The sequence below is a fragment of the Desulfofundulus thermocisternus DSM 10259 genome (assembly GCF_000686645.1).
Lineage (GTDB): Bacteria > Bacillota > Desulfotomaculia > Desulfotomaculales > Desulfovirgulaceae > Desulfofundulus > Desulfofundulus australicus.
On sequence record NZ_JMLG01000002.1, the window covers coordinates 230,686 to 287,051 of the forward strand.

The 56,366-nt window shown below is 58.9% G+C and carries 61 protein-coding genes and 1 pseudogene (2 of these 62 only partly in view); 17 read left to right on the forward strand and 45 right to left on the reverse strand.

Annotated features, from left to right (window positions below):
- Positions 1-626: the 5' portion of a TolC family protein gene (locus tag BR83_RS0103180; protein WP_027355857.1), read on the reverse strand. It extends 514 nt beyond the left edge of the window; only the first 626 of its 1,140 coding nucleotides appear in the window; its start codon is at positions 624-626; the stop codon falls past the left edge of the window.
- A gap of 403 nt (positions 627-1,029) precedes the next feature.
- Here BR83_RS0103180 and BR83_RS0103190 point away from each other — a divergent pair, with 403 nt between their 5' ends.
- On the forward strand, positions 1,030-1,950 hold the full coding sequence (locus tag BR83_RS0103190; protein ID WP_027355858.1) for a DUF4351 domain-containing protein: 921 nt from the start codon (positions 1,030-1,032) through the stop codon (positions 1,948-1,950).
- Between the two features lie 326 nt (positions 1,951-2,276).
- Here BR83_RS0103190 and BR83_RS0103195 read toward each other — a convergent pair whose 3' ends face one another.
- From BR83_RS0103195 to BR83_RS0103210, 4 genes are all read right to left on the reverse strand, one after another.
- Entirely contained in the window at positions 2,277-3,464 is a 1,188-nt protein-coding gene (locus BR83_RS0103195) for an ABC transporter permease (RefSeq protein WP_034634347.1), read from the reverse strand.
- Positions 3,461-4,582, reverse strand: a complete 1,122-nt coding sequence (locus BR83_RS0103200; RefSeq protein ID WP_051617800.1) for an HlyD family secretion protein — start codon at positions 4,580-4,582, stop codon at positions 3,461-3,463. The genes BR83_RS0103195 and BR83_RS0103200 overlap by 4 nt, the downstream gene beginning before the upstream one ends.
- Positions 4,583-4,584: 2 nt before the next feature.
- Positions 4,585-5,262: a TetR/AcrR family transcriptional regulator gene (locus BR83_RS14930; RefSeq protein ID WP_051617801.1), complete on the reverse strand. Its 678-nt coding sequence runs from the start codon at positions 5,260-5,262 to the stop codon at positions 4,585-4,587.
- A 206-nt stretch (positions 5,263-5,468) separates the two neighbouring features.
- Positions 5,469-7,862 carry a stalk domain-containing protein gene (locus tag BR83_RS0103210; RefSeq protein WP_027355861.1) on the reverse strand — a complete coding sequence of 798 codons (2,394 nt, stop codon included), beginning with the start codon at positions 7,860-7,862 and terminating at the stop codon, positions 5,469-5,471.
- Positions 7,863-8,305: 443 nt separating this feature from the next.
- Between BR83_RS0103210 and BR83_RS17100 the strand changes: the two genes are divergently transcribed.
- The 6 genes from BR83_RS17100 to BR83_RS0103235 all read left to right on the forward strand — a co-directional run bounded on the left by BR83_RS17100 (position 8,306) and on the right by BR83_RS0103235 (position 10,557).
- On the forward strand, positions 8,306-8,473 hold the full coding sequence (locus tag BR83_RS17100) for a hypothetical protein (protein WP_157832955.1): 168 nt from the start codon (positions 8,306-8,308) through the stop codon (positions 8,471-8,473).
- A 171-nt stretch (positions 8,474-8,644) separates the two neighbouring features.
- Positions 8,645-8,911 carry an AbrB/MazE/SpoVT family DNA-binding domain-containing protein gene (locus BR83_RS0103220; RefSeq protein ID WP_242655842.1) on the forward strand — a complete coding sequence of 89 codons (267 nt, stop codon included), beginning with the start codon at positions 8,645-8,647 and terminating at the stop codon, positions 8,909-8,911.
- 11 nt (positions 8,912-8,922) lie between these two features.
- Positions 8,923-9,324 carry a putative toxin-antitoxin system toxin component, PIN family gene (locus tag BR83_RS14935; protein WP_242839617.1) on the forward strand — a complete coding sequence of 134 codons (402 nt, stop codon included), beginning with the start codon at positions 8,923-8,925 and terminating at the stop codon, positions 9,322-9,324.
- A gap of 37 nt (positions 9,325-9,361) precedes the next feature.
- Entirely contained in the window at positions 9,362-9,508 is a 147-nt protein-coding gene (locus BR83_RS17105) for a hypothetical protein (RefSeq protein ID WP_157832956.1), read from the forward strand.
- 20 nt (positions 9,509-9,528) lie between these two features.
- A complete protein-coding gene (locus BR83_RS0103230) occupies positions 9,529-10,116 on the forward strand; it encodes a Uma2 family endonuclease (protein ID WP_027355863.1) in 588 nt (195 codons plus the stop codon).
- Between the two features lie 69 nt (positions 10,117-10,185).
- Positions 10,186-10,557 carry a nucleotidyltransferase family protein gene (locus BR83_RS0103235; protein ID WP_051617805.1) on the forward strand — a complete coding sequence of 124 codons (372 nt, stop codon included), beginning with the start codon at positions 10,186-10,188 and terminating at the stop codon, positions 10,555-10,557.
- Between the two features lie 71 nt (positions 10,558-10,628).
- Here BR83_RS0103235 and BR83_RS0103240 read toward each other — a convergent pair whose 3' ends face one another.
- The 3 genes from BR83_RS0103240 to BR83_RS14940 all read right to left on the reverse strand — a co-directional run bounded on the left by BR83_RS0103240 (position 10,629) and on the right by BR83_RS14940 (position 14,809).
- Positions 10,629-11,297, reverse strand: coding sequence for a hypothetical protein (locus BR83_RS0103240; RefSeq protein ID WP_027355865.1), 669 nt, complete (start codon positions 11,295-11,297; stop codon positions 10,629-10,631).
- Between the two features lie 156 nt (positions 11,298-11,453).
- A complete protein-coding gene (locus tag BR83_RS0103245) occupies positions 11,454-13,643 on the reverse strand; it encodes an S-layer homology domain-containing protein (protein WP_157832957.1) in 2,190 nt (729 codons plus the stop codon).
- 44 nt (positions 13,644-13,687) lie between these two features.
- The gene (locus BR83_RS14940) at positions 13,688-14,809 is read right to left on the reverse strand and encodes a S8 family peptidase (RefSeq protein WP_084327048.1); all 1,122 of its coding nucleotides are present in this window, start codon (positions 14,807-14,809) and stop codon (positions 13,688-13,690) included.
- Between the two features lie 452 nt (positions 14,810-15,261).
- Here BR83_RS14940 and BR83_RS0103255 point away from each other — a divergent pair, with 452 nt between their 5' ends.
- The 4 genes from BR83_RS0103255 to BR83_RS14945 all read left to right on the forward strand — a co-directional run bounded on the left by BR83_RS0103255 (position 15,262) and on the right by BR83_RS14945 (position 18,019).
- The gene (locus tag BR83_RS0103255; protein WP_027355868.1) at positions 15,262-15,918 is read left to right on the forward strand and encodes a sigma-70 family RNA polymerase sigma factor; all 657 of its coding nucleotides are present in this window, start codon (positions 15,262-15,264) and stop codon (positions 15,916-15,918) included.
- A 34-nt stretch (positions 15,919-15,952) separates the two neighbouring features.
- The gene (locus tag BR83_RS0103260) at positions 15,953-17,236 is read left to right on the forward strand and encodes a zf-HC2 domain-containing protein (RefSeq protein ID WP_084327049.1); all 1,284 of its coding nucleotides are present in this window, start codon (positions 15,953-15,955) and stop codon (positions 17,234-17,236) included.
- Between the two features lie 116 nt (positions 17,237-17,352).
- Positions 17,353-17,628, forward strand: a complete 276-nt coding sequence (locus tag BR83_RS0103265; RefSeq protein ID WP_013824399.1) for an AbrB/MazE/SpoVT family DNA-binding domain-containing protein — start codon at positions 17,353-17,355, stop codon at positions 17,626-17,628.
- 112 nt (positions 17,629-17,740) lie between these two features.
- Entirely contained in the window at positions 17,741-18,019 is a 279-nt protein-coding gene (locus BR83_RS14945; protein ID WP_242839612.1) for a type II toxin-antitoxin system VapC family toxin, read from the forward strand.
- Positions 18,020-18,043: 24 nt separating this feature from the next.
- Here the strand turns inward: BR83_RS14945 and BR83_RS0103275 are convergent, their stop codons facing one another.
- Together BR83_RS0103275 and BR83_RS16325 are read right to left on the reverse strand one after the other, a co-directional pair.
- Complete coding sequence (locus BR83_RS0103275; RefSeq protein WP_027355870.1) at positions 18,044-18,598, reverse strand: Uma2 family endonuclease; 555 nt, start codon at positions 18,596-18,598, stop codon at positions 18,044-18,046.
- Between the two features lie 112 nt (positions 18,599-18,710).
- Positions 18,711-23,012 carry a S8 family serine peptidase gene (locus BR83_RS16325; protein WP_051617808.1) on the reverse strand — a complete coding sequence of 1,434 codons (4,302 nt, stop codon included), beginning with the start codon at positions 23,010-23,012 and terminating at the stop codon, positions 18,711-18,713.
- Between the two features lie 244 nt (positions 23,013-23,256).
- Between BR83_RS16325 and BR83_RS0103285 the strand changes: the two genes are divergently transcribed.
- Positions 23,257-23,517 carry an AbrB/MazE/SpoVT family DNA-binding domain-containing protein gene (locus tag BR83_RS0103285; RefSeq protein ID WP_034634349.1) on the forward strand — a complete coding sequence of 87 codons (261 nt, stop codon included), beginning with the start codon at positions 23,257-23,259 and terminating at the stop codon, positions 23,515-23,517.
- Entirely contained in the window at positions 23,514-23,921 is a 408-nt protein-coding gene (locus BR83_RS0103290; protein ID WP_027355872.1) for a putative toxin-antitoxin system toxin component, PIN family, read from the forward strand. The genes BR83_RS0103285 and BR83_RS0103290 overlap by 4 nt, the downstream gene beginning before the upstream one ends.
- A gap of 32 nt (positions 23,922-23,953) precedes the next feature.
- On the opposite strand, the gene BR83_RS0103295 is transcribed toward BR83_RS0103290, so the two are convergent.
- From BR83_RS0103295 to BR83_RS0103415, 24 genes are all read right to left on the reverse strand, one after another.
- Positions 23,954-24,517: a Uma2 family endonuclease gene (locus tag BR83_RS0103295; RefSeq protein WP_027355873.1), complete on the reverse strand. Its 564-nt coding sequence runs from the start codon at positions 24,515-24,517 to the stop codon at positions 23,954-23,956.
- Positions 24,518-24,606: 89 nt separating this feature from the next.
- The gene (gene mreB, locus BR83_RS0103300) at positions 24,607-25,644 is read right to left on the reverse strand and encodes a rod shape-determining protein (protein ID WP_027355874.1); all 1,038 of its coding nucleotides are present in this window, start codon (positions 25,642-25,644) and stop codon (positions 24,607-24,609) included.
- A gap of 151 nt (positions 25,645-25,795) precedes the next feature.
- A complete protein-coding gene (gene spoIIID, locus BR83_RS0103305; RefSeq protein ID WP_027355875.1) occupies positions 25,796-26,044 on the reverse strand; it encodes a sporulation transcriptional regulator SpoIIID in 249 nt (82 codons plus the stop codon).
- Positions 26,045-26,184: 140 nt separating this feature from the next.
- The gene (locus BR83_RS16330; RefSeq protein ID WP_027355876.1) at positions 26,185-26,910 is read right to left on the reverse strand and encodes a M23 family metallopeptidase; all 726 of its coding nucleotides are present in this window, start codon (positions 26,908-26,910) and stop codon (positions 26,185-26,187) included.
- Between the two features lie 59 nt (positions 26,911-26,969).
- Positions 26,970-27,926, reverse strand: a complete 957-nt coding sequence (spoIID, locus tag BR83_RS0103315) for a stage II sporulation protein D (RefSeq protein ID WP_027355877.1) — start codon at positions 27,924-27,926, stop codon at positions 26,970-26,972.
- Positions 27,927-28,487: 561 nt separating this feature from the next.
- Positions 28,488-28,889 (reverse strand): F0F1 ATP synthase subunit epsilon, encoded by a 402-nt coding sequence (locus BR83_RS0103320; RefSeq protein ID WP_027355878.1) that lies wholly within the window; start codon positions 28,887-28,889, stop codon positions 28,488-28,490.
- 1 nt (position 28,890) lies between these two features.
- Positions 28,891-30,294: a F0F1 ATP synthase subunit beta gene (gene atpD, locus BR83_RS0103325; protein ID WP_027355879.1), complete on the reverse strand. Its 1,404-nt coding sequence runs from the start codon at positions 30,292-30,294 to the stop codon at positions 28,891-28,893.
- A 57-nt stretch (positions 30,295-30,351) separates the two neighbouring features.
- Positions 30,352-31,218, reverse strand: coding sequence for an ATP synthase F1 subunit gamma (gene atpG / locus BR83_RS0103330; protein ID WP_027355880.1), 867 nt, complete (start codon positions 31,216-31,218; stop codon positions 30,352-30,354).
- Positions 31,219-31,268: 50 nt separating this feature from the next.
- Positions 31,269-32,804: a F0F1 ATP synthase subunit alpha gene (atpA, locus tag BR83_RS0103335; protein WP_027355881.1), complete on the reverse strand. Its 1,536-nt coding sequence runs from the start codon at positions 32,802-32,804 to the stop codon at positions 31,269-31,271.
- A 24-nt stretch (positions 32,805-32,828) separates the two neighbouring features.
- On the reverse strand, positions 32,829-33,371 hold the full coding sequence (locus BR83_RS0103340) for a F0F1 ATP synthase subunit delta (RefSeq protein ID WP_027355882.1): 543 nt from the start codon (positions 33,369-33,371) through the stop codon (positions 32,829-32,831).
- Positions 33,365-33,859 (reverse strand): F0F1 ATP synthase subunit B, encoded by a 495-nt coding sequence (gene atpF / locus BR83_RS0103345; protein WP_027355883.1) that lies wholly within the window; start codon positions 33,857-33,859, stop codon positions 33,365-33,367. Before atpF ends, BR83_RS0103340 begins: the two co-directional genes overlap by 7 nt.
- A 106-nt stretch (positions 33,860-33,965) precedes the next feature.
- Positions 33,966-34,202: a F0F1 ATP synthase subunit C gene (gene atpE, locus BR83_RS0103350; RefSeq protein ID WP_027355884.1), complete on the reverse strand. Its 237-nt coding sequence runs from the start codon at positions 34,200-34,202 to the stop codon at positions 33,966-33,968.
- A 69-nt stretch (positions 34,203-34,271) separates the two neighbouring features.
- A complete protein-coding gene (gene atpB, locus BR83_RS0103355) occupies positions 34,272-35,009 on the reverse strand; it encodes a F0F1 ATP synthase subunit A (RefSeq protein ID WP_027355885.1) in 738 nt (245 codons plus the stop codon).
- A gap of 19 nt (positions 35,010-35,028) precedes the next feature.
- Positions 35,029-35,484: an ATP synthase subunit I gene (locus tag BR83_RS0103360; protein WP_027355886.1), complete on the reverse strand. Its 456-nt coding sequence runs from the start codon at positions 35,482-35,484 to the stop codon at positions 35,029-35,031.
- 6 nt (positions 35,485-35,490) lie between these two features.
- Positions 35,491-35,721, reverse strand: a complete 231-nt coding sequence (locus BR83_RS0103365; RefSeq protein ID WP_027355887.1) for an AtpZ/AtpI family protein — start codon at positions 35,719-35,721, stop codon at positions 35,491-35,493.
- A gap of 153 nt (positions 35,722-35,874) precedes the next feature.
- Positions 35,875-37,020 (reverse strand): non-hydrolyzing UDP-N-acetylglucosamine 2-epimerase, encoded by a 1,146-nt coding sequence (gene wecB / locus BR83_RS0103370; RefSeq protein ID WP_027355888.1) that lies wholly within the window; start codon positions 37,018-37,020, stop codon positions 35,875-35,877.
- Between the two features lie 66 nt (positions 37,021-37,086).
- A complete protein-coding gene (locus BR83_RS0103375) occupies positions 37,087-37,695 on the reverse strand; it encodes a hypothetical protein (protein WP_027355889.1) in 609 nt (202 codons plus the stop codon).
- Positions 37,683-38,339: an HAD family hydrolase gene (locus tag BR83_RS16335; protein WP_051617810.1), complete on the reverse strand. Its 657-nt coding sequence runs from the start codon at positions 38,337-38,339 to the stop codon at positions 37,683-37,685. The genes BR83_RS0103375 and BR83_RS16335 overlap by 13 nt, the downstream gene beginning before the upstream one ends.
- Positions 38,340-38,405: 66 nt before the next feature.
- Positions 38,406-38,843, reverse strand: a complete 438-nt coding sequence (locus tag BR83_RS0103385; protein WP_027355890.1) for a deoxycytidylate deaminase — start codon at positions 38,841-38,843, stop codon at positions 38,406-38,408.
- Positions 38,844-38,929: 86 nt separating this feature from the next.
- Positions 38,930-40,171 (reverse strand): serine hydroxymethyltransferase, encoded by a 1,242-nt coding sequence (locus tag BR83_RS0103390; RefSeq protein WP_027355891.1) that lies wholly within the window; start codon positions 40,169-40,171, stop codon positions 38,930-38,932.
- Positions 40,172-40,206: 35 nt separating this feature from the next.
- A complete protein-coding gene (gene rpiB / locus BR83_RS0103395) occupies positions 40,207-40,668 on the reverse strand; it encodes a ribose 5-phosphate isomerase B (RefSeq protein ID WP_027355892.1) in 462 nt (153 codons plus the stop codon).
- Between the two features lie 100 nt (positions 40,669-40,768).
- Positions 40,769-41,299 carry a low molecular weight protein arginine phosphatase gene (locus BR83_RS14965; RefSeq protein ID WP_051617812.1) on the reverse strand — a complete coding sequence of 177 codons (531 nt, stop codon included), beginning with the start codon at positions 41,297-41,299 and terminating at the stop codon, positions 40,769-40,771.
- Positions 41,300-41,386: 87 nt separating this feature from the next.
- A complete protein-coding gene (locus BR83_RS0103410) occupies positions 41,387-41,923 on the reverse strand; it encodes a manganese efflux pump MntP (RefSeq protein ID WP_027355893.1) in 537 nt (178 codons plus the stop codon).
- A 101-nt stretch (positions 41,924-42,024) separates the two neighbouring features.
- Positions 42,025-43,077 (reverse strand): L-threonylcarbamoyladenylate synthase, encoded by a 1,053-nt coding sequence (locus BR83_RS0103415; protein ID WP_027355894.1) that lies wholly within the window; start codon positions 43,075-43,077, stop codon positions 42,025-42,027.
- A gap of 163 nt (positions 43,078-43,240) precedes the next feature.
- Between BR83_RS0103415 and BR83_RS17725 the strand changes: the two genes are divergently transcribed.
- Positions 43,241-44,173 (forward strand): ABC transporter ATP-binding protein, encoded by a 933-nt coding sequence (locus BR83_RS17725; protein WP_027355895.1) that lies wholly within the window; start codon positions 43,241-43,243, stop codon positions 44,171-44,173.
- A complete protein-coding gene (locus tag BR83_RS0103425) occupies positions 44,170-44,940 on the forward strand; it encodes an ABC transporter permease (RefSeq protein ID WP_027355896.1) in 771 nt (256 codons plus the stop codon). Before BR83_RS17725 ends, BR83_RS0103425 begins: the two co-directional genes overlap by 4 nt.
- A gap of 9 nt (positions 44,941-44,949) precedes the next feature.
- On the opposite strand, the gene BR83_RS14970 is transcribed toward BR83_RS0103425, so the two are convergent.
- The 4 genes from BR83_RS14970 to BR83_RS0103445 are packed head-to-tail and all read right to left on the reverse strand — an operon-like array spanning position 44,950 to position 48,052.
- Positions 44,950-45,831: a metal ABC transporter permease gene (locus BR83_RS14970; RefSeq protein WP_051617815.1), complete on the reverse strand. Its 882-nt coding sequence runs from the start codon at positions 45,829-45,831 to the stop codon at positions 44,950-44,952.
- Between the two features lie 28 nt (positions 45,832-45,859).
- A complete protein-coding gene (locus BR83_RS14975) occupies positions 45,860-46,657 on the reverse strand; it encodes a metal ABC transporter ATP-binding protein (RefSeq protein WP_051617818.1) in 798 nt (265 codons plus the stop codon).
- The gene (locus tag BR83_RS0103440; RefSeq protein ID WP_027355897.1) at positions 46,654-47,574 is read right to left on the reverse strand and encodes a metal ABC transporter substrate-binding protein; all 921 of its coding nucleotides are present in this window, start codon (positions 47,572-47,574) and stop codon (positions 46,654-46,656) included. The genes BR83_RS14975 and BR83_RS0103440 overlap by 4 nt, the downstream gene beginning before the upstream one ends.
- A 22-nt stretch (positions 47,575-47,596) precedes the next feature.
- Positions 47,597-48,052: a Fur family transcriptional regulator gene (locus tag BR83_RS0103445; RefSeq protein WP_034634352.1), complete on the reverse strand. Its 456-nt coding sequence runs from the start codon at positions 48,050-48,052 to the stop codon at positions 47,597-47,599.
- 227 nt (positions 48,053-48,279) lie between these two features.
- On the opposite strand from BR83_RS0103445, the gene BR83_RS16585 reads away from it, so the two are divergent.
- Entirely contained in the window at positions 48,280-48,963 is a 684-nt protein-coding gene (locus BR83_RS16585) for a nickel/cobalt transporter (protein WP_083543140.1), read from the forward strand.
- A 17-nt stretch (positions 48,964-48,980) separates the two neighbouring features.
- On the opposite strand, the pseudogene prmC reads toward BR83_RS16585, so the two are convergent.
- The 4 genes and pseudogenes from prmC to rpmE form a co-directional block, all read right to left on the reverse strand.
- Positions 48,981-49,832: pseudogene (gene prmC, locus BR83_RS14980) on the reverse strand (peptide chain release factor N(5)-glutamine methyltransferase); the annotation flags it as partial.
- Between the two features lie 16 nt (positions 49,833-49,848).
- Positions 49,849-50,922 carry a peptide chain release factor 1 gene (prfA, locus tag BR83_RS0103460; RefSeq protein ID WP_027355900.1) on the reverse strand — a complete coding sequence of 358 codons (1,074 nt, stop codon included), beginning with the start codon at positions 50,920-50,922 and terminating at the stop codon, positions 49,849-49,851.
- A complete protein-coding gene (locus BR83_RS0103465; protein WP_027355901.1) occupies positions 50,885-51,787 on the reverse strand; it encodes a DUF1385 domain-containing protein in 903 nt (300 codons plus the stop codon). The genes prfA and BR83_RS0103465 overlap by 38 nt, the downstream gene beginning before the upstream one ends.
- Positions 51,788-51,871: 84 nt before the next feature.
- Positions 51,872-52,072, reverse strand: a complete 201-nt coding sequence (gene rpmE / locus BR83_RS0103470; protein ID WP_013824439.1) for a 50S ribosomal protein L31 — start codon at positions 52,070-52,072, stop codon at positions 51,872-51,874.
- 178 nt (positions 52,073-52,250) lie between these two features.
- On the opposite strand from rpmE, the gene BR83_RS14985 reads away from it, so the two are divergent.
- Complete coding sequence (locus BR83_RS14985) at positions 52,251-53,567, forward strand: diguanylate cyclase (RefSeq protein WP_051617820.1); 1,317 nt, start codon at positions 52,251-52,253, stop codon at positions 53,565-53,567.
- Here BR83_RS14985 and BR83_RS0103480 read toward each other — a convergent pair.
- The 3 genes from BR83_RS0103480 to rho form a co-directional block, all read right to left on the reverse strand.
- On the reverse strand, positions 53,545-54,795 hold the full coding sequence (locus tag BR83_RS0103480; RefSeq protein ID WP_027355902.1) for a radical SAM protein: 1,251 nt from the start codon (positions 54,793-54,795) through the stop codon (positions 53,545-53,547). The genes BR83_RS14985 and BR83_RS0103480 overlap by 23 nt on opposite strands.
- 371 nt (positions 54,796-55,166) lie before the next feature.
- On the reverse strand, positions 55,167-56,060 hold the full coding sequence (locus BR83_RS14995; protein ID WP_051617822.1) for a peptidoglycan DD-metalloendopeptidase family protein: 894 nt from the start codon (positions 56,058-56,060) through the stop codon (positions 55,167-55,169).
- Positions 56,061-56,329: 269 nt separating this feature from the next.
- Positions 56,330-56,366, reverse strand: the 3' portion of a protein-coding gene (gene rho / locus BR83_RS0103490) for a transcription termination factor Rho (protein WP_027355903.1). It continues 1,280 nt past the right edge of the window; only the last 37 of its 1,317 coding nucleotides appear in the window; its start codon lies beyond the right edge, outside the window; its stop codon occupies positions 56,330-56,332.

Sequence of the window (56,366 nt, forward strand, 5' to 3'; positions counted from 1 at the left end):
TCCAGGGGGGCAAAATTCACGCCGTCCACCAGCACCGGGCGGTCCTGGGGCCACAGGCCCACCAGCTGGTTGAAAGAGGCATAGGCGTTGTCGAGATCGTTTTTCGCCGCTTCCAGGGCAGCCTTAGCTCCGGCCAGCTGCGACTCCGCCGCCAGCAGGTCAGCCTGCGGGATCATTCCCACCAGGAAACTGACCCGCGCCCTTCGCACATCCCAGTCAGCCTTCTGCAGCCCCGCTTCCGCCACTCTAACTTTTTCCTGTGCAACAAGAACATCCCAGTATTTCCTGCACGCGTCCAGGGCCACCTCGTCCTGCTCGGCGGTCAGATTTTTTTTGGCCATGCGCCAGGTCAGGTCGGCAGTCAGCAGTTTGGCCCAGGCCATCTCCACGTACTTGTTACCAGGCGGTGCTGTGGGCACATAATCCAACTGATCCGCACTTTCTTCACGCAGCTTGTAGGTACGGTCGATTTCCTTTTCTGCCTTCTTCACCGCTTCGCTGTGTTCCAGGGCCATGGCAATAGCCTGGTTCAGGGTCAGCTCGGGCGTGGCCGGCTCCTTGGCCCAGGCAGAGGGTGGTACGAGCAAAGAAGCTATGAGGATAAACACTGTGAGAATGCGGCCCAAGTTTCAGCCCTCCTTTTTCCTGTTCGGTTTCAACTCGTTAAATTATTGTTAAACCGTTTAACTAATTTTCACCCCCAGTATACCCCTGGCAAACAGGTGCAGTCAAGGTTTTTTCGTCCTCGGGGACCATGATTTTCACATCATTCCGGGAGACGATGCCCGGATGGTTTTTGTACATTTTTAATGAATTTCGTGCGAGCAGGTCCTTACAACCTCTGCTCCGGGAGACTTTTCAAACACTTTTCCCAGATCGTCAAACAGGGAACAGGCCACCGGGGTAACCATACCGCCATAATGGTGGCCGTACCGGCCACCGCGGGCAGCATGATTTCGTTTTTACCGCCAACACATCTATATGTTGCCATCCCGCACCGGCTCTGTTAAGATCAAGGTGGTGATGGTAATGGCAGATGCCCTTCCGGGAAACAAATACGACATAACCATAAAAGAACTCTTCGCCAACAGCGAAGAAGAACTGGTCGGTTTTTTTGCCAGCATGAGAGCGGAAGTCATCAGGCATTTGAACATCGAGTTCCCCAGGGTGGAGATCAAGAGAAGCGACCTCATCCTGGAGTGCCGGACCGAATTCGGACCCGCCGCCGTGCACCTGGAATTCCAGAGCACCAACGACGGCGACATCCCCTTCCGCATGCTGAGATACGCAACGGAACTGCAGCAGAAATACAGGCTGCCCGTTTACCAGATCCTCATTTATTTCGGTGAGCGGGAAATGACCATGGCCGACGGCCTGGAATACAGTTTCGGTCCGCAAAACCACCTGGATTACCGGTACAGGGCCGTCGACCTGGGCAGCATATCCCGGGAGGAAATCAAAAAGACAAATAACTATACACTTTATGCACTGCTGCCACTGGCCGACAGACCGAGAAGAAGGCAGCACCCGGAGGCCTTTTTACGGGAATGCGTGCTGGATATCATGCAGGCTTCCGTCACCACGGAGGAAAAAAGAAAGACCCTCCTGCGAGCGGAGATATTTGCCGGTCTGTATTTTGAAGAGAAAATTATCGAACAAATCTTCCGGGAGGTAGAAACCATGCTGAACATCGAAGAATCGGCCGGTTATCAGCGGATTTTCAAAAAGGGTGTCGAAAAGGGAATACAGCAAGGCATGGAGAAGGGTATGGAGAAGGGGAGGCAGGACACCCTCAGGGAAAATGTGTTAAGGCTCCTGCACAAAAAGTTCAAGAAAATACCCCGCCCCTATGTGGATAAAATTAAGTCCCTCGATGAATACGCCCTGGGGCTGATCCTGGATAATATCTTTGAAATAAACACTCTCTCCGACCTGGAGGAGTACCTCTAGCGATGGACACCCTTGCCTTTGGCTAGCAAACCCGTGCTGCCTCGCCTGCAGTAGATTTTTACCACCAAGTTAACGCCCATGCCGGGTGCACATCGAGTAGGAGGGGGTAGCTAGCCCCCTCCTCTCACACTACCTTATCAATTATTTTCAATGAGGTTGACCTTTGCCTTTTTTGTTCCTTCTCGCCATATTTATTTCCAGCGCTTGTTAGGGAATAGACCACCGGGATAGCCACACCGCCACAATAGTTACTGCTCATCGACCGGAAAAGGCGGAAATGCCGGCCCGCTTCAGCTGAAAAACCATCCCCTTTTTCGGGACGGTTTTCAAGAATCAGTTGGGCTTGCATGCTCATACTGCCTGTACTGCCGGGCGAAGAAAAATATGGACAGGGGCAGGAAAACGATGGACAAACCGGCCAGGACGGCCAGATCACGGGCCAGCACCGGCAGGCCCGCTCCCATCAGGGCAATATCCCGCAGGTTGCCGGCAAAGTAGGTCAGCGGGAGCGCCGCTGAGACGGCGCGGGCCACGGGCGGCATGGCTTCCACCGGCCAGGTATAGCCGGAAAACAGAAACGACGGCACGGCCACCAGCATGGCCAGCTGGGTGGCTTCCAGCTCGCTGCGGCAGACCACCGAAAGGAAAATACCCAGGGCGTGTATGCCGGCAAAGAAAAGCAGCTCCAGCAGTCCCAGCAACGGCAGGTTCCCCCGGAAGGGAATCTGGAACAGGGTGAAAACCATCAGCAATACACCGTTTAAAGTGGCCAGGTTTACCGCCAGGTAGGGAACAACCTTGCCCAGCACCACCGCCGGGGCGGAAATGCCGGCTCGTTTCAGCTCGCCAAGGGTACCCGCTTCCTTCTCCCGGCTTACGGCCACGGCCACGTAAAGCAGGGCGATTTGCTGCAAAGCAGTGGCCACCAGGCCCAGAAGCAAAAAATTGGTATAGTTAAAGGTAGGGTTGTACCAGACCCGCAAGCGTAAACTCAAAGGAAGGGCGGTATCCAGTGCCCTTGACGGCAGCATGCCCTGCCCTTCCATTCTGGCCACGCTCACCCCGGCTGAGAGGGTGCCGGTAATCTCGGAAGCGGCGGCCAGCACTGCATTGCTGTACAGCATGTTGGTACCGTTGACTATGACCAGCAGGGGCGATGCCCGCCCGCTCTTCACCTGCTGCTGGAAATCGGGCGGGATGACCAGTGCCGCTATCGCCCTGCGGGCCTCCAGCACCTGCCTCAGCTCCGCTTCACTGTACACGTAGCCCACCAGGTGGAATTTCTGCGAGTCCCCAAAGGCCTGTATTACTTCACGGCTCATTCCCGTATTGTTCTGGTCGTAAACCACGGTGGGTATCTCCGTGATTACATGGCGGCTGTATAAAATCCCAAACATGCTGATGTATAGAAAGGGAACCACCACCATAACAGCCGTCAACCGGCGGTTGCCCCGCATGTAGACCCATTCCCGCCGGGCTACATAAGCGATCTGGCTCAAAATGCCCCTTTTCACTCAAAATTCACCTCGACCATCATGCCGGGCCATAATGAGGGATTGTTTAAAGACACCTTCACGTTAAAGGCCATAATATCCTTATCGCCCCGCTCGTTGGTGGCCCGGTAGGTGGCAAAATCCGCTTTTTTATTGATGGCTGTTACCTTACCCTTGAATTTTTTCCCCGGAAAGGCTGCGCTGGTCACCGTTACCTCTTTTTTCAAGGATATTTTGCCGAGCATCGTTTCCGGTACTTTTACATCCACCCAGTTCCTGTCCCGGGCAGTAATGGTTAACAGGGGCATTCCGGTGGAAACCATCTCTCCCTGCTCCACGTTACGGGAAGTAACCGTACCCGCCATTGGCGCCCTGAGCTGCGTTTCCAAAAGGTTGGCCCGGACCTCCTGCAATTCCGCTTTGGCCCGCTGGTAAGCAGCCCGGGCCGAGTTCAGGTCGGCCTCCGCCGCCGCCCGGGCCGCCATGGCCGTAGCCAGCTCAGCACGGTAAACATTCACCTGGTCCTTCTGCGCCTTTGCCGCCGCCAGATCGGCCCGGGCCGCCTCCAGGGCTGCGTTGGCCGCAGCCAGCTTGTTTCTGGCCTCATCCAGCTGCTGGGCGGTGGCAGCACCATTCTGGTACAAAACCTCAATGCGCTTGTAGGTCTGCCCGGCCAGGGAAGCGTCCTCCCGGGCCTTTTCCAGACCGGCCTGCGCCCTGGCCAGGGCGGCGTCGGCACTCTCACTGACGGCACCCAGGGCCGCCCGGGCCTTGGCGGCAGCCGCTTCCGCCGCTTCCATGCCGGCCTTTGCCTTTTGCATGGCCGCACCGGCCGCTTCCACCGCCGCCAGTGCCGCCTTTTCCTTTGCCCTGAGATCCGTACTATCGATTTCGGCCACCAGCTGGCCCTGGGCCACGCTATCCCCTTCGCGGACCAGCAGTTTGACCACCCGGCCGGGTATCTTGGTAGTTACATCCACCTCCGGGGCATTGACCATTCCGCTAAAGGGACCCTTCTCAAGGGTCGCTGATCCGGTACTGGCGCACCCGTTTAAAAACAGGGCTACGCAAAACAAAACAAGAAATATTACGCAAACCAGAAGAAAACCAGGCTTTTGTTTTTCATTTCGGGCCATCATAATTAATCCTCCGTTTTATCCACCCCGGTTTGTTTTACCTCAAAAGATACCCCGGGTGACAGAATGCCGTAAAAAACCAGGTCCAGCACGTGTTCCAGGTGCTCCTGCAACATTTCCGGGTCCAGGATGTCCCGGGGCCAGAGGAACTGAAGCATCTCGCGGCGGGAAAAATAGTTCAGGCAAAGACCGCTGACGCTGATCACCAGCCGGCGGATGTCCACGTCTTTGCGGAAAATCCCTTCCTGAATCCCTTGCTGTAAAATACTTTCCAGGTCTTCCAGACCGGCATTGAGTACGTCCGGCAAAACCCGGCGGGCATGCCGGCCGCCCTGGAGGGTTTCCCAGCTGATTAACCTGACCACATCCGGGTTTGCGGCGAGAAAATAAAAATACTGGGTTATAACCGCCCTCGCCCGGGACAGGACATCCCCCTTCCCCGCCAGCACCTCCCGGCTTAAAGAAAAAATGCGGCTGAAACTGTCCCTTAAAACCGCCAGATAAAGGCCTTCCTTGCTGCCGTAATAATGATAAACCATGCGTTTGTTCACCCGAGCCATCGCCACAATTTCATCTACCCGGGCGGCATTGTAACCTTTAGCCGCAAAAACGCTCCGGGCGGCTTCCAGGATCCGGGCTTTTGTGGTCCCTGCGTCCCTGGTGCGGTTAACACGCGACTCCATGATCACCACCCTTGGTAACTAATTGGTTACTTGTCACTTTCGTTTTACCAGAACTCAGGCAACCTGTCAACTCAAAAAAGAAAGGAGCAGAAACCTGCCGGTCCCTACTCCATGACTTGAAAAACCCAGACAAAAACAACTGGAGACACAAAGAAAAAAACCGGGCTGGAATCATCATGTGCTCCAGCCCGGTTTGCCTTAGCGGCTTACAGGGTCATGGTGACGGTCTGTTCGGTGGGATCCCAGTTGACCTGAGCACCCAGGGCCTGGGCAACCCAGCGGAAGGGCAACATGGTCCGGCCGTTGGTGATCTCAGCTTTAACGTCCATGGTCACGCCCACGCCGTTAACCAGCATGACATTGCTGCCGATGGTGAACTGGACCACCTTATCGCCCTTGATCAGAGTCACTTTGCCGCCGCTGAACAGGATGTTCTCAGGAGCCACACCCACGGCCTGGGCGGAGTAGCGCACCGGGATGTAGGTCCGGCCGTTCTTGATATACGGGGCCACATCCATGGTCTGCTCCGCACCGTTCACGGTGAACTTGGTGTCGCCGACTTTGAAGACCACGGTAGCCTTCTGCTCACCGGGCGCAGGGGTGGTGACCTTAGCGTTTACCGTCTTGGCAGCAGTAGAGGTCTTCGGGAAGATCTTGCCGTCTTCACCAAGCTGGAACGCCTCGAAGCCGTCTATTTCCACCTTGTCGTATGCGTCTAGATTCGGGTCACCGTAGTAATCCCGAACTTCCTCCAGGTCGTTTACTTCTGCCACGGCCGCGCCTTTCACTTTGACGACGATATCGCCTTCAGGCACCGTGCGGTCACAAATGTACTGAATTCCCGTCACCTTGATGGTGCTGGGTTCGCTGCTCTTTCCGTCGATAGGAATTACGAGCCAGTTGTCGTCCGTGCCGCCGTCCGCCTTGGTGCGAACACCGCCTTCGTCAATGTCCAGGTCACCTTCCACGACCTCCACCTTGGGTGTGCTGGCAAAGCGGACACCTTCGGGCAGGTCGATAACCAGATCCTTATCGTCTTTAATAGCACCATCGACAGTCTCGGTGATGGTCAAGTCACCGGCGTCGCTCACGGTACCGATCTTAACCTCGGGAACATTATCCGCAGTGATGGTGACCGGTGTGACGACCTTGGCAACCGTGATCTCGCCAGACAGCCCCGCGGTACCGCTGACCTCAATCACCAGGTCCCCGGTAAACCCGGGCTCCAGGACAACTTCCATGTCCTCGAGTTCGAGCTCGGCAGCTTCAGTCGACTCACCGTCCACTTTCCACTTGGCCGACCGCCCGTCCGTTCCCGGGAAGCCCGCGAATTCCAGATCGACACCACTATCGCTGTCCTCATCGATCTTGCCCCACTTGGCGTTGCTGGGCAGAGTGAGAATGATGGTACGGCCACTCACCAAGCTACCCTTTACGGATTCCTTAATGACAATGTCTCCAATCTCCTGCTCTGTCATACCCGCCATTACCGTTGGAACATCCTTGACGGAAATGGAGGTTTCGTATTCACCGTACTCCGCAACCACAATCTCGCTCTGGTCGCAGTCGCTCTCGCCGCGAACCTTGACCGTCACGTCGCCGGGCTGCGCATCGGTTTCATCCTCGACTTCGATATTCAGCGTCAGCTCGATGCAGGCAGCCTCATCTGATTCGTTATTTACAGCAATGATGAGTTCGTCGTCATCCGGGTAGACAACCAAGTCGAAATCAGAGTCTCCTACATCATTTTTGTCCGTACTGACCTCAACATCATCAGCCTTACCGTCCCCGTCAGTGTCCCGCCAACCGCCCCAGACGAGGTTTACGTTTATGTCGGTGGTCATCCACTCGAAGCCGCTGGGCAGCACGAGCTTCAGGCTCTCGGTGTCTTTTTCCAGGGCGCCGGAGACGTCCTCTTTGATGCGGATCTTGATCGGGTCACCTGTGGTGTCATTGCTGAAGCTCGGAACGTTCGTTACCTCGAGGGAGACCTTACCCTCGCTGGACACACGACCAACTACCACCGTGCCGTCCGGAAAACCGGAACCGCTGGGGGCATCGGCCACCAACTTGACATCGCCGTCGAACCCGCTGTCAATGTAGACAGCACCGAGGTGCAGGAACAGGTAGATACCATCTGCACCGGGGTTTTCTATGTTGTTAACAGTTATTTTAATTTCATTTTCGTCCAGGTAGGTAACCTTTACATCATCCGCGCTGAGGCAGTTATAATCGCCTGCGTACCTCTCGGGTACCTCGATAAAGTTGGGGTAATCTGCGTAGACTGACGACGATACAACAGCATCGTCCCACTGGGTCTGCCCCATTACTTCGTCTTGTTCGGGTCCATTCTTTCCATCTTCATCGTAGACGAACTGGAAATCCTCGGGCAGGCGGAAAGTCACCGAGTCGCCGGCTTTAATGGAACCGGGCGTGATATCCACCTTCACGGTGCCGAGCTCCTGCACCTTATCATCATTTACCGTGGGTGTCTGCAACGCCGTGTACTCCCCGGCTGCAAAGGCTGTTCCCACCGGCAACATGGTAACCAGCAAAGCCAGCACCGCCAGGATGGCAATAAGTTTCCTGGATTTACGCATCCAGTTTTAACCTCCTTATAAAAGTTTCTCGTTGCTTTTCTTTCCACGTCGTACCTGGCAAGGGCTTTTCCTGCCGACCATCCCCCCCCCTTTGCCGTTTTTCCCGTCTCCTGGTGCATCCGGGCTGCGATTGGTGCTGCCATTTTGTTCCTCCGGGTGCAGTAAGCACCCTCGTTAACCAGTCAGTCACCGGGGAAGGTATATTCTACACCGCCATCCAGAATTCCTCCTGGACTGGACGGGCCTTCCTCGGTTACCTGGTTAGTTAGACAACCGGAAGGGCGAAAAAGTTCCACCCGGCAGAAAAATTTTTTTTGGGGGCCACCGGCACATGTTGTAATGCAAACAGCGATTGCCAAATGGTCTACCTCAAGGGACATGTTTTTAAGGTTCGTCGCATCAACACTCTGTTTGATGTATAATCAGAGAAGGAGGTGGTTTTCATGACCCGTGAAGTCCTTGTAGATGAGCTACTCAAGCTCCCGCCCGGTGAGCTGAAGCAGGTGCTGGATGTGCTTGTCGAAAAGCTTGTTGTCAGGCAGGATCTGGAACTGGCCAGGGAGATCATTGAGCAGTACAGGCCGGCTCTGGAGGAACTGGCTTCCAGATGAAGTGGATAACCCCACAGGCTGTGGAAATGATACACGAAGACGTTATCAGGACTACTGGTGGAGCTGGTGGTATCCGCGACCGCGATCCGGGTTGCGCACCTTCTTTCCTATTGTTTACTGTATGAATTCATGCTAGACTATAGTAAGAAAACTACCAAAGGAGAGATGCATGTGGAGTTCGTATCTCCAACTCCTAAAGGTCAGGTGACAATTCCCAAGCCCATCCGCGATGCCCTGGGTCTCACGCCCAAAACCAAACTGCGGGTGTATGCTGATAGGGGCAGGGTGGTTCTGGAACCTGTGTCTCCCCTGGATAGCCTTCTGGAGGAGCTGGAAGCCGAAGCCCGCCAGAAAGGATATACCAGAGAAGATCTGGAACGGGAAGTCGAGGCCGTGCGGGAACAACTGATCAAGAAACTTTACCCGGCGGGAGATTAACTGTGCGGGTAATGCTTGATACCAACGTGCTCATCTCCGGCATGGTTTTTTCTGGGCCGGAGCGACGCTTGCTGGAAGTCATTCGAGAAGATCATGTTCTCGTGGTTGACGATTTCCTCCTGGTGGAAACCCGGGAAGTGCTGACGCGCAAGTTCCCAGGCAGAGAACAGCTTATTAACATCATGTTGCAATCCTTCAAGGTTGAAAAACATCCGATGCCCCCGGCGGAGAAAATTCGGGAGGCGGCAAGGCACCTTCGCGACCCGAAAGACGCTGCTGTCCTGGCCTCGGTACTACTTGCGAATCCGGACATCTTCGTCAGCGGGGACAAGGACCTGCATACTCCGGACGTACGGGCCCTGGCCCGTGTATTCACAACAAGAGAAGCATTAATGCTGCTGGAAAAGGGATGAAGCTGCTGCTCACGCATTGTTTCTTGCCGGGTGTATTTTGAACTCTTACTTTGATTATTACGTCTCGTTTGTCCTGGCCGCATCCAGAAACGTAAAGCCGGTCACGGGCGACCGCCGCCTGTTCAACGCAGCCGGCGCGCATCTTCCCTGGATCGTCTGGATTGAAGAATGGCAAAGGGAATAGAGAGGCGGGGAGTGATTTCTGTGACCGGGACAGCACCCAGGGAATCTTCCCTCCGGGGTACACTGACTTACGCCGATTACCTGCAAATCGACGACGGGCGTCAATACGAATTGATCGAGGGGGAACTGGTTTTGACACCTCCGCCCGGTTTTTTGCACCAGCACATAGCGGCCGGCGTCGGTGGGCTTTTACGGGCTTACGTGGATAAGCACAACATGGGACTGGTTTTATTTGCACCTTTTGATGTGGTGCTGGCCGACAACCTGGTTTTGCAGCCGGACGTCCTCTACCTTTCCCGGGAGCGCTTCGACCTGCTCACCGAAAATTGCCTGAAAGGCGCGCCGGATCTGGTGGTGGAAGTTCTTTCACCGGCCTCGGGGCGCCGCGACCGGCTGGAAAAAAGCAGGCTCTACCTGAAACATGGGTTGAAGGAGTACTGGGTGGTGGATCCTTCCGCCCAGACCGTGGAAATATTCAGTGCGGGGGAAAAGGGCTGGCTTCTGGCCGGCGCGTACGGCCCGGAAGATACACTTAGCTCTCCCCTTCTTCCCGGTTTCTCCGCCAACGGGGAAGAAATATTCCGCCTGCCTGAAGGGCTGGTGCTGTAATCCCCGGGCTTTTTTCTTGACCTGATAAATAATGAAGCGACTGACATGGATTAAAGCGTGGTGGTTTCCATGCCCGTTTACAGCGAACACGATGCAGCCGAGTTGCGATCTTGTCTTTTTAAACTTCGCAGGCAGTGCGAGCGGGAATTGGCAGAAAGGAAAAAAGCGGCCCTAGCCGCCGCCAAACGGGCCGCCGGTGTAGTCCGCCGGCATGGCGGCTGCCGGGTCTGGCTTTTCGGTTCCCTGGCCGGAGGCGGCCGGTTTGACGAGCATTCGGACATCGACCTGGCTGTGGCGGGCCTGCCCCGGGAGGCGGATTTCTGGCGGCTCTATGCCGATGTTCTGGCGGCAGCGGAACCTTTTTCCGTGGACCTGGTGTTGATGGAAGCGGCCGGGCCGGAACTGAGGGAAAACATCCGCCGGCATGGCGTGGAAATTTAGCTGCCCGGCTGCCTTTTCGATGATGCCAGCGCGCTGATTAATCATTTATCCTGTTCCCGGGCGGCCTTTTCCTACTGCACCGGCCTTAGCATATCGAAGTTAACTATCTCCAGAATGTCCCCCCGTACCACCATGGCGTATATGCCGTTTTTGGTAAGCAGGTCCACCGTGTTTCCAGCCATGTCCAGGGCGGCGTAAATGGGCACCACCCGGCGGCTTTTTATCTCCGGGATGAATTCGGGCAGTTCAGCCAGCTTTTCGACAAAGTCGTATACGTACTCCACCCGGTTGGGCGAAGCCTTCACCTCCACCACAAAGGCCAGGTCCCCGGCCAGGGCCAGGATATCTACCTCAAAGGTCCGGCCATCCCGGCGTATCTTCCGGCGGGGCATCACGTCTTTTACGACCACATGGAAGTATTTCTCTATAGCCAGGTCTATAGAAGGCACAAAAATATCTTCGATGAGGGTACCCATTTTACGGGCCAGTTCCCCCCATTTTTTGTTCATTTCGTCCTTGAAGTCCTTCATCTCATCCTTGAAAACTTTCATCTCGTCTTTGAAGGCTTTCATCTCGTCTTTGAAGTCCTTCATCTCGTCCTTGAAGGCCTTCATCTCCGCTTTAAATTCTTCCATGCCCTCGGCCAACTGCTTCAACTTGATCTCCGTCAGCCTTGACTCGTAGGCCAGCTCCATCATGGCCTTTTCCAGCGCGCTGAGCTTTTTAGCCACCGTACTCAAAGGCAACACATCCTTTCAAGGGGGGTGGGTGCCTCCATGAAATTAAAGTTGCCCGCACCTGTCATAATTTAATCTTATCATGAGAGAACACCTGCCACAACCACCGGAACACAGTAATATAGAAATTTTTGGGGGCGGAAAACCCGCCCCTTTTCCTTACAGATTGGTTGATCCGGCATCGATCACCCGCAGGACCGGACCGCGCATGTAGATGTTGGGTCCCGGGACGAGGTAACCCTTCACCCGTATATTCCGGCCCAGGTGGGCATCGAGCCACAGGGAGAGGGCCTGATCCGAACGGTCTGCGATCAACACGTAGTTCCTGTCTCCTACGAGCAGCTCGTAGTGCGGCCGCTCGACGGTGCTCATCACGAGCCTGCCTTCCAGGGTGACGGCTTCCTCGAAGAGTCCCAGCCGGTCGCCCAGGCGGGCCAGAAGCGTTGCACACTGCGCTCTGGTCACCATGGACCCGGGTGCAAACAGCCGGTCATCCATGCCCCGCATCAGGCCGCGGGCGTAAGCGGCGGCCACTGCCTGCCGCGCCCAGGGGGCTATTTCATTCTCATCGGCAAAGTTTGCCGCAGGAGCACTGCCGGACAACCCGGACAGGCGCACCACTACGGCGGCCATTTCCTGCCGGGTGAGGGTGGCGTCCGGCCGGAAGTTGCGCCCGTCACCCGCAAGCAGCCCGGCCCGGGCCGCCGCTTCCACCGCCCCGTAGTACCAGGCGGACGGTTCAACGTCGGCAAAGGTGGGAGATTCCGGCCGCACTTCGGAGAGGTCCAGGAGTTTCACCAGCAGCGCGGCCAGCTCGGCCCGGGTTACCGGTTTCCCGGGCCGGAAAGTGCCGTCCTCATAGCCGCCAATGATCCCCCGGCCGGCCATAAGCTCGATGTCCTTCTGTGCCCAGTGGGCGCCAGCGTCTTTAAAGGTCCTTTTGAGAGCAAAGAGGGCATAGCTGGAGAAGTGGGCCAGTTCCTCCACCACGGTGCCCTTCTCCCGGTTAAGCCTGCCGCCCACCGCCGCCCAGGTTCCGTCGTCGTTCTGCCGGAAAACCTGAAGCGTCCGCGAGTCCAGGCTTCCCAGCCTGGATGCATCGTATTTGATGCCGACCTTCACCGGTCTGGCCAGGGGCGCGGAAGTCTGGAAGCTCAGCACCGGGCTTGCCGCCATAGCTCCAGCAGGGGCACCGGCCGGAGTTTCCGCGGCCACCGTAACGGTGAGGCTGGCATCTTTGGGCAGTGCACCGGCGGGAATGTCGATGGACACCAGGCCGTTTAAAACTTCCGCCTTTTGGGCTTCACCCGTGGCTTTCAGTTCCGCGGTTCCCGGAGCAGGTTCGACCTTCGGCTGCGGGGCCGGAGCACCGCCGCCGCCACCAACGCCGCCTCCTCCGCCACCACTGCCACCAGTGGACGAAGGCAGGGTGTTAACGTGGGCGAGGACCTTCTCCAGGTTCAGCGTGCCGCCGGAGGATACCAGTCCGTTCAGGGAACTCAATGTAGTTACATTATCCTTCAATATTTTTATCAGCCCGGCAGGGCCGAGGTTATTGCGCAGGGACAGGGCCAGCGCCGCCCCACCGGAAACAAAGGGCGCGGCCATGGAGGTGCCGTCCCAGGAAGCGTAAGGCTGCGGGCGCAAGGCAATTTTCGCTTCAGGTGAATCCACCAGGAAAAGGGAGAAATATGCGGGAAGAGCAAAGTCATAAAAAACCCCCTCGTACGGTTCCGCCAGGCCCTCGGCGGCCAGCAAATTGTACGATTGACCGGTCATTTGAGCATGAAGATAATTATTCACAAAATCCCCGGCACCGGCAGCTGCAGCCCACCCGCTTAAGAAAAGCCTGCCCCCGTTTTCCAGGTAGCCAGCCAGGTAGACCTGGTCGTTCACCGTCAGGTTCGGGCTGTCAACAACCAACCCCGGACCATCTTCCCAGTGCCAGGCGCTCCCCGGCGCCTGGCCGGTGAACCAGAGCACGCCCGCATAGGCCGCCGCATCCACCGGAGGACAATCTCCACCGTAAGCTACCCGGCAGGTTGTGTAAACGTAGCCTGCCGTGGAGAGAACGTTAAGATATAAGTTGCTTACATCGGGCAGATTTAAAGGTCCGTATGGCGTATCTATTTGTTTACCCGACTGGTCGTCATCCACCACCAGCAGGGGCCTGTCCATTGTTTCTTCAGGGGTTATGCCCAGGAAGTTGTATACAGCCCGCACCACACTGTCATAAACCGCACCGGCTGTACTCAGTGCCTCCGCGCCGAAGCCCCACAACATCACCCTGTCTCCATAGACTTCGTCGTAAACCGCCAGGGCCACTCCGGCGTCACCAAAGGTGGGCACGGTGCTTAAAATGCCTTCCCCCGGGGCGGCTAAAGCAACGGACTTCAAGCCGTAGTTCGAGAAGCTAGCAAGGCCCCCCCATTGGGACCGGCCGGATCTGCCAGCGCCGCCACGCCGGTGATGTTGGGCAGGGCCGGATATGTAACGCCGTCTATCACATTATCCATACAGAAGCCGGCGGGATAATACGGGCTGGTATCGTTATCCTGTCCTTCGTTTCCGGCAGCAGCAACAAAAAGTATGCCCGGGTGATCTTTGATGGCATTGTACATGAGCAGGTCAAATTCAAGAGTCTCAAAGCTCATATTTACCACCCTGGCCCCATTTTTTGCGGCATAATCGATAGCCGCCACAATGGCCTCCGTGGTGAAAACGCCGTTGCGATCCGCCGCCTTGAGGGCCATAATCTTTACACCCGGAGCTACTCCAACAACACCCTTTCCATTGCCGGCAACGGCGGCGATGATCCCGGCCACATGGGTGCCGTGGCCCAGTTCGTCCATGGGATCGTTATCCGGCCGGGAATTGAGAAAGTCACTGCCGATGAAATCATATCCAACCGTATCGTCTATATAACCGTTACCGTCGTCGTCCTTACCATTACAGGCAACTTCCCCGGTATTGCGCCAGATGTTATCCTTTAAATCAGGATGTTTATAATCCACCCCGGTGTCAATGACGGCCACAATGATGCCCTCTCCTGTTGCATAATTCCACGCTTCGGGAGCCTTTGTTCCGTATTGCCCACTGAGACCCCACTGCTGCCCGTAGAGAGGGTCATTTACGTTGATTGCACAGGGACGGTAGATATAGTTCGGCTGTGCATATTCCACCCGGGGGTCTTTTTTCAGTGCTTCTATTGCCTTTTCCACGTCCTCATCCGTTTTAAAAAGCGAAGCGCCATCCGGCAGGGCCTTCTTTTCTGCCAGGCCCAGCCCCCTGTGGGTGGTAAACAGCCGGCTTTTGGCTTCTGCCGTCTTAACCTCCGGCTTGAACTTGACGATTATCTCACCCGGCACATAGGGTGCCGGTACCGCATTCTTCCCGCCCTTAGCACCGGGTAGAAAGGGCAGAGGGCTCGCGAACGCCGGTCCTGCTACCGCAGCCGCCAGCAGCACGGCGGTCACCATGGTGGCCATGGCCTTGCGAAACTTCAACACATTCATCTCCTTCCCCCATAATAGTTGCTGAAAAAAGCAATTTCGATGTTTTCTATGATTTTCCTCCAGCTTAATCCGGACAATTTTGTGGATACACGCGGATGATACACAGGTTAAAAAGTTAAGGCATCGTCGCTTCTGCCTTTATTTGTGACCTCGATCATGTTCAGGTTACATTTTAGTTTCCATAGTTAACTAATTGCTCCAGCAGGCGGAACATGGTATTATGTATTTATGTAAGAAATGGAGCGTATGAGGCCCTGTTTGGAGGTAATTTTCCTGCACGAAATTCGGAGAGTAAATGATGGGGGGATTACCTCCAAAATTGTGCGTGCCAGTGCGTATTTAATATGTACAAATTTTTTGCCCCAACCCTTTGCCGGTTGGAACTTTTGTCCGCAAAAAGGTGTCTAACAGGTAAGACGAGGTTTGGGGCATCTGGCAGGAGTGGCTTCCCATTGGATGCCGTCAAACACCTGATACAGCGTTCCCAGGAACAGGATCTGGTAGCTTTTGAGCAGCTGGTGCAGATGTACCAGCAAAGGGTATACAGCCTGAGCTACCAGTTAACCGGCAACCATGCCGATGCCCAGGATCTGGCCCAGGAGGTTTTTATCCGGGCATTCCGCTCATTGGACGGCTTCCGTTTTGAGGCGGATTTCGGCACCTGGCTACACCGCATTACCGTCAACCTGTGGCTGAATATCAAACGGCGGCGCGGTAATGTGACCCTAATTTCACTGGACGAACCGGTACATACCTCTGACGGGGAAGTTACGCGGGAGGTGGCGGCCGCTGCCGGCGACCCGGAGGAGGAACTGGAGGAAAAGGAATTCCGGAGCCTGGTGGGCAGAGCCTTGAAGGAGCTGCCAGGCGAACAGCGGGCCGTGCTCATCCTGCGTGAAGTGGAAGGTTACAGCTACGATGAAATTGCCCGGATGCTTGATCTTTCCCTGGGCACGGTAAAATCCCGGCTGAACCGGGCGCGGGATGCTTTGAGAAAAAAGGTGACCGCCCTGGCGGCGGAAGCGGGCGTGACCCTGCCGGCGGGGAAAAGCAGGCCGGGGCGGGTGGTGGCTTTGAAAGAAGGAGCCGGCGCGGGCCGGGCCAGGTGAGTGCCCTCCGGCCGGACATACGAGCGGCAAGAAGGTGAACATCGTGAATTGCCGGGAAGCAAGACAATTATTGTACCCCTGGCTGGACGGGGTGGCGACGGAAGAGGAAGCCCGCCGGCTGCAGGAGCACCTGCGGGAGTGCTCCGCCTGCGCCGGGGAACTGGCGGGGTGGCGGGCCATAACTTCAGCGTTGAAAGGGCTTGCCGCTGAGGCGGCCCCGCCGGAGGGGTTCAGCACCGGGATAATAACCCGGCTGAGGGAGTCTACGGCTGAAACGGGGGCAGGCGGGCTGCCCGTGCCCGGAACGGCAGAAACGGCCGCCGCCGGCGGGCCGGACGCCACCCGGGCGGACGGTGACGGAACGGGGAAACGGGCCCCCGGCACCTGGTGGCGGAAGCTGACCGTCACCTGGCGCAGGGGACTGGCGGCAGCCGCCGCCGTGGTCATACTGCTGGCGGGCTCGGCCAGCTTTGCCGCCCGCTACTGGTGGCCGCCGGAGGAGACGAAAGGCCCGGCCATGGTGGTGGATAACTCCGGGCAGGGTGAACAGGACCGGGACAACAGCAGCACAGCAGCGGAAAACAGGAAGGAAACGGTCGCCCGGGCACCGGCGGGTGCCGGGAGCCAGCTCCCGGAAGAACGCACTCCCGGCGAAGATAATGGCCAGCCCGCCGCCCCCGGTGGAGATAACGGGCAGGAAAACGTGGAAAGCAGCGGCACCGGTGAGCCACCTTCACCGGACCCGGCCGCCGCTGAAGAGGGACGGGAGGACCGGACCGGCCAGCCCCGGAAGGACGGCAGCCGGGAGGACATGGCTGTGGCGGCAAACACCGGGCAGCCTGAAGGCAGCAGGGTAGAAAGCAGGGCTGACATCGTGCCGCGGGTGTTCCTGAACCAGTCCCGCACCATAGAAAGCACCCTGCTCAAGGTGGAGGTTTCCGACCTGGCGGCGGCTAAAAACGCCCTGCTGGCCGCGGCGGGAGGCGCCAGCTACCAGAGCTTCGGCCGGCAACAGGTAGAAGGAAAGACGGTGGAGATCCTGCGCTTTGTGATTCCGGTGGAGCGGGCCACCCACTTCACCGCCACGGCCACCGGCCTTGGCCGGGTGCTGGACCGGCAGCAGCAGAGCCAGGATATATCCCAGCAGTTCGCCTCCACCCTGGACCGCTACCGGGCCCTGATCGCCAGGCACAACCAGACCACCGATAAGGCCGAGGCGGAGGCCCTGGAGCAGCAGATCAAATCCCTGGAGCAGCAGCTGGCCGCGTGGGACCGGGAAGCCGGCCAGCAGGTAGTGGTGGTATGGCTGCAGGAGTAGTCATTGAATTTTAAACCGGGTTCAGCTTAATGTTGAGCCCGGTTTTTTGTTGACTTTCAAAGCTGGAGAAGTTTAAAATATACGTAAGGAAATCTTACCATGAAAGGAGTGTGTCCATGTCCGAACATTTTGAAGTGGTTAAAGTAACTTCAAAGGGACAGATGACAATTCCAGTACGGGCCAGAAAATTAATAGGTATAAAGGAAGGTGATCACCTGGCCGTTTATATCAACGGTAACGAAATTATCATGCGCAAGTTTACACCGTTCAAACAGGCATCTGCCAGGGATGCCATTTTTAAACTGATTGGTAAGGGTACGGGACCGGTAGACCTGGCCGAAAAACATGACCAATACCTGACAGAGGCCAAAGAAAGGAAAATGAAAGAATGACCCTGCTGGTAGATTCCAGTGCTGTGCTGGCCCTGCTTAACAGCCGCGACCAATGGCATGAAACTGCCGTTACGTCCTGCAGGATCTGGTAGCCCAAAAGGCCTCTCTTTTGATGACCAATTTTCTGATAGCCGAATCTCATACTTTGTTGCTAACACGGTTGGGCCATGATCTGGCCAGACAATGGCTCCTGACTTTTGACTGGAACGTTGTGCGTGTGTCCCCGGAGGACGAACAGACAGCCAGGGAAATAATTAAAAAATACCGGGATAAAGATTTTTCTTTTACTGATGCAACCAGTTTTGCAGTGATGTACAGATACGGCATCAATCTGGCTTTTACGTTTGACCGGCATTTCAAGCAGTACGGTTTTGAAACTGTGGGCATCTAATCTTTAACCCCCGGCTTGCGAGTATTATTCCATGAAAATATCTTTCAGCTCAATTTCCAGCCCGGGCAGCAGGGGGGAAACCAGCGTCTCCCCTTCGTCGTAAATCCCGCTGCGGTTCCAATCCTTCTCCCCCCGCACAAACACTTCCACAAGCTGCAGGGACGGGTCCACCAGCCAGTATTCCTGCACCCCGCCGGCGTAATAAAGCTGGCTTTTTTCCTTACGGTCGTATTTGGCCGTGGAGGGCGATAGAACTTCCACCACCAGGTCCGGGGCGCCGCTGATATTGGTTTCCTGGACAATGGAAAGCCGGTCTTTTAAAATAATCACCAGGTCGGGGGACACCACCTGGTCACCGAAAAGCACATCAACGTCCAAATACAGTTCCCCTGCACGATTTTGCCGCAAGTAACCCTCCAGCACAGTAACCAGGCGGGAGACAATTTTCTGGTGACGCGGTCCAGGCCTGGGTACCATAACCAGTTTCCCTCCGACAACTTCGTAATCACGGCCATCATCCAGCTTCAGGTAATCCTCATAGGTGTAACGGCGGTCCGTCAAGATGGTTAAGCCTTCCATTCTTATCACCCCTTTTAACCCGGCGTTTGTGCCATTGCGTCCATGGTACACTCCTTTTGAGCAAACTTTCCCTTTTACGAATTTTAACATTAGAACAAAAAAAAGAAAAGCCTCAGTCAGAGGCAGTAATCAACGCCCGCAAACGCCAGGCAATAACCGCCGCCTGAGCGCGGGTTAGGGGCCGGGCGGGGCCGAAATCACCGCCGGGATAACCGGACATCAGCCGCGTTTCCGTCACCAGAGCAACGGAGGTGCACGCCCAGTCCGGCACGGCATGCCAGTCCCGGTAAGGAGGAGATGGACTTCCCTCCGCTCCCCCGGCGGCATCCGCCATTGGACCGGCAGGGGAGCCGCTCCCTTCAGTTCCTCTGGCCAGGCCGGTCACCTGCAGCACCCGGGCCATGATGGCCGCCGCTTCCGCCCGGCTGAGCGGCCGGTCCGGTTTAAAGGTTCCATCCGGGTACCCGGAAACGATGCCCCGGAGGATGGCTTCCCGGATTCCTTTTTCAGCCCAGGACGGCAGGTCGGAGGGTATGGAAACCCCGGACCCCTCCCGGGCGCCGGAATCCGGGCTTTTTCCGGGAACGTCACCCCCGGAGGCCGGAACCGCCGGCCCCCTGTCGCCGCCGCCGTCCCATCCCAGCACCCGCACCAGCATGGCGGTAAACTCGGCCCGGGTAACCGATTTTTCAGGCAGAAACTTCCCGCCCGGATAGCCACTTACCAGGCCCAGACGGGCCAGTTCCCCGATTTCCTTCCCGGCCCAATGGCCGGAAAGGTCGCTGAACAGGGCCTCCAGGGGTACGGTCAGGTATTCTCCCGTTACACCCCCGCTTCGCGTGTCAACCGCCACCAGCTGCAGGGTATCGCCGGTATTCCGGGGCAGATTGATTTCAAAGTAGCCCCGGGCGGGCGTTACCGGCAGGCGATCACCCTCCTGCGTATATAGATAAATCTTTGTGGCCGAGGTTTTGCCTTTTACTATAAAACCATCACCTGCCGGCCGGCAGGCGGCCTGCAGGGAGGGAGCCGGCACTCCATCGCGGGAGCGGGCCTTAATGGCCGCCACCACCCCTGTCCCTCCCTGCAGAGGTGTAAGAACAGTAAATTCCGCTTCCTCCCCGGGCAGCAGATCCCCGGCATCCACGGGATAGCCGTTTTTGGTGATCAGGGCGCGGGGAGAAAGTAGCCCCTCCTGCCCCCCGGAGAAAAGAACCGTTCCCCGGACCGGTTCTATTTCTTCCAGCCGGGCCCGGCCTTCGGCCAGTACCCCGGCCACATCTATCCGCGCGGCACGCTGTGACCCGCCGGAAAGGAGCACCCGCACCCATTCCCCGGGCAAAAGGGAAGAAGGATCGCCGGGCCGGCCCCACCGGAAAAAAGCCGTGCCGGGGGTAACGGTTACGGAGCGCATTTTATTCCGGCCATCCAGCAGGAGCAGGGACCGGCTGTTTTCTTTATAAAAGATCACCTGGCCGTAGACCACCTGCCGGTGGGCGTCAACGGCTATGGCCTGGTCCCCGGCCAGAAGTAGACACACATGGTCTCCCGGGGCCAGGTCGCCGGGGGAAGCGGGTTCACCGTCCAGGGTCACCGGCAGGCCGGGCAGGAGGCTGTAGCGCCCCGCCCCCCGCAGCTTCAGCCAGCTCCCGGATGGTCCCGCTTCCTCCACCGTACCCGCAGCCAGGGTGCGCTGTACCGCCAGGTAGACCACTTCGTCCTGGCCCGGGGAAAGCATCAGCCTTACTTTCATCCCCGGGGCCAGTTGCGCCAGGTCACCGGCCACCGGGTACCCGTAGGGCAGGTCCTCGGGGCTGGCGTCCACCAGGTTATCTTCAAAAGTACACCCGGCGCCAGCGGCCAGCGGGTAAGGTTTTTCCCGCCCCAGCAGGTTAACCTGACCGCGTTCTCCATCCACCCGGTCAATTATTCCTTCCACTTCCCTGAACCTTATCCAGACCCGCCAGGCCGTCTGGGTGGAAGGGTTTATGGAAGCCCTCACCTGCACGCCGGGAGGAATGTCCAGATCACCCGCCGGGAGGTCGTTGACCCACAGGGGGGTTTCCGCCTGCCGGTTCAGGTAAAAGCCCCCTTCCCCCGGTCGGGAGCCGGCTTCCAGGAGCAGGGTACCCGCTGCCAGGGGCAGCAGTTCCACGGCATTATCACGCCAGATGCTGCCGGCCACATAAAGGATGCGGTTCCCGTCACCCAGGTAAGCTTCCGCGCCGGGCAGGACAGAATCCGGGGACCAGTCCTGCAGCCTGCTGCCCAGGGCAGCACGTGCTTCCCGGGGGAAGGGGGCCGTACCGCCGTCAGTGAAACGAACGAGCTGCCCGCTCCCGTCCACGGCGGCAGTAATCTTCTTCTCCAGAGGCTGACCGTAAACCAGGGCGAAATCCTGGCCGGGAGGCGCACCGGGTTCCGCACCCCGGCGCACATCCGTGCCCCGCACGATAACCGTATAGGTACCCGGAGCCGGGCTGGATATCACCACCCGCTCCACGTTATTGCGGTCGTCCCGCCTGCCGCTGCCATCATCGTTGCCCGGGTATTCCCTGCCGTCCGGGCCGACCACCACCAGATCCAGGTCGTTGACCAGCGCCCTGTCCGCTCCCGGCTCGGCGGGCGGGTCGGTCCAGGCCAGGGTGGCCTTGAAGGAACGTGAAGAATCTTTCACGGTAAAGCGGTAGACCCTGCTTTCCCCGCCGGCCAGGGGGGTGGCTTCATCGGCGTAAAGGAAGGTCTTTTCCGCCAGCCCCAGCACCGTGGCGGCCAGGTCCAGGCGGCCGAAGCCCCCTCCCTCCCCTTCCACGGGGGCAGCCCCGTTGATCAGGGCCGCCTTGAGCAGGGCCGCCGACGGGTCCTTATGGCCCGCCTGCTGGAAATACTGCCGCAGGAGGGCGGCCGCCCCGCCGGTGACGGCCGCCGCCATGCTGGTTCCCTGCAGGCGGGTGTACTGCTGGTTGGAGGGGAAATTCCCCTTCACCAGGGGGGAACGGGCCGAAACGATCCCTGTCCCCGGCGCCACCAGGTCGGGACGGATGCGCCCGTCCCCGGCCGGCCCCCGGCTGGAGAAGGAAGCCACTTCCCCCGCGTCGTCGCTGGCGGGGCCGAAGGAGGGCCGCACGTTTTCGCTGGCCCCCACTACCAGGGCGTTCTTGCTGTTGGCTTCGGCGGTGATGGTTCCCGCCCCCGGGCCGGAGTTGCCCGCACCGTAAATGATCAGGAAATCCGGGTTCTGCCGCACAAAGGCATCGGTCCGGGCGGCACTGCTCAGGTAAGCGTTCACGGGAACGCCCCAGCCGTCCACATGAATGCGGGCGGCCGCGGCATAGGCCGGGCGGAACAGGTTCGCCAGATCCGCCGGGGGATCCACCTTCCCTTCCTTATTGAGGATGGCCTCAAAATAAAGGCTGGCCCCCGGGGCCAGCCCGGCAAACTTCCCGCCGGAAGCGGCACCGGTCCCGGCTATGGTGGCCGCCATGTGGGTGCCGTGCCCCACCGGGTCATCGGCCCGGTCACGCCCGGACCAGGATTTAAGCATGATCACCTTTGGTTTCTGTCCCGGGATGTCCTTCAGGTCGGGGTGGAGGTTGTCCAGGTTACCGTCACCCAGACCGCTGTCGGCCAGGGCCACCACCTGGCCGGCCCCGTTCAGGCCGCCGGGTACCACAAACCCGGGAACCTGCAGGGGCGCCGCGCCCGTTATGGCTGCCGCCCGGTCGTTCAGGAAACGCGGTTCGACATAGGGCTCGATGCGCAGCACCAGGGGCGAGGAGGCCAGCTCAGGCAGTTCCTTTCGGGGCAGGCGCGCCCGCAACACGTTCCCCTCCTCGTCCAGTCCCCGCAGCACCTCTCCCCCGCGAGCCCTCACCAGAGCGGCCAGGTCCTCTTTATCCCGGGGTAACAGGGTTACCAGGTTAACTGTAATTACGGCGTCGTCCCGGGCCGGGCCGGGTCCGGAGGTTACCACCGCATCGCGGGCGGTCCCCGCCGTGCCCTTCGACGCAGGGATGATGCCGGCTCCTTCCAGGGTTTTCAGCTTTTCCTCCTGCAGGCGGGGCTTCACATCACCCACAAACGGCAGTCGGGCCAACTCCTCCACTCTATCTCTGGAACAGCGTACGACCAGGACATCCCCGCCCGTGAATTCGCCTACCCCGGCCAGCCGGCGCAACTGCTCCAGCTCCGCCGGCCGCGGCTGGCGGGAAAGGTGCAGTGTATAAAGCTCCTGCCCCTTAAGAGTGATTCCGGCGGCCTGCTCATCCTCGCCGCCCGGAGCGGTGCCGGACACCCCGGCATGGGTCCGGCCGTTCTGCAGGCCCGGCAGGGCGCAGGCAAAAAGCAAACCAATTCCCGCTGCCAGAAAAAGCAAAACCGCCGGCAAACGGTAGCGCTGAAACCATTTACGCATAATCCGGTCTCCTTAAAAAGAACAGGGCTTATTTCCTGTTACTGACTGAAATGAAAATTCGACACAAAAATTGGACTTTCCTGCCGCTATGGATAAAAACTCAAGTTTTAAGACGTTTTTTAGGGGTAAAAAGTTTCACCGGGAAGGGTTGGGAGCAAAAAAATTTTTTACACATGGTTCTTGACTGATAAGAAAGGTCATGATATCCTGCAAGTAAGAATGTAATACCAAGGGGATGATTATTATGAGCGAACTTTACATCGCCCGGATAACCACAAAAGGACAGGTAACCCTTCCCCTGGAGTTGAGGAAATTCCTGAACATCAAAAAAGGGGACTACATTCTTTTTGAGAAGAAGGGTTCCCGCGTGGAAATAAAGAAAATGGTGCCGCCCAATGATTTCGATGATTTTGCCAGACCGATCAGGGAAAGGTTTAAAAGGGAAGGTATAACCCCTGATGATGTCGAGGCGGCCATCAAATGGGCGCGAGGCGTCACAGAATGAGGATAACGGCGGATACCAATGTCCTCATTTCAGCCCTGGGCTGGAAGGGTGCAGAGGCCGCCGTTGTCGAGATGGTGTTAGAGTCAAAATTGGAGCTCTGCCTTTCCGCGCAGATTTTAAGCGAGTTTTACCGTGTAACCCAATATCCCAAGTTTGGTTTCAAGGATGAGGAAATTGACGGGTTCATCGGTAGGTTATTGCCGGTAATTGTCTTTGTCCGGCCGGTACAAAAGGTGGATATAATTACAGCGGATTCGGACGATAACATGGTTCTCGAATGCGCTATAGCCGGAAGGGCCAGTTACATTGTCACCGGTGACAAGCATCTCTTACAGTTAGGAGAGTATGCTGGAATAAAAATAGTAAGGGCGTCTGAATTATTGCAGGAGATTTTTAAACCATAGGCCGTCATTTTCCGCAGAAAATGACGGCCTCTTCACGCCCAGACCCTTTCCAGTTCCACCACTAGGCCGGGAAACAGCTCGGGGGTAAATTGAGCGTTTTGCTCCCAGCGGCGCACCGGCAGGTAGATACCCCGCTCCAGGCGAAATTCGTCCAGGGTCTTTCCCTCCGGGTCCACCACCCAGTAGTAGGGTACGCCGTAGCGCGCGTAAACCTGGGCCTTGGTAACCTGATCAACGCTTGATGTGGATGGGGAGAGAATCTCCACTACCAGATCGGGGGCGCCGGCTATATTTTTTTCCGTGATCACACTCTGCCTTTCCCGGGAAACGTAAAGGAGATCGGGCTGGGTGACGCTGATATTACTGAGGACCACGTCCAGCGGGGCGTAAAAAACCTCTCCCAGGTTATTTTCCGTAACATGGGCATGTAAAATGAAATGCAGGTTACGGGAAACCCGCTGGTGGCGGGTGGTGGGCGAGGGCGTCACATGCAGCACCCCTTCCAGGATCTCGTAACGTTTCCCGTCGTCGGGTAACTGCAGGTAATCGTCGTAAGTAAGGATTATCTTCCCCGCCGGAGGTACGAGCAGGCTCACGGCGATCCCCCCTTCCGGCAGCCGCTTATTTTTTATGATATTTTACGATCACCACCAGAACCTGTCAAACCGGGGGCCGGCCCCGGTCATTAACCGGTCTTTTTCACCGGCCGCTTTTTATTCTGGGAGCTGGTGTTGAGAACGCCCAGCATGGAGAGTGCCCGGCCCGTTCCCAGGGCCACGCAGGAGAGGGGGTCTTCGGCAATATGCACCGGGACGCCCGTTTCCCGGCTCAGCAGGATGTCGATGCCGTGCAAAAGGGCACCGCCACCCGTTAAGACCATACCCTTGTCCATTATATCCGCGGCCAGCTCCGGCGGCGTGTGCTCCAGCACTTCCTTTACCGCCCGCACCACCGCCTCCAGGCTCTCCGCGATGGCCTCGAAAACCTGGTGGGTGGAAATAACCACCGACCGGGGCAATCCGGACACGAGATCCCGCCCGCGAACTTCCATTTCCCGCCGGGGGGCGCTGTCCGGTTCGGCGCTGCCGATGTTGATCTTTATCTCTTCCCCGCTGCGCTCCCCTATGGCCAGGTTGAACACCCGCCGCACATAGCGCACGATGGCCTCATCAAACTTGTCCCCGCCCAGCCGCAGGGACCGGCTGCAGACCACCCCGCCCAGGGAGAGTACGGCCACATCGGTGGTACCGCCGCCAATATCCACCACCATGGTACCGGATGGCTGGGAGATATCCAGTCCCGCTCCCAGAGCGGCCGCCAGCGGCTCCTCAATAACGAAAGCCTGCCGGGCACCGGCCTGAATGGCCGCCTGGCGCACGGCCCGCTCTTCCACACTGGTTACGCCCGAAGGAATGCAGACCATCACCCGGGGGCGGAAAGGACCTTTCTTCCCGCCGGCCCGGCTGATGAAATAGCGCAGCATCTTCTCCGTCACGTCGTAGTCAGCAATGACGCCGTCCCGTAAAGGTCTTATGGCCACAATGTTGCCGGGGGTGCGGCCCAGCATGCGCCTGGCCTCGGAACCCACCGCGATAACCCGGTTGTTATCCCTGTTTATAGCCACCACTGAAGGTTCCCGCAGGACAATGCCCTTTCCCTTAACGTAGACCAGCACATTAGCTGTTCCCAGATCTATGCCCATATCATTGCTTATGCCGAGCACGGGGTGGTCTCCTCTCTTTCTGCAACCACTTTTAGATTAACCTGCCAACCTGTCCCCCGGTCATACCCCGGGCGGGCTTAACTATGAGGCAGGCACAACTGGTAGTTTTCTACATTTTAAGCCAAAATCCTTTAGCCCGGCCCATAAATTTCTATGATTCCTTATATTTTTTCCGCGTTGCCTCGCCACCCCTTAAATGCCGCTCGGCCTTGTTCTGCTCCAGAACGGCCCTGACCTGTTGGGCCAGCTTCTTATTCAGCGAGGGCAGTCTCTCGGTCATATCCTTATGTACCGTGCTCTTGCTCACCTGGAACACCTGCGCCGCCTGACGTACTGTAGCCCTGGTTTCCAGGATATAGGCGCAAATCTCCAGCACCCTTTTCTGGATGTATTCCTGCATTGCCCTACCTCCCCGGCTTGGTACCTGATAATATTTATATGCGCCGGGAGGAGGTAAATTGCCAAAAACCACGACGGGCGCCCAAACCCGGGGAGCCGGCACTGTCTTGACCGGTTATAAACGGACCGTATAGTATGAATTTACCAGTGAATGTTTTCCACCAGGTACCTTTCCGGGTCCCGGGCAGCCCCATCCTTCAAGAGCCCGAATTCCAGCTTCCCCGCCGAAGGGGGCAGGGTGCCCAGGGGGGCCCGGGCACTCAGGTGCTGCCCGGCCTTTACCTGCACCTCGCCCAGTCCTTTATAGATTGTCTGCCAGCCGTTGCCGTGGTCGATGACAACCGTATAACTCACAGGGACCGGCCTGTCCGGTAAGATCCTGCCGTTTTCACCCGCCTTCCCCAAAGACGCCCCGGACTGCACCGCCCTGACCGTTCCGGCAGCGGCCGCCTTAACCAGTGCCCCGGCCCCGGCATCGAAGGCCACCGTCCGGTTGAACCTGAAGTCGCCGTATATTTCGGAATAGCCTCTCCCGTAGGCCTGAACGATCGGGCCGTCCACCGGCGGGTAAATGATCAGGCGGCCGCTATTCCCGCCCGGTGCTTTTTCGTCAGCTGGTTGAGCTGCATCAAGGGATGAAGAATGGAGCACCTGCACCCCCCGGTCCCTGTCCGGAGCGGGTACGGGAATGGAGCTGGCCGGCTGCCAGGAGCTGATTATGGCCCAGAGCAAAACCATAACCAGGGCGATTACCACCGTGCTTATTACGGCATAATGCAGCCGGCTGCCCAGGAGCCAGCGGCGCAGCCAGTGACGGAATTTTTTCACCGGGTCCTGTTCGGACAAACGTTTACCAAACGGCCACATTTTTATCACTCCTGAAAAAGCTCATTCCAGCTTTCAGAAGTATTGTGGCCATTTAGCGTTTAATTTATACGGGTTATTTCCACGCCGGTGTAATAATGCTTTAAAATGCGATCAAATGTATAACCGTGCTGGGCCAGGCCTTTAGCCCCGTACTGGCACATGCCCACGGCATGGCCGTATCCCCGGGTGGTTATCTGGATCTGACCGCCCTTCATAGACATGGTGAAATCGGTGGAGCGCAGGCCCAGGCGATCCCTTACCAGCGTGGCCGCCAGCTCCTTTCCCCCAATGCGCACAATTCTGGGACGTCCGGCCGGTGTCCGTTCCACCACCTCCAGAGGGTTACCTGTTCCGCTGGCCGTCACCGGCACCGCTTCTATATGCACGCCCAGGGCCCGGTCAACCTGCTCCAGGGGCAGAATAACCGTGCGCACGGGCTCCGGATCGGCATCGTAGGGGCAGGGTACCCCAACCAGGTAGGGCAGATCCGCCGCCCACACTGCGGAGGCGCTTTCCGTTCCCCGGCCGCCACAGGAAGAATGGTAGGCCGGTTCAATAAGCTGGCCCTGGTAGGTGAGCACCATACCCCGGGTTTCATCCACCGCCTTTTTAATCTTGTAATAGTATTCATAATAGCGGAGGGTACCCCAGCGCCGGCGCATTTCCTCCCGGGAAATCCAGGCCTGGCCGTGGGCATGATCATCGCAAACATCGGCTCCGGGGTGGTCGTTGTTTATCACCCCGCCCGCGTTCAGCCGGCGGACGATGTAGGTGCGGGCCGCCACTGCCTGGGCCTTTAAAGCTTCCATGGGAAAGGACGCGGGCATTTCAGCAGCCACCACCCCGGTTACATATTCTTCCAGGGGTATTTCTATAACCTGCCCGGTGCTGTGCTGGTACAGGCGCACCCGGGTCTCCCTTTCCTGGATCTGCACCGGTGACAGGTAGCTCACCAGCACAGGCAACCCCATGGTAATGGACACTACCAGGCAGATCAAGCCAAGCAGCCTGCGCACCCGCTCCACCTCCCCTGTCCACCTTTGAAATTTATATGCCCGGCAGGCGACGGACATGCCCTGGAAATTCAGTGTACGTTTATCACCCATTGTTGCCCAAAAGTTTCCTGTTCATACAGGGGGCGAAATTATCCGGTAAAACCGCTACCAACGGCACGGTGCCGCGTTGTCCAGAGCGAGCGACTTGCGGAGCACTGGGTGGACAACGCTGCACCACAACAGGCCGGCAAAAATTTAAGGTGGCAGATCTAATTGCCACCTCAGAATGTTGCAAACTCTTTATGTGCCCTGGTTTTAAAGGAGGAGCGACCTGGAGTGAGCGCTGCCGGGCCAGGCCACGGCGATGGGATGAGGCGGGGCCGCGGACAGGACGTCCGCGGAGGCCACCTGAACACAGGAGGTGTGAATGTGGCCGGTACCCGCCGAAGACCGGAGCCGGGGCCTTTTGGCCCGGCCAGCGATACGACCGGGAGCGACGACTAAAACCAGGGCACATCACAGAATTATTTTGTCTACAAACTGAGGTGGCAGATTGATCTGCCACCTCGAGTTACCCCTCTCTTATGATATGGCCTTCAACCGGGCCAGGGCGCGTTTTAGAGCCAGTTCGGCCCTGACCACGTCAATGTCCGGTGTTCGGGCGGCCAGGCGCTGTTCAGCCCGGGCCTTGGCTGCTTCAGCCCGCTCCCGGTCGATCTCTTCGTCCCGTTCCGCGGTGCGGGCCAGGACGGTAACCCGGCTGTTCCGCACCTCCACAAATCCCCCGCTGATGGCCACCTTGAAGGTCCTGTTTTCCTCCTGCACCTTCATTACCCCGATTTTCAGGGCACTGACCAGGGGGGCGTGCTCCGGCAGGAAGCCCAGCTCGCCCTCAACGCCCGGCACCACCACAAAGCGGACATCGCCGCTGTATACTTTACGCTCGGGAGTGACAATCTCCAGGCGTTGGGTTTTCTCCGCCATTTTATGCACTTCCCTCTGCTAAGCTTTTCGCCTTGGCCACCGCGTCGTCGATGGTTCCCACCATGTAGAACGCTTCTTCCGGCAGGTCGTCGTGCTTGCCTTCCAGGATTTCCTTGAAGCCGCGGATGGTTTCCTTAAGCGGCACATACACGCCCGGCCGGCCGGTAAACTGCTCGGCCACGTGGAAGGGCTGGGAGAGGAAGCGTTGCAGCTTCCGCGCCCGGGCCACGACCAGTTTGTCCTCGTCGGACAGTTCTTCCATACCCAGGATGGCGATGATATCCTGCAGCTCCTTGTAGCGCTGCAGTACCTTCTGTACGCCCCGGGCCACTTCGTAGTGCTCCTGGCCCACCACGTTGGGGTCGAGAATGCGGGAGGTGGAATCCAGGGGGTCCACCGCCGGGTAGATACCCAGCTCGGCAATCTGACGGGACAGCACCACGGTGGCGTCCAGGTGGGCGAAGGTTGTGGCCGGCGCCGGGTCGGTCAGGTCGTCGGCGGGCACGTACACGGCCTGCACCGAAGTGACCGAACCTTTGGTGGTGGATGTGATCCGCTCCTGCAACTGGCCCATCTCCGTGGCCAGGGTGGGCTGGTAACCCACGGCCGAGGGCATCCGTCCCAGCAGGGCGGAAACCTCGGAACCGGCCTGGGTAAAGCGGAAGATGTTATCGATGAACAGGAGCACGTCGGCCCCTTCCTCATCCCGGAAATATTCAGCCATGCACAGCCCCGTCAGCCCCACCCGCAGGCGGCATCCCGGCGGTTCGTTCATCTGGCCGAATACCATGATGGTTTTGTCCAGAACGCCCGCTTCGGTCATCTCCCGGTAGAGGTCGTTGCCCTCGCGGGTGCGCTCGCCCACGCCGGCAAACACGGAAATACCACCGTGCTGCTTGGCGATGTTGTTGATGAGCTCCATAACGATAACCGTCTTGCCCACGCCGGCGCCACCGAACATGGCGATCTTGCCGCCCTTCAGGAAGGGGACCAGCAGGTCAACCACCTTCAGGCCGGTTTCCAGCTGCTCGGCCCGGGTGGACTGCTCGGCCAGGGGCGGTGCCGGGCGGTGAATGGGGTAATAGTAATCGCTCTTGATGGGACCTTTACCGTCAATGGGCTCGCCCAGCACGTCCACCAGGCGCCCCAGAACGGCCCGCCCCACGGGAACGGTGATGGGTTTACCTGTATCAATCACTTCCATGCCCCGCACCAGTCCGTCGGTGGAGGACATGGCTACCGTCCGCACGATGTTATTCCCCAGGTGCTGCGCTACTTCCAGGGTCAGGTCCGGTTGTCCTTCCCGGCGAATTTTCAAGGCATTATAGATATCAGGTACCTGGCCCGGTGGGAAGCGGACGTCCACCACCACGCCAATGACCTGAACTACATGACCAACATTCATTAGCTACTCCGTACCTCCTTCGCGCGAAGCTTGAGTTAGCCAGGGGAACGGTAACGCTTACTCCAGAGCCGCCGCGCCGCCGACAATTTCGGAAATTTCCTTGGTGATGGCAGCCTGGCGGGCCCGGTTCATGGACAGGGTCAGTTTATCAATCATTTCGCCGGCGTTCTTGGTGGCATTGTCCATGGCGGTCATGCGGGCACTGTGCTCACTGGCCTTGGACTCCAGAAGGCCGTGAAAAACCATGTTTTCCACGTACATGGGCAACAGCTCGGACAGCACGCTCTCCGCCGAAGGCTCAAAGATGTACTCCACCCTGGCGGGCTTATCCCGGCCGTTTTCCTGCTCTTCGGGAGGTTCTACGGGGAGGAGTTTTACCACCTTTGGCCGCTGCACCAGCACGTTGATAAACTCGCTGTAAATGAGGTAGACGACGTCAAACTCTCCGGCCGAGTATTTTTCCATGAGGTAACGGGCGATTTCCCGGGCCTGGCTCACCTTGATGGTTTCACCCAGGCCCACGTACTGCTGGACGATATTGTAACCCCGGCGGCGGAAGTAATCCCGGCCCTTGCGCCCGACGCAGATCAGGCTTACTTCCGCGTTGAGGTTGTTTATTTCCTGGATGGTCCTGCGGATCAGGTTGGCGTTGAACCCGCCGCACAACCCTCTATCGGCAGTAATCAGAACGTAGGCTACCTTCCTGGGCTCGCGCACCTCCAGAAGGGGGTGCTTGACCCCGCCCGCGGCGGTGCCCACCCTGCCCAGAACATCCTTCATCCGCCTGGCGTAGGGCCTGGCGGACAGCACCTGTTCCTGAGCCCGGCGCATCTTGGCGGCGGAAACCGCCTTCATGGCCTTGGTAATCTGCTGGGTGCTCTTGATACTTTTAATCCGACGCCGCAAGTCCCGTAGACTTGGCACTCTATTTCACCACCTCGCGTCGCTGTTACCGGATAACCGGAACGCGCCTATCAGGCCATCCGGGCCACAAAGCCTTTCTTGAATTCCACAATAGCCGCCTTCAGCTTCTCTTCCGTTTCCCTGGACAGTTCGCCGGTGCGGGCAATGGCCTCGCCCACGTCCGGGTGGCTGGTGTGCATGTAGTTCAAAAACTCCTCTTCAAAGGGCAGCACCTTCTCCACCGGCAGATCATCCAGGTAGCCGTTAACACCGGCATAAATAACCATCACCTGGTCCTCCACCGCCATGGGAGCGTACTGCTTCTGCTTGAGTAATTCCGTCATGCGCTGGCCCCGGATCAGGCGGGCCTGGGTGGCCTTGTCCAGGTCAGAACCAAACTGGGCGAAGGCAGCCAGCTCGCGGTACTGGGCCAGGTCCAGGCGCAGCTGTCCGGCCACCTGCTTCATGGCTTTGATCTGCGCGGCACCACCAACCCGGGATACCGAGAGACCCACGTTAATGGCCGGCCGGACACCGGCGTAGAACAGGTCGGGCTCCAGGTAAATCTGGCCGTCGGTAATGGAGATCACGTTGGTGGGGATGTAGGCCGAAACGTCACCGGCCTGGGTTTCAATGATCGGCAGAGCAGTTATGGAACCGCCTCCCAGCTCGTCATTGAGCTTGCAGGCCCGCTCCAGCAGGCGGGAGTGCAGGTTGAACACGTCACCGGGATAAGCCTCGCGGCCAGGCGGGCGGCGCAGGAGCAGGGAAAGCTCGCGGTAGGCCACGGCCTGCTTGGAAAGGTCATCGTATACAATGAGCACGTGCCTGCCCTGCTCCAGGAATTCCTCGCCCATGGCGCAGCCGGCATAGGGAGCGATGAACAACAGCGGTGCCGGATCGGAAGCCGTAGCCGAAACCACGATGGTGTAATCCATGGCGCCGAAGTCACGCAGCCGCTGCACCACGTTGGCCACCGTGGAGGCCTTCTGCCCGATGGCCACGTAAATACAGATAACGTCCTTGCCCTTCTGGTTGATGACGGCGTCCACGGCAATGGCCGTTTTACCGGTCTGGCGGTCACCCAGGATCAATTCCCGCTGTCCCCTGCCGATGGGGATCATGGAGTCGATGGCCTTCAAGCCGGTCTGCAGGGGCTGGTGCACGGGTTTGCGGGTGATGACGCCGGGTGCGATGCGCTCAATGGGGCGGAACTTATCGCTCTTGATGGGGCCCTTGCCGTCCAGGGGACGTCCCAGGGGGTTGACCACACGCCCGATCAGGGAATCGCCCACCGGCACGGAGGCAATGCGGCCCGTCCGCTTAACCGTGTCTCCCTCTTTGATATGGGTGTAGGCACCGAGCAGAACGCACCCGATGTTGTCCTCTTCCAGGTTGAGGGCCATTCCCAGGGTGGGCTCGGCTCCCTCCGCGGGTGCCGGAAACTCCAGCAGTTCCATGGCCATGCAGTCTTCCAGGCCGTAAACACGGGCAATACCGTCGCCGACCTGGATTACGGTGCCCACATCGCGCATTTCAATTTGCGCCTGGTATTTTTCAATCTGCTGCCGAATGATCGAGCTGATCTCTTCCGGTCGCAAATTCATGCTCCTAATTTCACCCCTATCGCCTTAACTTATTTGCCTGAGGTGCTCTCTCATGGATGCCAGACGGGTACGCAGGCTGCCGTCGATAACCCGGTCGCCAATGCGCACCACCACCCCGCCGATTAGCGCGGGGTCCACGCTGTATACGGTCTGCACTTTTTTGCGGGTGATCCTGTTCAACACTTCCCCCAGTTTTTTCTTCTCTTCCCTGGTCAGCTCAATGGCACTGGTAACTTCTGCCTTCACGATATTGCGGGCACGATTGGCCAGGCTGATGTAGTAGTCCACTATGTCGCTCAAGAAGGCTTCCCGCTGCCTGTCAACAAGCAAGAAGAGGAAGTTCTCGGTAATGGGGGAAACTTTGCCGGAGAAGATGTTTTTCAGCACATCTTTCTTTTCCTGTGCAGTGATGCGGGGATGATAGAGCACCTTTTGGAATTCACGGGAACTGGCTACGATCTCTTCCACTGACTTTAGCTCCTGCTCTACCTGATCCACCAGACCTTGCGTCTCTGCCAGTTCATAAAGGGCCTGGGCATACCGCTGGGCTACGGCCCCTTTTAGCATGGCAGATCACCCGTTTCTTTAATGAATTCCTGGACCAGGCTGTGCTGAATTTCGGGGGTGATGGTCTGGTTGATGATCTTCTGGGCCACCAGGATGGACAGCGTAGCCACCTGGTCGCGCAATTCTGCAACCGCCTTCTCCTTCTCCCGGGCAATTTCCTCCAGGGCGCTCTCCTTAATCCGTTGCGCCTCAGCTTTTGCCGCTTCTACAATCTCCTGCGCTTTTTCCTCACCGGCCTTGGTAGCCTGCTGGATGATGGCCTGGGCTTCTTCCCTGGCTTTCTGCATTTCCGCCAGGTATTGCTGGCGCAGCGCCTCGGCCTGTTTACGATCCTCTTCCGCAGCGGCCACGTTGCTGGCTATATACTGCTGGCGCTGCTCCAGAATATTGACGATGGGTTTATAAACAACCAGACGAAGGAAAATAAGCAGGATGATAAAGTTTATAATCTGGGCTACCAGGGTATAATTAATTCCCAGCGCTTCCACCGGTTCCCCTCCTTCCTAACTACCTACCCGTTGCCGTGGATAAAAGGAAGGCAATAGCAGGTAATACTTAACCCGCTATGCCACCTTTTACCCACCTTGACCTGCATTAACCACCGATTTTACCAAACAGCATGAAGGCAATAACTACTGCAATAATGGGCAGGGCCTCGATCAGACCCACGGAAATGAACATAGTGGTCAGCAGGTTGCCTCTTAACTCGGGTTGACGGGCCATCGCCTCCACCGTGCGGCCGGTCACCAGGCCGTCACCGATACCGGCACCCAGGGAAGCCAGACCTACGGCCAAAGAGGCACCGAGGGCAGCAGCAGCTCCCACATCCATCCTTTTCCCCTCCTTTCTCCAAATTTCCATTTCTGGCAAACCATATCTTTATATGGGTTGAAAAAGCTTTTAATGCTCGTGTTCTTTAACCACCTGAGAAATGTAGGCAATGGTTAGCATGGTAAAGATAAAGGCCTGGATAAACCCGACGAAGATACTGAATGCCAGCCACACCACCGAGGGGATAAACCCGCCAAAGACAAAAGTGTTCAACCCCAAAAGTCCCAGGAGTACTGCAATCAAAACCTCGCCGGCATAGATGTTACCGTATAGACGGAAGGCCAGGGTAACCGGCTTGGCCAGTTCCTCAACAATGGTCAGCGGCAGGAAGAAGGGAAATGGTTCCAGGAAGTGTTTGAAATAACCGGCCCCTTTATAGCGGATCCCCATAAACTGGACGAGGAAGAAGACCATTATGGCCAGCCCGGCAGTGGTATTTACGTCGGCGGTGGGTGACATCATGGTGGGTACCAGGCCCCAGAGGTTGCTGAAGAGAAGGAAGATGAAGAGGGTAAAAATAAGGCACATCAGGCCGGCACCCTTTTTGGGGTCCATATTATCAAAAACCAGGCCCCGCAAGAACTGGAAGATCTCCTCCACCATCAGCTGGAGCTTCCCCGGCCGCTTCATATTCATGTTGCGGGTGGCGGAAACAGTGAAAATGATCACCAGCAACATGACTATCCAGGTCATCACCAGCGTCTTGGGATTAAGCATGACGTGTGTATTGCCTATGGTAAATTCCCAGGGATGGTGGGGAAAACCCCATACGTTTAGTTCTTCGTGTACCTGCTCCAGGCTTTTCACCCGTTATCACCTCCCCCTTTTAAATTTTTTCTTCCATCTTAGAAAACTTAGAATTAGAAAACTTAGAAAACGTCCCTTCCTCAGCGCGGCTCAAGCGCACAGCCCTGAGGGCAGCGTCAACGGCGGTAATGCAGGGAACAAGCAGCATGCCCGCCCCCAGCCACCATACATTCACCCGGGCCACCCGTCCGGCCAGCAAAACTACCACCATGACCAGCACCAGGCGCATGATCAGGCCCTGGCGCATGTAGCCGCGGGCAGTGCTTCTTTCCACCGAGCCCAGCCGTTTGACCCGCAGGGCCAGGGAAATGGTGTTGTAGAGCCCGGTGGCCAGACCGAGAAAAAGGCCCCAGGCCAGGGAATCGCCCGGGTTAAAGGCAATTGCCAGGAGCACCAGCGCAAGCAAACCCCCGGTGATGCAGGTCGTGCGCTTTAACTGGTTATCCAGTTCGGGAACGGGCGGTAAGGAAGACACCGGTTTTTACCCCCAGTTTTTAAAAAAGCGTGTTACCGTCTGAACAACTCCCCAGATGCCTGCGGCCAGGCCTGCCAGAATGCCCGCCGCCATCAACCAGGGTCCCGTATGTAGCCGTTCATCCAGCCACCGGCCGGTGTAAAAACCGGCCGTAACCATTATGGCCAGTTCCATGCCGATAGTTGTGGTCAGGGCCAGGGCCGCCAGGACACGGCCCCTCACCCGGCGCTCGACCATGGCCGTCACCTTTCCCGGCGCGGGTGCAGCAGCCTGTAACATTTTATCAGAAAATTGTCAGCTGCGTTACACCCGTCACAAAGTATTTCTTCTACATAAACTCTTTTATTCCTTCACCAGCGGAAGACTTTTTTAGGAGAAATGGTCTTACGTTTACTTAAAGGGTTCCGGAGGTTTGTCACCAAGGCCGAAGCAGTAGAGAAGCGCCTGGCAGATGCGCCGGGAAGCCTGACCATCCCCGTATGGATTTACCGCTTCGGCCATCCGCCGGTAGCGGGCCGCGTCTTCCAGCAGGAGGCGGGTTTCCTTAAAAACTGCTTCCCGGGTGGTACCCACCAGGCGCACGGTGCCGGCCCGGACAGCCTCGGGGCGCTCGGTGGTATTCCGCAGCACCAGCACGGGCTTGCCCAGGGCCGGAGCCTCCTCCTGCAGGCCGCCCGAATCGGTAAGCACCAGGTAGCAGCGGTTCATCAAATTTACAAAATCCTGGTAAGGAAGGGGTTCAATGAGGTGCACCCGGGGCGATCTTCCCAGAATTTCCTGCACCACTTCCCGCACCGCCGGGTTCCTGTGCACGGGAAAGACCACCTCCACGTCGGGATAAAAGGCCACGATATCCCGCAGGGCCAGGTAAATTTCCCGCATCGGCTCGCCCAGGTTTTCCCGGCGGTGGGTGGTTACCAGCAACACGCGGCGGCACTGGAAGTCAATGCCGGCCAGCACGGGGTCGGCAAACCGGTAGTCCGCCTTTACCGTGGCCAGCAGGGCGTCAATAACGGTATTTCCCGTAACAAAGATCTTTTCCGGGTTTATCCCTTCCCGGAGCAGGTTATCCCGGGCAGAGGCGGTGGGGGCAAAATGGAGATCCGCCAGCACCGCCGTAAGGTGGCGGTTGATCTCCTCGGGAAAGGGAGAGTATTTGTCCCCGGTACGCAGGCCCGCCTCCACGTGCCCCACCGGTATCTGAAAATAAAAGGCGGCCAGCGCAGCAACAAAGGTGGTGGTGGTATCCCCGTGCACCAGCACCAGGTGGGGCCTTTCCCTTTTTATAACCTGTTCCAGGCCGGCCAGGGCCCGGCGGGTGATGTCAAAGAGGCTCTGGCCCGGCCTCATTATGTCCAGATCGTGGTCGGGTGCAATTTGAAAAAGTTGCAGCACCTGATCCAGCATCTCCCGGTGCTGGGCGGTGACGGCCACCCGGCAGTGAAACCGGTCCGGATGGCGCCGCATTTCCCCGATCAGCGGAGCCATTTTAATGGCTTCCGGTCTTGTACCGAAAACAACAAGAACCCTGAGCATGGTTTGTCTCCCTGGTTCAACTATATGCGGCCGGCCCCACGAATATAAGAGGAGGTCTGCCCATCTTTAAACTTTTTGAAAGCGTCCCCGGGGGCCGCCCACATTGTGAAAGGCGGAGTTAAAATTGCGGTAAAGGGACTTGTAATCCCGGATGCGGTGCCATTTTTTAATCAGCCCGGGCGGCAGATCTTCCCGCAGCGCTACCTGGGACCAGCCGCCGGGCAGGGGGTAGGCGTAATAGGGCCTGTCCTTGGGCACGCCCCGGATAAAAATTACCTGGGGAATGACCCATTCCAGGCGGGCCAGGTAAACCCGGTGCATGCCGTCGCAGATGATATTGAAAACCGAACCGTCGGCTTCCACCGATTCCTCGATCACCGGGGGCAAAAGGTCCACCGGCTCGTCGTATCCGGCCAGGTGAAGGGTAACATAACCGTCGAGGTGAAAGAGGTCGTAACCGTGGCGGGCCAGTTCCCATTTAAGCTCCCGCACCTTCTGCAGCTCACCGGTGAGCACATAGGACTGGGCCGGCGCCAGGCAACGGGTGTGGATTTTTTCCAGGGAAATAAAAACATCGCGATAGATGTAGCAGTCCGGATCGGTGAGCATGGTCACCCGGCGCAGCTTCTCCAGCAGCTCGCCGGGCGAGTGGTGTACCACCTTTAATACTTCCATACGCAGGTGTATCTCTCCTTTTTTGCAAGTTCCTCCAGCACCCGGGCAAGCTGAGCCGTACCCGGCACGATGAAATCGGGCTGGGGCCATTCATCCCACAATACGCGGGCCATGGCCGGGTACTCCCGCTCGGGGCGGGAAAGAACCCAGATGGTGGCCAGCCCCAGTTTTTTAGCCGGCAGGATGTCCTTCTCGTAGGTATCGCCGATCATCACCGAACGCCGCGGGTCGGCATCCAGGGCCTCCAGGGCGGCCCGGAAGAGCTCTTCCGCGGGCTTTTTCCTCCCCACCCGGAAGCTTAAGGCGGCATATTCCACCAGGGCAGCTATGCCCGGGCAGGCACGCAAAAAGGCCCGGTAATAGGGAACCCAGATATCCGAAACCAGGCCCACGACATAACCCAGTTCCCTGGCCCGCCTTACGGCCGCAGCCGCGCCCGGTATCTCCACCGCCGCGTTTTCCTGCTCCAACCAGAGGCGGGCCAGGAATTCTTCCTGTTGCCGGCTCAAGGGAACCACTTCCGACAGGGCGGCACAGACCTCACGGGGGCCGGCAAACTCGCGGCACATGATCAGCTCCCCCACCAGCCGGTCCTGTTCCGGGGACAGTTCCAGCAGGCGGGAAATCTGCCTGGCCGGGGACACCTCCGGGCCGGTGATCAGGGTGGCTCCGATATCAAAAAGGGCTGCTCTGCGTCCGCCGATAAGCGCTCACTCCCACAAGTCCACCTGCACACCGTGACGGCGCAGGAAGTCAATGCCCTCCTCGCCGCCCCGGTAATCCCTCCTCACCACTACCCGGGAAATGGCACAGGAAACAATGAGCTTGGCACAGGTCAGGCAGATGTCGGCGTTCACGTACATGGTGCCGCCCCCCACGGCCAGGCCGCGCTTGGCGCAGAGGCAGATGGCGTTCTGCTCGGCATGGACGCAGGGCTTGTAATCTTCCCGGCCCGCCAGGTCTTTCAGGCACCGCCCGGTATCAATGCAGTGTTCCGCCCCGCTGACCACGCCGTTATAACCGTGGGAAATAATGCGCCGGTCCACCACTATGACGGCCCCCACTTTCTTGCGCAGGCAGGTGGAGCGCCGGGCAATAACGTCGACCACTTCCATATAAATCTCATCAAAGGAAGGCCTTTTAACCAGAGCCGCTCACCTCCGGTCTCCGGGAACGGCGGGGTGCCGGTCTCCTGCTCTTTTAACAACACCAGGCAACAGTTTCGCGTTTCGCCTTAATACAGCGGGTAACGGCGGCACAGCCCGGCCACCATTTCCCGCACCTGTTTGAGCTTGTCCGGATTATCCCGGAAACACAGCGCCAGGTGGATGATCTCGGCCACCGTCTCCATATCTGCCTCCCTCAACCCCCGGGTGGTTACAGCCGGCGTGCCGATACGTATGCCGCTGGAAACAGCCGGAGGCTGCGGATCGAAGGGAATGGCGTTCTTGTTCACGGTGACCCCGACGGAATCCAGAACGGCTTCCGCCTCGCGACCGGTAACTCCCCGGTTGCGCAGGTCCACCAGGATCAGGTGATTGTCAGTGCCGCCGCTGACCAGTTCAAAGCCCCGGTCCTGCAGCGCCCTGGCCAGGGCCCGGGCATTTTTCACAATCTGCCGCTGGTACTCCTTAAATTCCGGCTGCAGCGCCTCTTTAAAGGCCACTGCCTTGGCAGCAATAACGTGCATCAGGGGACCACCCTGGATGCCGGGGAAAACCGCTTTATCAATAGCCGCGGCATACCTGCCCCGGCACAAAATCATACCTCCCCGGGGACCGCGGAGGGTTTTGTGGGTGGTGGTGGTCACCACATCGGCGTAGGGCACCGGGTTCATATGCTCCCCGGCGGCCACCAGCCCGGCAATGTGGGCCATGTCCACCATCAGGTAGGCCCCCACTTCCTCGGCAATTTCCTTGAATTTATAAAAGTCAATGGCCCGGGGGTAGGCGCTGGCCCCGGCCACAATAATTCTGGGTTTATGCTCAAAGGCAGCGGCAAAAACCTTTTCGTAGTTGATCAGGCCCGTCTCCTTTTCCACACCGTAAAAGGCCACCCGGAAGTACTTCCCCGAGATGTTCAAAGGGCTGCCGTGGGTGAGGTGACCGCCGTGGGCCAGGTTCATGCCCAGGATGGTATCCCCCGGTTCCAGGAGAGCAAAATAAACAGCCAGGTTGGCCTGGGCTCCGGAATGGGGCTGCACGTTGGCGTGTTCGGCACCAAAAAGCTCCCTGGCCCGCTTAATGGCCAGCTCCTCGGCAATATCCACAAACTGGCACCCGCCGTAATAACGCCGCCCGGGGTAACCTTCGGCGTACTTGTTGGTGAGCACGGAACCCTGGGCTTCCATTACCGCCCGGCTGGTGGCGTTTTCGGACGCAATCAGCTCCAGGGTGTCACGCTGGCGGCCCAGCTCCAGCTCGATTGCCCGGGCTATTTCAGGATCCACTGCCGCTAAAGGCTGGTTCATATGCATTGTTCTGGTTCCTCCCCACGACAAGCTTCTTGTGGCTAACAACCGCTGCCACCGGCGTACCTTCTTTCAATCTCGGCGATTTTGGCCACCCGCCGGGCATGGCGCCCGCCGGTAAATTCAGAAGCCAGCCACACCCGCACAATCTCCCTGGCCAGGCCGGGCCCGATCACCCGCTGCCCCATGGTCAGGATATTGGCGTCGTTGTGTTCCCGGGAAGCCCGGGCGGAAAAAGTATCGTGACAGAGGGCGGCCCGGATGCCGGGCACCTTGTTGGCCGCAATGGCCACCCCGATACCCGTGCCGCAACAAATTATACCCCTCTGGTACTCGCCGCTGCGCACGGCCTCGGCCACCAGGAGGGCAAAATCGGGGTAATCAACGGCTTCTTCTGAATAGGTGCCAAAATCGTGGCAGGGAATGCCGTTTTCACGCAAAAAAGAAAGGACTTCTTCCTTTAAGCGAAAGCCACCGTGATCGGCGGCCAGGGCAACCCGCACTTAAAATTCACCCCTTATCAGGCCAAAGAGAATTGTTTTCCTGTTTTTACTGCCTGCAGCAATATGTTTTAGTTTCTACAAAAAACGCTTTTTTCCTGCTTCAATTTTCACCCCCCACGTCGTTGCCCGGCCGGGCCCCTTCCGGACCGCTTGCAGACCGGCCATCCTCCGTTTCACCGGCAGCCAGCCTGTCCAGAACCAGGGAAATAAGTTCCCTCAGTTCGCCGGCGCACCGGCGGTAAACCTCCACCGGCGCCCCGAAGGGGTCGGGAACATCGCCATCCCGGCCGGCAAATTCGGCCAGGGTGAACACCTTGCCCGCCAGATCCGGAAACCGGTCCTGGATTAGCTTCTTGTGGCCTGCCGTCATGGCCAGCACCAGATCGGCCTCCTCCACGTCCCGGCGGGTGAGCAGGGACGCCCGGTGGGACTTTAAATCCAGGCCCATTTCTTCCATCACCGCCACGGCCTGCGGTGATGCCTCGCTGCCGGGCAGGGCGGCTATACCCGCGGAAACCACTTCCACCTCATCCTGCAGGCCTCTTTCGGCCAGCATACCCCTGGCCAGGACCTCGGCCATACTGCTCCTGCAGGTATTGCCGGTGCAGACAAAAAGCACTTTTTTCGCCATAAGCCATGCCTCCCGGAAAACACCTTGATGGAGAAAAGCTTCACCCCCGCTTTTCCAAAGCCAGGGATTTAAAAAACCGGGTTTATTTCAGTGAAAAAATAGCTTGACCCCGATACCTATAAGGATCAGGCCTCCCAGAAGCCGTGCCCGCTCTCCCGCCACCTGCCCCAGAAAACGGCCCAGCACCAGGCCGGAAAAGGTCATCAGGCCGGCCACCAGACCGAAGGTGACCACGGTAAAAATAAGCTGCGCCCGCAGGGTACCCAGGGTGAATCCCACGCTCAGGGCATCCATGCTTACACTGGCCCCCAGAAGGAGCAGCCCCCAGTTGTTCAGGAGCATAACCCGCGGCTCATCCCCGCCAGAGGACTCCCTGATCATGCGCACCCCCAGGTAGAGGAGCAGCGCTGCCCCCACCAGGGTAGCCGTGCGCCCCAGGAATCCCCCGGCCAGTTCCCCGAGTTGAAAACCCAGCAGGGGCATGGCAATGTGGAAAAGGAGCACGGTCAAAGTTATCAGCAAAACCTGCAGGCGTTTAACCCCGGCCATACCGATACCCAGGCACATGGAAAAGGCATCGGTACCCAGGGCCACGGCCAGCAAAAAGAGGGCTGAAATACTCAACCGCTCCGCCTCCAGAAAATGCATTTGTGCCGGACAATCCGGTTCCGGGTCCCCGCTATTCCACCGGCGCGGGTACGCCGGCGGAACCATCCCGGCAGCACCTACACCCTTTCAATGTGACCACCCGCCGCCCGCCGCAGCCGGTTCATTACGGCCAGCCCCAGGCCCCGGGGCTCGATACCTTCGGCCAGGATCACATCCACTCCCCGTCCCTCCAGCTGCCGCAGGGCGGCAAAAAGGCGGGAAGCAATGGCGGCGGGGTTCTGCCGGGAACCGGCCACCACCACCTGGCCCCCGTTTAACTTCCCGGCCGTTTCAGCGGTGGCCAGAATTCCCACCCGCCGGCCCAGGGCACGGTAATTATCGGCCAGTTCCTTTAACCGGGCCGCCACCCGTTCCGGCTCCCCTTCCACCAGCACAAGGGGAACCCGGGGGGCATAGTGCCGGTACTTCATGCCCGGTGAACGGGGACGGGACACATCCCCCCCGTCAGCACCCGGGTCCACTTTAACCTTACCAATAACTTTTTCCAGTTCCTCGGGCGTTATACCACCGGGGCGGAGGAGAACGGGCACATCGGCCACCAGATCCAGGACCGTGGATTCCACACCCACCCCGGCTGGACCGGCATCCAGAATGGCATCAATACGGCCGTTCAGGTCCTGCAGGACGTGCCCGGCAGTGGTGGGACTGGGGCGGCCGGAAAGGTTGGCGCTGGGCGCGGCCACGGGAACCCCGGCCGAAGCAATCAGGGCCAGGGCCACGGGATGCGCGGGCATACGGATTCCCACGGTATCCAGCCCCGCCGTAACTTCCCGGGGAACGCCGGGTGCGGCGGGAAGCACCAGGGTCAGGGGACCGGGCCAGAAGGCCGCCATTAATTTTTCGGCAGTGGCAGGCCAGCTGCGAACCAGCGGCCGGAGCATTTCCCGCCCGGCGACATGGACAATCAGGGGGTTGTCCGGAGGGCGCCCCTTGACCTCGAAAATGCGCCTGACAGCACGGCCATCCAGGGCACTGGCTCCCAGGCCGTAAACCGTCTCGGTGGGAAAGGCCACCAGCCCTCCCCGGCGCAAAATCATTCCCGCCCGGTCTATGATTTCGGACCGGGGCTCCACCGGGTCCACCTGCCAGTATGCCGTCCGCAGTTCCATACCAACACCTTCATCCAGAAAAATGTACATACCGCCGTGACACAAAAAGTATACCACAAAATGGCGTTTAAAAATATTACCGGAAAGTACCCCGTGGCAGGCCGGCATTATTTGTTATAAAATAGGGCATGGGTCAGCCGAAATCATTATGGGGAGAACTGGAATGGATGCTGTAGTGGCAGAAAAGTTAACCAAAGAGTATAACGGTAAGGTAGCCGTACGCGGTATCGACTTTCGTGTTCATTACCGGGAGTGCTTCGGCTTTCTCGGGCCCAACGGGGCGGGGAAAACCACCACGGTAAACATGATTTACTGCCTCTCACCCGTTACTTCCGGAAAACTCACCGTCCTGGGAATGGACGTCCGGAAACACCCCCGGGAAATTAAAAGCCGGCTGGGGGTGGTGCCCCAGGAAAACAACCTGGATCCGGATTTAAAGGTACTGCAGAACCTGCTGGTTTATGCCAATTATTTCCGCATCCCGCCCGCCACCGCCCGCAGCCGGGCCCTGGAACTGCTGGAGTTCTTCGACCTGGCCGACCGGGCCGGCGAAAAGGTGGACCGCCTCTCCGGGGGGATGAAGCGCCGCCTGACCATTGCCAGGGCCCTCATCAACAATCCCGAACTGGTAATCCTGGACGAGCCCACCACCGGGCTGGACCCCCAGGCCCGGCACCTGGTCTGGCAGCGCCTGCGCCGGTTGAAGGAGAGGGGGGTGACCCTGCTTTTAACCACCCACTACCTGGAAGAAGCCAGCCAGCTCTGCGACCGGCTGGTGATCATGGATCGGGGGGAAATCCTGGAGGAAGGAAAACCCGGGGAACTGGTGGCCAGGCACATCGGGCAGGAAGTGGTGGAAGTGGGCCTGGAACAGATGGAGGAAGCAGCAACGGCACTGGTGGTGGAGCGAACCGGCCACCTGCTGCGGGGGCACCTGGAGGTGGGGGACAACCTCTTTCTTTTCCCCCGGGAAAAGGGCCAGGCCGTGCTTCAGGCCCTGCAGGACCTGCCCCTGCGTTTCTCCCACCTGCTGCTGCGCCCCGCCACCCTGGAGGACGTTTTCTTAAAACTTACGGGAAGGGGGTTGCAGGCTTGAGGTTCCCGGACGTCTCCCCGCTGGTGTGGCAGGTACTGCGCCGCCACCTGATTGTTTTCAGCCGCAACTGGGTGACAAACCTCACCTTCAATTTTTTTGAACCCCTGCTTTACATCACGGCACTGGGCGTGGGCCTGGGTGCCTATGTACAGGACATGGAAGGGCTGCCCTACCTGCATTATCTTGCCCCGGGGCTGGTGGCCTCCTCAGCCATGTTTGCCACCACCTACGAGTGCACCTACGGCACCTTCGTGCGCATGGAGTTCCAGAAAACCTTCCACGCCATGGTAGCCACGCCGGTAAGCATTGATGACGTTATCGTGGCGGAAATATTGTATGGCACCTTCAAGAGCGTGCTGTACGGCACGGTAATCCTGCTGGTCATTCTGGTCCTGGGGCTGGTAACCTCGCCGTGGGCACTTCTCGTCCCGCCGGTGCTGGCTGTCGCGGGATTCCTCTTTGCCATCCTCTCCATGATCTGGACGGGGCTTGTACCCAATATGGAGAATTTCAATTACTTTTTTTCCCTGATCATGACGCCCCTGTTCCTTTTCTCGGGCGTCTTCTTCCCTTTAAGCGGCCTGCCCAAAATCATGCAGGATCTGGCCTGGCTGAGCCCCCTCTACCATGTGGTCAACCTGGTCCGGAGCCTGGTGCTGGGGCAGGTGCATCCAGGCCTGCTGGGGGATTTCCTCTGGCTCTCGGTGCTGGCAGCCGTACTGTTCCCCCTGTCCCTGAAGTTGATACGCCGGCTGATCATCAAATAGCCCGTTTTTTCAGGGGCCGGATGTCCGCTCTCCGAGTTTAACCAGGGGGAGCTTTTCTTCTCCCTTCACCAGGCGGCGGCGCTGCCAGGCACGCCGGGCGGCGATAAAGAGCTGGGTCAGCAGGAAAATGGCCGCCGCCAGCAGGACGATGGAGCCACCGGGAGCTGTGCCCAGGTAGTAGGAGAAGAGCAGGCCGCACAGGCAAACCGTCACCCCCAGAACCAGGGAAACCCGGAAAAGGCTCCGGAAACTACCGGCGAAGAGCTGGCCGGTAAGCACCGGGATGACCATCAGGGCGCCGACCAGCAGGACTCCCACCACCCTGGTGGCCACGCTCACGGTGAGGGCCACCAGCAGGATGAAGAGCATGTTCAGGCGGTCCACCGGCAACCCGGCCACCCGGGCGCACTCCTCGTCGAAGGAAATGAAAAATAATTCTTTGTAGAACAGGAACAGCAGGAGCATGGCCGCTGCTCCCACCACCAGGATCAGCAGCAGGTCCGCCGGGCTGACGGTGAGAATACTGCCAAACAGGTAACCCATGATGTCCACATTAAAGCCCCGGACCAGGCTGATCAGGACCACGGCCAGGGCCAGCCCGGTGCTCAGCATCAGGGCCAGGACCGCCTCACCGTGCAGGCGACCGGTAGCCCGCAGGCGCTCCACACCCACGGCAGCCGCCAGGGTCACCCCCAGGGTGGTCAGGGAGGGGAAAATACCCAGGATCATACCCAGGGCCAGCCCGGCCAGGGAAACATGGGCCAGGGTATCGGCCATGAAGGCGTAGCGGCGCAGAACCAGAAAAACGCCTACCGCCGGGCAGATCACGCCCGCCACCAGCCCGGCCAGAAGTGCCCGGACCATAAAATCATACGCAAAAATTTCTCCCATGACCGGTTCCCTTCTTTATTAACCAGAGTTAAAAGTTGTTCCGAAAAAACCACCCCTCCCAGGGGGTGGAATCAATGACCCGGTGGCTGTGCACCACCCGCCGCACAGGTGCGCCGTAGAGGCGGGACAGGTTGGCGGCAGTTAATACCCGGGAGGGGGCACCGCAGCAAACCAGGCGCCTGTTAATGCAGGCCACCCTGCTCACCCGCTGCGCCACGGCACCGGTGTCGTGGGTCACGGTGATCAGCGTGATACCCAGGTCCCTGTTCAGGTGCTCCAGGAGGGAGTAAAAAGAGTCGAGAGCCCTGCTGTCAAGACCCACCACCGGTTCGTCCAGCACCAGCAACTCGGGCCTGCCCACCAGCGCCCGGGCAATAAACACACGCTGCTGCTGCCCGCCGGACAGGCAGCCGATGACCCGGTGGCGGGCCCCGGCCATGCCCACCAGTTCCAGGGCTTCCTCCACCGCCCGGCGGTCTTCCCTCCCCGGCTTCCGGCCGGGACCCAGCAGACCAAAGCGGCCGGACAGGACTACCTCCTCCACCGTGGCCGGAAAGCGGGTATCAAAACTGGTGGCCTTCTGGGGTACGTAGCCAATCCGGTGCCACTGGCGAAAACGCTGCACCGGGACACCAAACAACCTTATTTCCCCGGAAAGCGGTTTTAACAGCCCCAGGACTAACCTGATGAGGGTTGTTTTACCCGATCCGTTGGGCCCCATCAGAGCCAGGAAATCTCCCGGCAGGACGGACAGGTTAATTCCCTCCAGGATTAATTCCCCGCCGTAGCTGAAGAACAGGTCCCTGACTTCAACCACAGGTTTCATGAACGATCACCCAGCGCCACTTTCAACCGGGCCAGGTTTTCCCTCATTATGGAGAGATAATTTTCCCCCCGCTTCTCCTCCTCCGGGGTTATGTTTCCCAGGGGATTGAGCACCAGCGTTTCCGCTCCCACTTCCCTGGCCAGGGTGCGGGATACTTTGGGGCTTACCAGGGCTTCAAAGAAAACGTATTTAACATCATGCTCCCGGCAAAAAGCCACTATCTCGCGCATGCGGACCGGATCGGGCTCACTTTCCGGTGAAAGACCCATCAAGGCCACCTGCTGGAGCCCGTATCGCCGGGCCAGGTAGGCAAAGGCCGCGTGGGAGGTGACAATTTCCCTGCGCCGGAAATCCTGCGCGGCTGCCCGGTACTCCCGGTCCAGTTCCCGCAATGCGGCCAGGTATTCATCAGCCCGGGAGCTGTAGTAGGCAGCGTGATCCGGGTCGACGGCAATATAGGCATCCCGTATTTTTTTTACTATTTCCTGGGCCAGAACCGGATCCAGCCAGACATGGGGGTCCACCCCCGCTTCACCGTGGTCGCCCGGGCCGGCAATCAGATCCAGGCCCCGGCTGGCTTCGACCACCCTGACCCCTTTCTCCTCCAGCAAGCCCAGCTGCCGCTGAACCCAGGGTTCCATGCCGGCACCGTTGTAGATGAACACCCTGGCCCGGGCGAGAGCAGCCATGTCTTTCGGCGTTGGCTCCCAGGTATGGGGCTCCGCACCTGCGGGCAGAAGCCTGGTTACTTCCACCCTTTCTCCCCCCACCTGGCGGGCAAAGTCGTAAAGGGGGTAAATGGTAGTCACCACGGCTATCTTCTCCCCGGCCGCCGGCACAGCGGTATTCCCGCTGCAGCCGGGCAGCCAGAGCAACAGCAAACCGGCCAGAAATAAAAAGGTTTTCCACGCTTTCAAATTCCCGCTCCTCCTCAGCCCGTTAAGAGTGGTGGGAAGACCCGTCTGACACTTGTTGACATTTTGGGCAATATCCGTATATTTTAAACGCGTGGCCGGTAATTTTAAAGCCCGGCTTTTCAAACTGAGCCCGGATCAGGCAGTCCTCGGGGCAGAAGGCCAGTTCCTCAGCCCGGCCGCATTTCAGGCAGACCAGGTGGTGGTGATGCCCGTTGCCGGCAAATTCAAAGCGCCGGCAGCCGTCGGGGAAATCCAGCTCGCTGGCCAGGCCGCAGCGGACAAACAGGTTTAAAGTGCGGTAAATGGTATCAAAACTGATGCTGGCATAGCGCTTCCGGACCAGCCGCCAGATCTCCTCGGCGCTCAGGTGTTCCTCCCCGCCCGCCTCTTCAATTAAAATGCGCAGCACTTCCTGGCGCTGCGGTGTCAGGCGCACGCCCTGCTCCTTCAGCTTGTGCAGGGCCTCCTGTAATTTCATAGGTATGCCTCCTAGATCAGAATTATTCCTATGTACCAGTGCTTATTACTTATTTAATCAAAGGGCCCGGCTTTTGTCAAGTTATAAAACGTCCCAGGTTAACCCATTTTCCAACTGTTTTCCGGCCAGCACCCGGGCTCCTGCTCAAATTTTACGCGGCCCGTTCTAAAAACTACCAGCCGGTTATATGTTTTATAACAATAACGTCCGGAAATTCGGGGTTCGGAGTGAGGGGCTTGTCTTTCGGGATCACCTATTTATCAGCCTTTACCCTGGGCCTTTTGCATGCCCTGGAACCGGGTCACGGGAAGAGCATCATGGGGGCCTACCTGGTTATTTCCCGGGGACGGGCTGTTGATGCGCTGCTCCTGGGGCTGATCACGGCCATCACCCACACCCTGGTGGTTATGATCCTGGCCCTGGGCGCCCGCTGGGTCACCTGGTTCACCGTGGCAACAGCCGGGGTACCCCGGCAGGAACTGGAAGTCTGGCTCCGGCTGATCTCCGGCCTGCTCATTGCCTTCATCGGCCTGCGCCTGCTCTTCTACCGGGGAAACAGGTGCCCGCACTGCGGTCACAGGGTGCACCTGCCCGCGGGGGCCGGGGTTGGACGGGACCGCTGGGGTGTATTGCTGGTGGGAATTACAAACGGGCTTTTCCCCTGCCCGGGGGCCCTGACCGTAATGCTTCTCTCCATTGGCAGCGGCACACCCCTGGTGGGACTGGGCCTGGTGCTGGCCTTCGGCCTGGGTGGCGCGCTGGCCCTGGTGGGGGTGGGATTATTATTTGTCAAGCTTTCCCACCTGGCCCAGAACATGCTGGGACAGCGCAGCTGGCGCTGGCTCACGGTAACCAGCGGCCTGCTGATTTTTTTTACCGGCCTTTTAACCGTGTGGACGGCCCTGCCCTGAAAAGGCGCCTTCTTCCGTGCCACCACCAGCCGCTCCCGGCCGGCCAGATCCCGGTGCACCCGGTACTGCCAGGTATCCGGCGGGAACAGGGGGCCGAGCAGGGAAACCTGGCCGGGACTTATCTCCATAAGCAGGTGCCCGCCCGGCACCAGTAACTCCCGGGCCTGGGGAACCAGGCGGCGGTAGAGCTCCAGGCCGTCCGCACCGCCGTCTAAAGCCAGGTGCGGCTCGTAGCAGGCCACATCCGGCATCAGCCGGCCAATATCAGCCGATGGTATATAGGGCAGGTTGGCGGCCACCAGGACCAGGCTGCCCGGGGGAAGTATTTCCCGCACCGGGGCCAGCAGGTCTCCGGAGAGAAAAACAATGCGGCCGGTTACCCCGTGCCGCCGGGCATTTTCGGCAGCCACCGCCAGGGCTGCCGGGGAAATATCGGTGGCATAAACCGTACCCCGGGCCAGGTAGCGGGCCAGGCTGACGGCAATGGCCCCGCTGCCCGTTCCCACATCGGCAAGCAGGGGCTCCCCGGGGACGTCCCCCCTGCCCAGAATTTCCAGGGCCATCTCCACCAGCAACTCCGTTTCCGGGCGGGGAATGAGCACATCCCGGGTGACCAGGAAGTCCAGTCCCATAAACTCCCGGTGGCCCGTCAGGTAGGCCACCGGCTCGCCGGCGGCGCGCCGGCTCAGCATTTCCTCAAATCTTACCCTTTCCTCCCGGGTTAAGGTGCGGTGGGCTTCCCGGTACAGACCCACACGGTCCGTACCCAGAACGTGGGCCAGGAGCACCTCCGCCTCCAGGGCAGCAGCCTCAATTCCCTTCCGGTGCAAAAAGGCCCTGGCCCGGGCCAGGGCAGCAGCGATATTCATATTGTTTCCTCCCCGTTCAGGCGCTGTCCGCCTCTTGCAGGCGCCTGGCCTGGTCCGTAGTCACCAGGGCATCGATAATTTCATCCAGTTCACCCATGAGAACATCCTCAAGCCGGTGGATGGTCAGGCCAATCCGGTGGTCGGTAACCCGGTTTTGCGGGAAGTTATAGGTGCGGATCCGCTCGCTGCGGTCCCCCGTGCCGACCATGGAACGGCGGGCGGAGGCAATTTTTTGCTGCTGCTCCTCCTGCAGCCGGTCCAGGAGGCGGGCCCGCAGGACCCGCATGGCCTTCTCTTTATTTTTATGCTGGCTTTTTTCATCCTGGCAGGAAACCACAATTCCTGTGGGCAGGTGGGTGATGCGAACCGCCGACTGGGTCGTATTCACCGACTGCCCCCCGGGCCCCGTGGAGCAGAAGACATCTATCCGCAGGTCATTGGGGTTGATCTCCACTTCCACTTCCTCAGCTTCCGGCAGGACGGCCACCGTCGCCGCGGAAGTATGGATGCGTCCCCCCGATTCGGTGGCGGGAACCCGTTGCACCCGGTGCACACCGCTTTCAAACTTCAACTTGCTGTAGGCGCCCTTGCCTTCTATTAGAAAAATGATCTCCTTAATCCCGCCCAGGTCGGTGTAGCTGGTATTCATCAGGTCAATTTTCCAGCCCTGGCGCTCGGCATACCGGGTATACATCCGGAACAGGTCGGCAGCAAAAAGCGCCGCCTCTTCACCCCCGGTACCGGCCCGAATTTCCATAATCACGTTCTTCTCATCATTGGGGTCCCTGGGCAGCAGGAGAACCTTTAATTTATGTTCCAGTTCCTCTTTTTTTTCCTCCAGGGTTTCCAGTTCCGCTTCCACCAGTTCCCGGAAATCGGGATCCAGTTTTTCACGCAGAAGTTCCTTTGCCTCCTGGAAATCCCGGCATACCTTTTTATAATCCCGGTAGACAGCAACAATCTCTTCCAGCTCGGCGTGGGTTTTGACATACTGCTGCCAGCGCTGCCGGTCGTTCATTACTTCCGGGTCGGCAATAAGCCTGCCCAGTTCCTCATAACGCTGCTCCAGGCTGTCCAGCTTTTCCAGCATACCTGGCATCACCTCCTAGCACCGCACCCAGGGCGGCAATGGCTACCTCCACCTGGTCGTCGTCGGGTTCCCGGGTGGTCAAGCCCTGCAGCCACCGGCCCGGAATGATGAAAAGACGGCACAGAAAGAACCGGGGGTACCTGGCCGATAGCTTCAGCAGTTCATAGGAAACCCCCGCCAGCAGGGGCAGCAACAGGATGCGGGAAGTTACCCGCCACCAGAGAACCTGCTCGCCCAGCAGGGAGAACAGGAATATGCTCACCACCAGCACAATCAGGATAAAGCTGGTGCCGCAACGGGGATGAAAGGTGGAATATTGCTGCACCCGGGAAACCACGAGCTCATCCCCGGCCTCGTAAGCGTTGATCACCTTGTGTTCGGCCCCGTGATATTGAAAAACCCGCCGGATATCGGGCAGCATCCCGATGGATACCACATACAGGAGAAAGACTCCCAGCCGGATCACCCCTTCAACCAGGTTCTGGAGAAAGGGGCCCCGCAGGAATCCGGCCAGCAGGTGGGCCAGGCCGGCGGGAAGAACCACGAATAAAAATATCCCCAGGGCCAGGGCAACGGCCAGGGTTAAAATAATATCCCGGGTGGTCAGTTCTTCCTCTTCTTCCACAGCCTGGCTGGCTGAAAAGGAAAGGGCTTCCAGGCCCATAACCAGGGATTCAACCAGCACCACCACCCCCCTGATGAAAGGCCATTTCAACAGGGGAACACGGGCCGCCAGGGAACCCACGGGCCTGGTATCCAGAACCAGGGTGGCATCGGGCCGGCGTACTGCCACTGCTCTTAAAGCCGGCCCCCGCATCATCACACCCTCAATAACAGCCTGCCCGCCGTATTGAAAATTGCCCATTGTCCTCTCCCCTTACCCGAGCTGGAGGAAAATACCCGGGCAGCACACGCCTCCAAGCAAATAGCAGAGCGCCCGCTCTGCTACCTATTTCAAGCCATATTTTTTACGGAACCGGTCGGCCCTTCCCCTGGTCTCCACCGTGCGCTGGGAACCAGTAAAGAAGGGGTGACACTTGGAACAGATTTCTACCCTGAGCTCCTTTTTGGTGGAGCCGGTCTCAAAAGTATTGCCGCAGACGCAGATCACCCTCGCCGGCCCGTACTTGGGATGAATGCCTTCTTTCACCGGAAAATCACCTCGCTTAAAAGCACATCATGATCGTAAATTACATGCTCAATCATTATAACATAGTGTATAATATGGAGCAAGGTTAAATCACTTGAAGAGCATAGATATTACATGATATGTTAATGTCAGGTAAAACTGATATTCATCACCATCCTTCCTGCAGGAGGTTTTTTATTTGACAGGTTCCACCCCGCATCCCCTGGTACTGCTCCTATCCGGCAACCGGGAAACCATCTCGGCTGTGGCTTCCCAGCTGGAATACGACCTGTACAACCTGCTCATCACCGCCCGGGAAGAGGAAGCCGTTGAGCTCCTCCGCCAGCACAGGGCCGACGTGCTCATCTTCGAGCCCCTAAAACCACAGCCCCATGCCGGCTGCCTGGAATCATTTTTACAGGAAGAGGGCAATAAACTCCCGGTAATTCTTGTCACCAGTTCCCGGGACAATTTTACCAGCCACCCCTGGTTAAGGGTGGACGAGGTCCTGCACACACCCGTAAGCCGGGTGGAACTGGCGGCGCGGCTGAGATCCGTGACCACCCTGCGGCAGCTGGAAAAGCAGCTGGCCGACCAGCCCCTGGCTCCCCGCGGGAAAAGCCGGGTCCTGCTGGTGGAGGACAGCCCCCTGCAGCGCAGGATCCTGGCCGGGTACCTGGCCGGTGAAGGTATGGAAGTAATCACCGCCGCCGACGGTGCCCAGGCCCTGCTGCTGGCCAAACAGCAGAAGCCCGACCTGATCCTCCTGGATGTAATCCTGCCCGGGATGGATGGTTTTGAAGTCTGCCGCCGCCTGAAAGAGAACCCGGGCTTAAAAGATATCCCGCTGGTATTCATCACCTCCCGTCAGGGAAAACAGGATAGAATTCGCGGCCTGGAGTGCGGGGCAGATGATTTTTTATACAAGCCGGTGGACAGGGAGGAACTGCTGGTCCGCACCCGCTCCCTGCTCCGGCGCAAGCAGCTGATGGACACCCTGGCCCGGGAAGCCAGCCGGGATCCTCTGACCGGCCTCTACAACAGGCGCCAGCTGGCTCTCGACCTGCAACGGGAAATTTCCCGGGCCTGGCGCTACTCCACCCCCCTGGCCTTAATCATGGCCGATGTGGATTATTTCAAAAACTACAACGATACCAACGGCCACCTGACCGCGGACGAGGTCCTGCAGCAACTGGCCGCCCTGCTTGTTGCCCATACTCGAAATGTGGACACCGTGTACCGCTACGGGGGTGAAGAGTTCATCATCCTTTTGCCCCAGACGGGTCAGGACGGGGCACTTACCGCGGCAGAGAAACTGCGCCGGATGGTGGAACAGCACCCCTTCCCCCACCGTGAGAAACAACCGGGGGGGTGCCTGACCATCAGCCTGGGGGTGGCGGTATATCCGGACCACGCCCGGGACGCGGAAGAGCTCCTCCTGGCCGCCGACCGGGCCATGTACCGGGCCAAAAGGGAAGGCCGCAACCGGGTTGCTATGGCCGCACCTCCCGGCTGAAATTCCCCACCGTAAGCCCCGGGACCTTTTGCAGCCGGTTGACGAGTTCCCCGATACCGGCCGGCTCACCCCGGGCCGGCGGCAGGTGGTTAAAGAGATAATCGGGATCGATGTTTAAATTGCGCAGCTGCACCATCTGCACCCCCGTCTCCTCGACAAAGGTGAGAAGAGCCTCCATTTCCTCCTCCCGGTCGGTCAGGCCGGGCAGCACCAGGAGGTTCAGGGAAACAAACACCCCGCTCCGCCGGGCCAGCAGGATGGAGCGGCGCACATCGCCGAGATCGTAGCCGCGGGGCCGGTGGTAGGCCCGGTATATACCCGGCCTGGCGCTGATCAGGCTCACCCTGATGGAATCCACCCCGGCGGCGATAACCTCTTCCATGCCGGCGGTATGGCCGGCATTGGTATTTATATTAATCGTTCCCCGGGATACCCGCCGCCGCACCCGGGAAGTGGCGGCGGCAATGATTCCGGCAGCCAGCAGCGGTTCCCCTTCACACCCCTGGCCGAAGCTGATAATCGCGCCAGGGGCGCGGCGCAAATGCTCCTCCATTACTTCCACCACCGCTTCCAGCGGAGGGGCGGATGGGATCCGCTCCTGCGGCGAAGGACAGCATTCGGGCGGCTGTCTGGAAATGCACCCCAGACAACGTGCATTGCAGCGGGGGGAAACGGGCAGCCCTCCCTCCCAGCGACGGTAAAAAATGTTCTGGGCGGTAAAGCAGGAGTATTCCCGGGCACAGCGGGCCAGCCCGGCCAGGACGGGATTGCCGGGATGGCGGCGCAGGCGCGCGGTAATCAGAGCATCCAGTTCCGGGGTGTTGAAGTGCACGGGATCCCAGCGGTAAGGATCATCCGTCTGCCGGGCCGCCACCCACAGCCCTCCTTTATGCCAGGCCACTGCCGTGTAACCCAGGAGGGGCAGGGGCTTTTCCCCCGCCGGCCGGCGGTAAGCCGGCAGGAGGGTACGGGTGTAACCCTGGGGCAGAAGGGCAGCCACCGCATAAGCGGCCTTCCCCCTTACCCTTTCTACCAGCACAAAGTTGCCCCGCCGGTCGAGCCCCACCGGGCTGCCGGCGGGAATGAGCACCAGGGAAGCGCCCCGGGGCAGGGGCATCATCTCGGAAGGGGTTATCTCCACAAAGCAGTCCCCGGTCCGCCCGGCTGCGGCCATTTCAGGATGATCGTAAAAACGCCCCCGGTAATCGGCATATACCAGACGATACACGAAAAAAACCTCCGCGAAAGACAGGCTCTTAAACCATGCTTCCATTATAGGCAAGGGGGAGGAGCAGGTCAACAATTTGAACAGGCCCGCAAAAGAAGCGGGCCTCCAGCATTTAGACAAAATACTTCGGGGATGTGCCCTGGTTTTACCGCAGGAGCGACCTGGAGTGAGCGCTGCCGGGCCAGGCCCGTGCCGCGGACAGGATGTCCGCGGAGGCCACCTGAACACAGGAGGTGTGAATGTGGCCGGTACCCGCCGAAGACCGGAGCCGGGGCCTTTTGGCCCGGCCAGCGAAACGACCGGGAGCGACGAGTAAAACCAGGGCACATTAAGAGCCTGTTCACGAGCAGGCCCGCAAAAGAGGCGGGCCTTTAAACTCTGGTACGGGTGAGGCATAACATGGGGTCGTAGGGTATACCGTTCAGGCGCACCTCCAGGTGCAGGTGAGGACCGGTGGACCGGCCGGTGCTGCCCACCAGGGCGATCACTTCCCCGGCCTCCACCCATTGCCCCGGCTCCACCAGCACCTGAAGAGCGTGGGCGTAAAGGGTTTCCAGCCCGTCCCCGTGGTCAATGATGACCGTATTGCCGTAAGTACCCCGCGGGCCGGCGAAAGCGACCCGGCCGGAACGTACCGCCCGGATGGGCTCACCTTCCGCAGCAGCTATATCCAACCCCTCGTGGGGCCGGCCGTCCCGCCAGCCGAAGGGGGAGCTTACCCACCCCATTACGGGCCAGGATAGCTGGCCCACGGGCAGGGCCGGGATAACAGCTCCTGCTTCCGGCCCGTCACAGGCAACAGGTACGGTAACCTCCTGACCCGGGAACAGGGCATCGGGGTCTGTTAAACCGTTAACGGCCACCAGCCGGGATACGGGTACGCAGTAGCGCCGGGATATCTCCGAGAGGGTTTCTCCCGGCAACACCGTATGGGCCACCACCCGGGCGGGTACCTGCAGCACCTGCCCTTCCACGATGAAGTCGGCGTCCCGGATGCCGTTTATCTCCTGCAGGGCAGATACCGGCAGGCCGTAACGGCTGGCTATGCTCTCCAGGGTATCACCCGGCTGCACCCGGTACTCCTGCCGTTCAACTGCCGGCGATTCCTCTTCCACTGGATGAAGAATGCCGTAGCTGCCGCTGAGAATGGCCTCATCGGGGGCGGCATAAGAAGACACCCCCGGCAGCAGGCTGGCCACCAGAATGGTCCCCCCTACCAGTAATATACCTAATTTACCCAGACCTTTCTTAACTAACTCATCCATATGCAGTCCTCTCCTTTAGCTGCTTCCCGGCGGAACGCTTTCAAAACGCACCGCCATTTTGTAATCAAGCAGTCTAAAAAAGAGGATTGCCAGCAGGGGGGCAGTTTTATACATGGGACGCAAGGATTAAGGCATAAAGGCAAGGCGTTATCACCGCGCGCTTCGGCGGGTGCTGTTACCGGGCTCCGCAAAGTCGCAGGCTCAGGACAACGCCGTACCCCAACCGGGGAAACAAATTTTAATTGATTATTTGCGCATGGCGCGAACTGTCACTGGCTTTCGGGGGAAATATCCCGGCGCACGTCG

Excerpts from the sequence above, each read along its gene's own strand:
- BR83_RS0103190 (WP_027355858.1), top strand. The coding sequence starts at position 1,030 with ATGGCAGATGCCCTTCCGGGAAACAAATACGACATAACCATAAAAGAA.
- BR83_RS0103200 (WP_051617800.1), bottom strand. The coding sequence starts at position 4,582 with ATGATGGCCCGAAATGAAAAACAAAAGCCTGGTTTTCTTCTGGTTTGC.
- BR83_RS14930 (WP_051617801.1), bottom strand. The coding sequence starts at position 5,262 with ATGGAGTCGCGTGTTAACCGCACCAGGGACGCAGGGACCACAAAAGCC.
- BR83_RS0103210 (WP_027355861.1), bottom strand. The coding sequence starts at position 7,862 with ATGCGTAAATCCAGGAAACTTATTGCCATCCTGGCGGTGCTGGCTTTG.
- BR83_RS17100 (WP_157832955.1), top strand. The coding sequence starts at position 8,306 with ATGACCCGTGAAGTCCTTGTAGATGAGCTACTCAAGCTCCCGCCCGGT.
- BR83_RS14935 (WP_242839617.1), top strand. The coding sequence starts at position 8,923 with ATGCTTGATACCAACGTGCTCATCTCCGGCATGGTTTTTTCTGGGCCG.
- BR83_RS0103235 (WP_051617805.1), top strand. The coding sequence starts at position 10,186 with ATGCCCGTTTACAGCGAACACGATGCAGCCGAGTTGCGATCTTGTCTT.
- BR83_RS14940 (WP_084327048.1), bottom strand. The coding sequence starts at position 14,809 with ATGAATGTGTTGAAGTTTCGCAAGGCCATGGCCACCATGGTGACCGCC.
- BR83_RS0103265 (WP_013824399.1), top strand. The coding sequence starts at position 17,353 with ATGTCCGAACATTTTGAAGTGGTTAAAGTAACTTCAAAGGGACAGATG.
- BR83_RS14945 (WP_242839612.1), top strand. The coding sequence starts at position 17,741 with ATGACCAATTTTCTGATAGCCGAATCTCATACTTTGTTGCTAACACGG.
- BR83_RS0103275 (WP_027355870.1), bottom strand. The coding sequence starts at position 18,598 with ATGGAAGGCTTAACCATCTTGACGGACCGCCGTTACACCTATGAGGAT.
- BR83_RS16325 (WP_051617808.1), bottom strand. The coding sequence starts at position 23,012 with ATGCGTAAATGGTTTCAGCGCTACCGTTTGCCGGCGGTTTTGCTTTTT.
- BR83_RS0103285 (WP_034634349.1), top strand. The coding sequence starts at position 23,257 with ATGAGCGAACTTTACATCGCCCGGATAACCACAAAAGGACAGGTAACC.
- BR83_RS0103290 (WP_027355872.1), top strand. The coding sequence starts at position 23,514 with ATGAGGATAACGGCGGATACCAATGTCCTCATTTCAGCCCTGGGCTGG.
- spoIIID (WP_027355875.1), bottom strand. The coding sequence starts at position 26,044 with ATGCAGGAATACATCCAGAAAAGGGTGCTGGAGATTTGCGCCTATATC.
- BR83_RS16330 (WP_027355876.1), bottom strand. The coding sequence starts at position 26,910 with ATGTGGCCGTTTGGTAAACGTTTGTCCGAACAGGACCCGGTGAAAAAA.
- BR83_RS0103320 (WP_027355878.1), bottom strand. The coding sequence starts at position 28,889 with ATGGCGGAGAAAACCCAACGCCTGGAGATTGTCACTCCCGAGCGTAAA.
- atpD (WP_027355879.1), bottom strand. The coding sequence starts at position 30,294 with ATGAATGTTGGTCATGTAGTTCAGGTCATTGGCGTGGTGGTGGACGTC.
- atpA (WP_027355881.1), bottom strand. The coding sequence starts at position 32,804 with ATGAATTTGCGACCGGAAGAGATCAGCTCGATCATTCGGCAGCAGATT.
- BR83_RS0103340 (WP_027355882.1), bottom strand. The coding sequence starts at position 33,371 with ATGCTAAAAGGGGCCGTAGCCCAGCGGTATGCCCAGGCCCTTTATGAA.
- atpE (WP_027355884.1), bottom strand. The coding sequence starts at position 34,202 with ATGGATGTGGGAGCTGCTGCTGCCCTCGGTGCCTCTTTGGCCGTAGGT.
- BR83_RS0103365 (WP_027355887.1), bottom strand. The coding sequence starts at position 35,721 with ATGGTCGAGCGCCGGGTGAGGGGCCGTGTCCTGGCGGCCCTGGCCCTG.
- wecB (WP_027355888.1), bottom strand. The coding sequence starts at position 37,020 with ATGCTCAGGGTTCTTGTTGTTTTCGGTACAAGACCGGAAGCCATTAAA.
- BR83_RS0103375 (WP_027355889.1), bottom strand. The coding sequence starts at position 37,695 with ATGGAAGTATTAAAGGTGGTACACCACTCGCCCGGCGAGCTGCTGGAG.
- BR83_RS0103390 (WP_027355891.1), bottom strand. The coding sequence starts at position 40,171 with ATGCATATGAACCAGCCTTTAGCGGCAGTGGATCCTGAAATAGCCCGG.
- BR83_RS14965 (WP_051617812.1), bottom strand. The coding sequence starts at position 41,299 with ATGGCGAAAAAAGTGCTTTTTGTCTGCACCGGCAATACCTGCAGGAGC.
- BR83_RS0103415 (WP_027355894.1), bottom strand. The coding sequence starts at position 43,077 with ATGGAACTGCGGACGGCATACTGGCAGGTGGACCCGGTGGAGCCCCGG.
- BR83_RS17725 (WP_027355895.1), top strand. The coding sequence starts at position 43,241 with ATGGATGCTGTAGTGGCAGAAAAGTTAACCAAAGAGTATAACGGTAAG.
- BR83_RS14970 (WP_051617815.1), bottom strand. The coding sequence starts at position 45,831 with ATGGGAGAAATTTTTGCGTATGATTTTATGGTCCGGGCACTTCTGGCC.
- BR83_RS14975 (WP_051617818.1), bottom strand. The coding sequence starts at position 46,657 with ATGAAACCTGTGGTTGAAGTCAGGGACCTGTTCTTCAGCTACGGCGGG.
- BR83_RS0103445 (WP_034634352.1), bottom strand. The coding sequence starts at position 48,052 with ATGAAATTACAGGAGGCCCTGCACAAGCTGAAGGAGCAGGGCGTGCGC.
- prfA (WP_027355900.1), bottom strand. The coding sequence starts at position 50,922 with ATGCTGGAAAAGCTGGACAGCCTGGAGCAGCGTTATGAGGAACTGGGC.
- BR83_RS0103465 (WP_027355901.1), bottom strand. The coding sequence starts at position 51,787 with ATGGGCAATTTTCAATACGGCGGGCAGGCTGTTATTGAGGGTGTGATG.
- BR83_RS14995 (WP_051617822.1), bottom strand. The coding sequence starts at position 56,060 with ATGGATGAGTTAGTTAAGAAAGGTCTGGGTAAATTAGGTATATTACTG.